A 56,027-nucleotide genomic window follows, 5' to 3' on the forward strand; every position below is an offset into this window, starting at 1 on the left:
GGCGCGCCTGCGCGAAGCCCTCGACATCCCGGTCTTCCACGACGACCAGCACGGCACCGCGATCGTCGTACTCGCCGCTCTGACCAACGCACTTCGCGTGGCCGGCAAGGCGATCGGCGACATTCGTGTCGTCATGTCCGGCGCGGGCGCGGCCGGTACGGCCATCCTCAAGCTGCTCATCGCGGCGGGCGTGAAGAACGCCGTCGTCGCCGACATCCACGGCGTCGTGCACGCCGACCGTGACGACCTGGTGGACGCCGCCCAGGGCTCGGCGCTGCGCTGGATCGCCGACAACACCAACCCCGAGGGCCTCACGGGCACGTTGAAGGAGGCCGTGCGCGGCGCTGACGTCTTCATCGGCGTCTCCGCTCCGAACGTGCTCGACGGCGACGATGTGGCGGCCATGGCCGACGACGCCATCGTGTTCGCGCTCGCGAACCCCGACCCCGAGGTCGACCCGGCAATCGCCCGCCAGACGGCGGCAGTTGTCGCCACCGGCCGCTCCGACTTCCCCAACCAGATCAACAACGTCCTGGTCTTCCCGGGCGTCTTCCGTGGCCTCTTGGACGCCCAGTCGCGTACCGTCAACACGGAGATGATGCTGGCCGCCGCGACCGCCCTCGCGGACGTGGTGACCGAGGACGAGCTCAACCCGAACTACATCATCCCGAGCGTCTTCAACGACAAGGTCGCGGGCGCGGTCGCCGGAGCGGTGCGCAACGCCGCGCGGGCGGCAGGGGTGACGGAAGCAGACAACACGACCGCGTGAGCGTGGCCGTGCCGCGGCTGTGACGGGTGCCACGACCGCCCGGGGCCCCGGCGCGTCGCGGAACGCGCGGCCTGGGCCGCCTTTAGGGTGGCGGCCAGGCTCAGCCCTGCCCCAAGCCTCTCCAGGGCCTTTTCGTGTGACTCCCAAGGGTGTTCGTGTGACTCCCAGGGGTGCCGGATTGGCTTTCCCGCCGCAGGTGGGGGCAGGATGCGTCTTCGGGCGCGAGGGTCTGGCTACGGACCCGGGTCCGGGGACCGACCGAGGACCCTGGCAGCATCGACTCCGCTGTGCCCAATATGCGGCTCCGCCGCGTGGCACGCCTCAACGGCAAGAAGAACACGGGAGTAACAACATGAACCGCAGTGAGCTGGTGGCCGCGCTGGCCGACCGCGCCGAGGTGACCCGCAAGGACGCCGACGCCGTTCTGGCCGCGTTCGCCGAGACCGTCGGCGAGATCGTCGCCAAGGGCGACGAGAAGGTCACCATCCCCGGCTTCCTGACCTTCGAGCGCACCCACCGTGCCGCTCGCACCGCGCGCAACCCGCAGACCGGCGACCCGATCCAGATCCCGGCCGGCTACAGCGTGAAGGTCTCCGCGGGCTCCAAGCTCAAGGAAGCCGCCAAGGGCAAGTAAGCCCGCCTGTACGTTCCTGTACGCCACGGGACGCGTACGAGGCGCCGATAACGCCAATGGGGCGGCCCCCTTCACCGGGGGCCGCCCCATCGTCGTACATACGACTGCCGCTGTTACCCGAGCGCCTTGCCCGGCAGCTCCACCTTGGCGCCCAGCTCCACGAGCTTCTCCATGAAGTTCTCGTAGCCGCGGTTGATGAGGTCGATGCCGTGGACCCGGGAGGTGCCCTGGGCCGCGAGGGCGGCGATGAGGTAGGAGAAGCCGCCGCGCAGGTCGGGGATGACCAGGTCGGCGCCCTGCAGCTTCGTCGGGCCCGAAACGACGGCCGAGTGCAGGAAGTTGCGCTGGCCGAAGCGGCAGTTGGAGCCGCCGAGGCACTCGCGGTAGAGCTGGATGTGCGCGCCCATCTGGTTGAGCGCGGAGGTGAAGCCGAGGCGGGACTCGTACACCGTCTCGTGGATGATCGAGAGGCCGGTCGCCTGGGTGAGGGCGACGACGAGCGGCTGCTGCCAGTCGGTCTGGAAGCCGGGGTGGACGTCCGTCTCCAGGGCGATCGACTTGAGCTGGCCGCCCGGGTGCCAGAAGCGGATGCCCTCGTCGTCGATCTCGAAGGCGCCGCCGACCTTGCGATAGGTGTTCAGGAACGTCATCATCGAGCGCTGCTGGGCGCCGCGGACGTAGATGTTGCCTTCGGTCGCCAGCGCCGCGGAAGCCCAGGAGGCGGCCTCCAGACGGTCCGGGAGGGCCGCGTGGGTGTAACCGCCGAGGCTGTCCACACCCGTGATGCGGATCGTCCGGTCGGTGTCGATGGCGATGATCGCGCCCATCTTCTGCAGGACGCAGATGAGGTCCTCGATCTCGGGCTCGACGGCGGCGTTGGCGAGCTCGGTGACGCCCTCGGCCAGAACGGCCGTCAGCAGCACCTGCTCGGTGGCGCCGACCGACGGGTACGGCAGCTGGATCTTGGTGCCGCGCAGCCGCTGCGGGGCCTCCAGGTACTGGCCGTCCGCCCGCTTCTCGATCTTCGCGCCGAACTGCCGCAGCACCTCGAAGTGGAAGTCGATCGGCCGCCCGCCGATGTCGCAGCCACCGAGTCCTGGAATGAACGCGTGCCCCAAACGGTGCAACAGCGGACCGCAGAACAGAATCGGGATGCGCGACGAGCCCGCGTGGGCATCGATGTCGGCGACGTTCGCGCTCTCGACGTGCGATGGGTCGAGCACCAACTCGCCCGGCTCCTCACCCGGGCGTACCGTCACACCGTGCAGCTGCAGCAGACCGCGTACGACACGCACGTCGCGGATGTCGGGGACATTGCGCAGTCGGCTCGGCGCGCTGCCCAGCAGGGCGGCGACCATGGCCTTGGGTACGAGATTCTTCGCACCGCGGACACGGATCTCGCCCTCAAGCGGGGTTCCGCCGTGGACAAGCAGGACATCGTCATTGACGGTCATGTATCTCGCGTTCCGGTGAGTTGGGCAGGTGTGTGTCGTCGGCAAGCCGGTTTGCGGGAGCCGATGAGCAAGGGTAATAGCCGCCCACCCCCCTTCAGTAAGCCCCAGTACCACCCAGCTACGTCATAGCTTTGCCACAACACGAACCGTTCCGAATCGGGCACACGGGGTCACCGGTACGGGCGTGCGCGGGGGGCGCTTCTCTGCGCCCTGAGCTGCATTCACTCCCGAACCGGCATTGCCTCCCCACACGAAGGGAAGATGCGGGATCATGTCTGGCATGACCGAGGTGTCCTCGCTCACAGGGCGGCTGCTCGTGGCCACGCCCGCCCTGGCGGACCCGAACTTCGACCGCGCGGTGGTGCTGCTCCTCGACCACGACGAGGAGGGCTCCCTGGGCGTCGTCCTCAACCGGCCCACACCGGTGGACGTCGGCGACATCCTGGAGGCCTGGGCGGACCTGGCCGGCGAGCCCGGCGTCGTCTTCCAGGGCGGCCCGGTGTCGCTGGACTCGGCGCTGGGCGTCGCGGTCATCCCGGGCGGCACGTCCAGCGAACGCGCGCCCCTCGGCTGGCGGCGCGTGCACGGTGCGATCGGCCTCGTCGACCTGGAGGCCCCGCCCGAGCTCCTCGCCTCGGCCCTCGGCTCACTGAGAATCTTCGCCGGGTACGCGGGCTGGGGCCCGGGCCAGCTGGAGAACGAACTGGTCGAGGGCGCCTGGTACGTCGTCGAGTCCGAACCCGGAGACGTCTCCTCCCCGTCACCCGAACGGCTCTGGCGCGAGGTGCTGCGCCGCCAGCGCAGCGAGCTGGCGATGGTGGCGACGTATCCGGACGACCCGTCGCTCAACTGATGCGCGCGGGCTTCAGTACCCTTGCACTCATGAGCACTCTTGAGCCTGAGACCGAGCCCCAGCGAGGCACGGGGACGGGGACCCTCGTAGAGCCGACGCCGCAGGTGTCGCACGGCGACGGGGACCACGAGCGCTTCGCCCACTATGTCCAGAAGGACAAGATCATGGCGAGCGCCCTCGACGGCACGCCCGTCGTGGCCCTCTGCGGCAAGGTGTGGGTCCCGGGCCGCGACCCGAAGAAGTACCCCGTCTGCCCCATGTGCAAGGAGATCTACGAGTCCATGGGCGCCGGCGGCGACAAGGACAAGAGCGGCAAGGGCGGCGACAAGAAGTAACGCCCCTGGGCGGTCCGGCGCAGTACGCCGCGTAGACCGAGCATGGCCGCGGCGCCCCTGGTCAGGGGCGCCGCGGCCTTGTCGTACCCGGAGGTGGGGCGTGGAGTTGTTGCTGCGGGCGCGGGAACTGGCGGGGGCGCGCAAGTTCCGCGAGAGCCGGGCGCTGGTGGAGCGGGCGGAGCCGGAGAGCGCGGAGGAGTTGAGCCTCGCGGCGTCGGTGCTCCTTCAACTCCGCGATCCGGAGGCGGCATTGCCGTTGGCGGAGCGGGCGGTGCGGTTGGCGCCGGACGACTGGCGGGGATGGGTCGCGGTCGCCGACGCGGACCTGCTGCTCGGGCGCACGGACGCGGCCGTGGCCGCGGCACGGACCGCCGTCGGGCTGGCGTCGGACGAGGCGGCGCCGCACCGGGTTCTGGGGGCTGCCCTGAACAAGGTGATCGGCTGCGGCGCCGAGGCCCGGCAGGAGCTGAAGCGGGCGAAGGAGCTCGGGGGCGGCCGCAAGGCGCTGCTGATGCCGGGGCGGCCGAGCCCGTGGGGGTTCGCCGTGCTGGCGGCCTTCCTTCTGTTCGGCACGCTGACCTTCGTGGGGGACTGGCCGGACGGGCTGAAGGGTGTCTTCCAGATCCTGCGCACCGCGTCGCTCCTGGGCCTCCTCTTCTTCTTGAGGGCCCCTCGGCGGGCCGGTCTCGCCTGGCGGGCGCGGACGGCGGAGATGCGCGCCGCGAACGAGCGGTTGTACGGCGGCGGAGGCCGTGAGGCGAGCGTGAAGGCCGCGACGGCGCTCGCTCCGTGGGGGGCCGCGGTCGGCGGATGCACCATGCTGCTCGCGGGACTGGGCACCTCCGGGAATCCCGTTCCCCTGTGGGTCGTCCTGCCCGTCGTGCCGATCGGCGGCTGCCTGCTCCTCGTGGCCGCCCGGCGCTGGGTGCGCTGGTGGTACGGAGAGCGGTTCCTGCGCGAGGTGTTCGCGCCGGACGTCCTGGTGCGCGTGCACCTCGTCGCGGCGGGCGCGCTCCTCGGCGGCATTCTCCTGCTCGCGCTCGGGGACGCGGAGGAGCAGCAGTGGAAGGTGCTGCTCCTCGGTGGGCTCGGGTGGCTCGTGCTCGCGTCGATCGGCACGCCCTTCGCGGCGGGGATCAGGGACGGCGTCCGGAAGGACCGCGAAAAGGCCGCCGACGCCTGACCGTTGCACGGAGTGCGTCCCGTGGTCACAGAGTGGTTGAGACCTCTTGTGGGCATGTTCATGTACTCCCTAGCCTCCGTTGTGCAGAGCAAAACCGCCATTGCGCATGTTGCAACGCACCCCCATCGGAGGATGCTCGATGAAGCTCCCTGCGAAGCTCTCTGTCCGAACGGCCGCCGCCCTCGCGGCCCTTGTCGTCGCCACCGCCTGTGCCCCCCAGACCTCCGACAACTCCTCCTCCGGCAAGGACGAGAAGACCGGCACCCTGCGCGTCTGGCTCTTCCAGGAGGTCAACAACGCCCCGAAGCAGAAGGTCGTCGAGGCGGCGCTCGACACCTTCAAGAAGGCCCACAAGGGCACCAAGGTCACCGTCGAGTACATCCCCGTGGAGACCCGCGCCCAGCGCATCAAGGCGGCCTTCAACGACCCGAAGAGCGCCCCGGACGTCATCGAGTACGGCAACACGGACACGGCCGGCTACGTGAAGGACGGCGGACTCGCCGACGTCACCAAGGAGTTCACCGACTGGAGCGAGGCCAAGGACACCGACCCGACGGCCAGGCAGTCGGTGACGGTGGACGGCAGGATCTACGGCGCCCCGTACTTCGTCGGCGTACGCGCCCTCTACTACCGCACCGACGTCCTCAAGGAACTGGGCCTCGAAGTCCCGAAGACCCAGGCCGAGCTGGCCGAGACCGCCCGGAAGATCCATGCGGCCAAGCCTGACCTGTACGGTCTCGCGGTCGGCGGTGCCTACACCTACGGCGCGATGCCGTTCATCTGGTCCCACGGCGGTGAACTGGCCGAGGGCAAGGGCGGTTCCTACGCCGCCACCATCGACAGCGCGGACGCGCAGAAGGGCATCAAGGCCTACACCTCGCTCTTCGGCAACGACAACTGTCCGGCCGCCAAGTGCGCGGGCATGGGCGGCAACGACACGGTGACCGCCTTCGCCTCGGGCAAGGCGGGCATGGCCATCGGCGGTGACTTCAGCCATGCGGCGATCGAGGCCGGGAAGATCAAGGGCAAGTACGCGGTCGTGCCGCTGCCGGGCCTGAAGGCGGGCGAGATCGCCCCGGCGTTCGCGGGCGGCAACAACATCGGCGTACTGAAGAGCACCTCGCACCGCACGCTCGCGGTCGACCTGATGAAGCAGCTGGCGTCGAAGAAGACCCAGGGCGAGCTCTTCGACGCGATGGGCTTCCTGCCGACGTACACCGACGTGCGCGACGACGTCGCCAAGAAGGAACCCTTCCTCGCCCCCTTCGTGAAGACGCTCGCCGCGGGCGCCAAGTTCGTGCCCGCCTCGCCCGCGTGGGCGCAGATCGACGCCTCGCTCGTGCTGCCGACGATGTTCCAGGAGATCGTCAGCGGCAAGAAGGACGTGGCGGCGGCTTCGAAGGACGCGGCGAAGAAGATGAACGACGCGTTCAGCTCCGCTGGGTGAAGCCGATGAAGAAGCGCGCAGCTTCGACGGGTGTCCCGCCCGAGGACGACTCGGGCACCGCCTCCGACGCCGGCCGCGGGTCTGGTACTGGTACTGGCACTGGATCCGACTCCGGGGCCGGCGCGCCCGTGTGTGACCTGCTGCCCGTGGCCGCTCAGGCGGTGGCCGGGTACCCCCGCAGGTCCGGGCCCGGGAACGGCACCCTCCGTCGCGGGACCGCCCATCCCCGCCGTGGTCCCGGCGCATTTCGCCGCACCCGAGCCGGCTGGACCCCCTGGCTCTACCTTGCCCCCGCCCTCCTCGTCCTCGGCGGCCTGCTCGTCTACCCCATCTACCAGCTCGGCCTGATCTCGTTCCTGCACTACACGCAGGCCCAGGTCAGCGGCGGTGAGCCGACCACCTTCGAGGGCTTCGGCAACTACACGACGCTCTTCGCCGACGACCAGTTCTGGCAGGTACTGTTCGCGACCCTGGTGTTCGCGGCGGCCTGTGTGGTCTCCACCCTGGCCGTCGGCTGCGCGCTCGCGGTGCTCCTCACGCGTGTGCGGGCCGTGCCGCGTCTCGCGCTGATGCTGGCCGCGCTCGGCGCCTGGGCCACCCCGGCCGTCACCGGCTCCACGGTCTGGCTGTTCCTCTTCGACCCCGACTTCGGCCCTGCCAACCGGGTCCTCGGGATCGGTGACCACTCATGGACGTACGGGCGTTACAGCGCCTTCGCGCTCGTGCTGCTCGAAGTGGTGTGGTGCTCCTTCCCGTTCGTGATGGTGACGGTGTACGCAGGGATCCGCGCCGTACCGGGTGAGGTGCTGGAGGCGGCGGCCCTGGACGGCGCCTCGCAGTGGCGGATCTGGCGCTCGGTGCTCGCGCCGATGCTGCGGCCGATCCTGGTGGTCGTCACCATTCAGTCGGTCATCTGGGACTTCAAGGTCTTCACGCAGATCTACGTGATGACGAACGGGGGCGGCATCGCCGGACAGAACCTCGTGCTCAACGTGTACGCGTACCAGAAGGCGTTCGCCGCCTCCCAGTACAGCCTCGGCTCGGCGATCGGTGTGGTGATGCTGGTGATTCTGCTGGCGGTCACCTTGGTCTATCTGCGGCTGCTGCGCAGGCAGGGGGAGGAACTGTGAGCATCCCGACAGTGAACTTCCTACGAGGTGTCGTACGGCGTCCATGGCGGCTGGCCGCCGAGGTGTCCGCGTTGCTGATCGCGGCCGTCGTCGCCTTCCCCCTGTACTGGATGGTGCTCAGCGCCTTCAAACCGGCCGGAGAGGTCGAGTCGACCGAGCCCCGTCCCTGGACGCTTTCGCCCTCCCTGGATTCCTTCCGGCGTGTCTTCGGGCAGCAGGAATTCGGCCGGTACTTCCTCAACAGCCTTGTCGTGGCGGGCTCCGTGGTCGTCGTCTCGGCGCTCGTCGCGTTTCTCGCGGCGACGGCGGTGACGCGATTCCGCTTCCGTTTCCGGACCACCCTGCTGATCATGTTCCTGGTCGCGCAGATGGTGCCCGTCGAGGCCCTGACGATCCCCCTCTTCTTCCTCATGCGGGACTTCGGTCAGCTGAACACGCTGGGGTCGCTGATCCTGCCGCACATCGCCTTCTCGCTGCCCTTCGCGATCTGGATGCTGCGGGGTTTCGTAAAGGCCGTACCGGACGCGCTGGAGGAGGCTGCGTACATCGACGGGGCGAGCCGGGCGCGATTCCTCTGGCAGATTCTGTTCCCCCTGGTCTTCCCGGGTCTTGTGGCCACGAGCGTGTTTTCCTTCATCTCGGCCTGGAACGACTTCCTGTTCGCCAAGTCCTTCATCATCAGCGACACCTCGCAGTCCACCCTGCCGATGGCCCTTCTCGTCTTCTACAAGCCGGACGAGCCGGACTGGGGCGGAGTGATGGCGGCCTCCACCGTGATGACGATTCCGGTGCTGATCTTCTTCGTACTCGTACAGCGACGACTGGTCTCCGGCCTGGGCGGAGCGGTAAAGGACTAGCGGTAAGGACTGATGGCATGACGGACGTGCAGCTGATTCCGACGCCCCGGGAGCTCAACTGGTCACCACCCGCCCCGGGGTACGAGAGCCTGGACGCGGAGACGACGATCGAGGCACGGCCGGGCACCGCGGGCGTGGCGCGCTGGCTGCGCTTCACGCTGGGCGCGGCCACCGGGTTTCCGCTGGCCGACGGCCGGGACACCGACAATCGCATCGTCCTCGCCATCGATCCGGAGCTCGCCCCCGAGGGCTATCGCCTCGTCGTCGACGGGTCAGCGCGGCGCATCGAGGGAGGCAGCGCCGCCGGGGTCTTCTGGGGTGCCCAGACCTTCCGGCAGCTGCTCGGACCCGACGCGTACCGACGGGCTCCGGTGCGGCCGGGACGGGACTGGGAACTTCCGATGGTGACCATCGAGGACGCGCCCCGATTCCGCTGGCGGGGCCTGATGCTCGACGTCTCCCGGCACTTCATGCCCAAGGACGGAGTCCTCCGCCATCTCGACCTCCTCGCCGCGCACAAACTCAACGTCTTCCACTTCCACCTCACCGACGACCAGGGCTGGCGTGTCCATATCAAGCGGTACCCGAAGCTGACGGAGGTCGGATCCTGGCGGGCGCGCACGAAATTCGGCCATCGCGCCTCGCCGCTGTGGGAGGAGAAGCCGCACGGGGGCTTCTACACGCAGGACGACATCCGCGAGATCGTCGCGTACGCCGCCGAGCGGCATATCAGCGTCGTCCCCGAAATCGACATCCCGGGCCACTCGCAGGCCGCCATCGCCGCGTATCCGGAACTGGGCAACACCGACGTCATCGACACGACCTCCTTGACCGTCTGGGACAACTGGGGCGTCTCCAAAAACGTACTCGCCCCCACTGACAACACCCTGCGCTTCTACGAGGGGGTGTTCGAGGAACTCCTGGAGCTCTTCCCGGCGGACGCCGCGCCGTTCTCGGGGTTCGTCCACATTGGCGGCGACGAGTGCGCCAAGGACCAGTGGAAGCAGTCGCCGACGGCTCAGGCGCGCATCAAGGAACTGGGGCTCGCGGACGAGGACGAGTTGCAGTCCTGGTTCATCCGCCACTTCGACAACTGGCTCTCCGCACGCGGGCGTCGGCTGATCGGCTGGGACGAGATCCTGGAGGGCGGGCTGGCGGACGGTGCGGCCGTGTCCTCGTGGCGCGGCTACCAGGGCGGCATCACAGCCGCCCGCGCGGGCCACGACGTCGTCATGTGCCCGGAGCAGCAGGTGTACTTGGACCATCGTCAGCACACCGGCGAGGACGAGCCGGTGCCGATCGGCTATGTCCGCACCCTGGAGGACGTCTACCGCTTCGAGCCGGTCCCGCCGCAGCTCACCGCGGCGGAGGCACGGCACGTGCTGGGCACTCAGGCCAACGTGTGGACCGAGGTGATGGAGGACCACGCGCGCGTGGACTACCAGACGTACCCCCGGCTCGCGGCCTTCGCCGAGGTCGCCTGGAGTGTCCTGCCCGCCCCCGCCGAACGGGACTTCGCGGACTTCGAGCACCGGATGGCCGCCCACTACGCGCGACTTGACGCCCTGGGAGTCGCCTATCGCCCGCCCGCGGGACCGCTGCCGTGGCAGAAGCGACCCGGTGTGCTCGGACGCCCGATCGAGGGGGCGCCCCCAAACGTGTGAGGCGACTCCCAACCGGTGTGTCCCTTCGGGTTCACCCTGCCACGGTGGCCCCACAAGGGAAAAGGCACCCAAGGGTCACCGAAGAGCGGCAATTCACGCTCGCCGGTGATGTCGTGCGAAAACGGACCATCCCCCTGGTGAGGGGGGCGAATGCCTCCTAGCGGACCCCCGCGTCGAGGGTCGGGGAAGATGTGCCAGAGTTGCCACGTCCGCCCTGTCAGCACGTACCGTACGGCAGCACAGGTGGGACCAGGTGGGGCAGCGGGAAGGGGCAGCCGGTTTGACCACGCACGCACCGCAGGCGGCGCAGGCCGTGACGCTGCCCGCCTCGCTGGACGAGGCAGTGGCGGCGCTGGCCGCCATGCCCGCCGCCGTTCCGGTGGCCGGCGGCACCGACCTCATGGCCGCGGTCAACTCCGGACAGCTGCGGCCCGCCGCGCTCGTCGGGCTCGGCCGGATCAGCGAGATCCGCGGCTGGCAGTACCAGGACGGCCACGCGCTGCTCGGCGCGGGCCTCACCCACGCCCGTATGGGGCGCCCCGACTTCGCGGCCCTCATCCCGGCGCTGGCCGCCGCCGCGCGCGCGGCCGGACCGCCGCAGATCCGCAACGCGGGCACCCTGGGCGGCAACATCGCCTCGGCCGCCCCCACGGGGGACGCGCTGCCCGTACTGGCCGCCCTCGAAGCCACGCTGATCATCGCGGGCCCGGACGGAGCCCGCCGCGAGATCCCTGTCTCGCACCTGCTCGCGGGCGTGGACATGCTCCGTGGCGGCGAACTCATCGGCTACGTGCGCGTGCCGCTGCTGCACGCGCCGCAGGTCTTCCTGAAGGCGACCGGACGCACCGGGCCCGGGCGCGCCATCGCGTCCGTGGCGCTCGTCCTCGACCCCGCTCGGCGCGGAGTGCGGTGCGCGGTCGGAGCCATAGCGCCGATGCCGCTGCGGCCCCTGGACGCCGAGGCGTGGGTCGCCCAGCTGATCGACTGGGACGGGGAGCGGACGCTCGTGCCCGAAGCGCTGAACGCCTTCGGGGAGTACGTCGCCGCGGCCTGCATCCCCGACCCGGTCCCGGGCGAGGACGGCTCCGTGCAACCGCTTCCGCCCGCCGTACTGCACCTGCGGCGCACCGTCGCCGCGCTGGCCCGACGAGCACTGGGGAGGGCACTGTCGTGACCGACGACCAGCACGGAGAGGGCACTCCGCAGAGCGGCGGCCGATGGGACCCGCTGCCCCAGGGCGACTACGACGACAGCGCGACCGCCTTCGTCCAGCTTCCCGAAGGCGGTATCGACGCCCTCCTCGCGGACCGGGACAGCCCGCTCGCGGCGCCCGGACACGGGTATGTGCCCCCGCAGATCACGATCGCGCCCACGGCACCCGGGGCGACGGACCCGGCGGCCACCGGAACCTGGTCGTTTCCCGCCGAGGCCGTCCAGTGGCCGGATCCGAACGCCGCGCCCCAGGGGGGCGAGTCCCAGCAGGGCGTGAACGACCGGTTCTCGTACCAGCCGGGAGCCACCGGACAGTGGGACTTCGGCCAGGCGGTCGGACAAGAGGCCGACACCGATGGGCATTCCGGACACTCGGCGCACTCCGGGCATGACGTGACCGGGCAGTGGTCGATTCCGGTCGCCGGTGGTGATCTTCCGGATGAATCGGGCGAGTTCACCACGTCCGCGCTCGTCGAACAGTGGGGCGGGACACCACCGGCCACGCTCCCCGGCGGCGCGGCCGCTCCCTGGGCGACGGAGACCATCGGACAGGCGTGGACCGCCGAGCCGGAGAAAACGGCCGCTGAGGCTCCCGAGGAGCCTCCGGCGCAGGCGCGTACGGAATCGCCCGCGCAGGCCGCCCAGCGGGCCGCCGAGCCCGCTCACGGGGCTCCCGAGCCGGTCGCCGGGCCCGAGCCCGTGGCCGGTGAGCCTGCACAGGCACCCGAACCGGACCCGGCACCCGAGGATCGGGAAGCCTCGGAGACCACCGAGAGCGCCGTCGCCGAGGAGGCGCGGGACGCGGACGCCCCCGCCCCGCCCTTGCACGACGAGCACCCCCTCGCCTCGTACGTCCTGCGCGTCAACGGCGCCGATCGTCCCGTGACCGACGCCTGGATCGGCGAATCGCTGCTCTACGTGCTGCGCGAGCGGCTCGGCCTCGCGGGCGCCAAGGACGGCTGCTCGCAGGGCGAGTGCGGCGCCTGCAATGTGCAGGTCGACGGACGGCTGGTGGCGTCCTGCCTGGTGCCCGCCGTCACCGCCGCCGGCAGCGAGGTGCGCACCGTCGAGGGCCTGGCCGCCGACGGGCAGCCCTCCGACGTGCAGCGGGCGCTCGCCAAGTGCGGCGCCGTGCAGTGCGGTTTCTGCGTGCCGGGCATGGCGATGACCGTGCACGACCTCCTTGAGGGCAACCCCGCGCCGACCGAACTGGAGACCCGCCAGGCGCTGTGCGGCAACCTGTGCCGCTGCTCCGGCTACCGCGGGGTCCTGGACGCCGTGCGCGAGGTCGTCGCCGAACGCGAGGCGCACTCCGCCGCCGACGCCGCGCCGGACGCGGACGAGGCACGCATCCCGCACCAGGCGGGCCCCGGCGCGGGCGGCATCCACCCGTCGGCGTACGAGGACACCGCTCCGTACGATCCCCGAGCGCCGCATGAGCAGCCGTACGGCCAGGACGGAGGCCAGGCGTGAGCAACGAAGCCGCGACCGCGACACCGGCGGCATCCGAGACCGGCCCCGAGCCCGTGCCGCACGGGCTCGGCGTCTCGCTGCCCGCCGCCGACGCCCGTGCCAAGACGGAGGGCACCTTCCCGTACGCGGCCGACCTGTGGGCCGAGGGCCTGCTGTGGGCCGCCGTGCTCAGGTCGCCCCACCCGCACGCGCGCATCGTGTCCATCGACACCAGCCACGCGCGCGAGATGCCCGGCGTGCGGGCGGTCATCACCCACGAGGACGTGCCCGGCACCGCGCTGCACGGCCGCGGCAGGGCGGACCGTCCGGTGTTCGCCTCCGAGGTCGTACGCCACCACGGGGAGCCCCTCGCGGCCGTCGCAGCCGACCACCCGGACACCGCGCGCATGGCCGCGGCCGCCGTCATCGTGGAGTACGAAGTACTCGATGCCGTGACCGATCCGGAGCAGGCGTTCGAAGCCGAACCCCTGCACCCCGACGGCAACCTGATCCGGCACATCCCGCTGCGCCACGGCGACCCGGCCGCGGCCGGCGAGATCGTCGTAGAGGGCCAGTACCGCATCGGCCGGCAGGACCCGGCCCCCATCGGCGCCGAGGCCGGCCTCGCCGTGCCCCGCCCCGACGGTGGGGTCGAGCTCTACATCGCCTCCACCGATCCGCACGCCGACCGTGACACGGCCGCCGCCTGCTACGGCCTGGAACCCGAGCGCGTGAAGGTCGTCGTCACCGGCGTCCCCGGCGCCACCGCCGACCGCGAGGACCAGGGCTTCCAGCTCCCGCTGGGCCTGCTGGCCCTGAAGACCGGCTGCCCGGTGAAGCTCACCGCTACGCGCGAGGAGTCCTTCCTGGGCCACGCCCACCGGCACCCCACTTTGCTGCGCTACCGCCACCACGCGGACGCCGAGGGCAAGTTGGTGAAGGTCGAGGCACAGATCCTGCTCGATGCGGGCGCCTACGCGGACACCTCCGCCGAGTCGCTGGCCGCCGCCGTCTCCTTCGCCTGCGGCCCCTACGTCGTCCCGAACGCCTTCATCGAGGGCTGGGCCGTACGCACCAACAACCCGCCCTCCGGCCACGTGCGCGGCGAGGGTGCCATGCAGGTGTGCGCCGCCTACGAGGCGCAGATGGACAAGCTGGCGAAGAAGCTCGGCATCGACCCGGCGGAACTGCGCCTGCGCAATGCGATGGCCACGGGGGATGTGCTCCCGACGGGCCAGACGGTGACGTGCCCCGCGCCGGTCGCCGAACTCCTGCAAGCCGTCAGGGACTTCCCGCTTCCCGCCCTTCCCAAGGACACGCCCGAGGACGAGTGGCTGCTCCCCGGGGGCCCCGAAGGCGCGGGCGAACCCGGTGCCGTACGCCGTGGTGTCGGCTACGGCGTCGGCATGGTCCACATGCTCGGTGCCGAGGGCGCGGACGAGGTCTCGACGGCCACGGTGAAGGTCCACGACGGCGTCGCCACGGTGCTCTGCGCGGCTGTCGAGACCGGCCAGGGCTTCACCACGCTGGCCCGGCAGATCGTCCAGGAGACGCTCGGCATCGACGAGGTGCATGTGGCACCTGTCGACACCGACCAGCCACCGGCGGGCGCCGGCTGCCGCGGCCGCCACACGTGGGTGTCGGGCGGAGCGGTGGAACGGGCCGCGAAAATGGTCCGCACACAACTGCTCCAGCCCCTGGCGCACAAGTTCGGCATGTCCACGGAGCTGCTGCAGATCACCGACGGCAAGATCACGTCGTACGACGGTGTGCTGTCGACGACGGTCACCGAAGCGATGGACGGCAAGGAGTTGTGGGCCACCGCGCAGTGCCGCCCGCATCCGACCGAGCCCCTGGACGCCGCCGGGCAGGGCGATGCCTTCGTGGGCCTGGCCTTCTGCGCGATCCGCGCGGTGGTGGACGTCGACATCGAGCTCGGCTCGGTCCGTGTCGTGGAACTCGCCCTCGCCCAGGACGTGGGCCGGATCCTCAACCCGGCGCAGCTCACCGCCCGGATCGAGGCGGGCGTCACCCAGGGCGTCGGCGCCGCGCTGACGGAGAACCTCCGCACGGCCCGCGGCCTGGTCCGCCACCCCGACCTGACCGGGTACGCCCTCCCCACCGCGCTGGACGCCCCGGACATCCGCATCGTCAAACTGGTCGAGGAACGCGACGTGGTCGCCCCCTTCGGCGCGAAGGCGGTCAGTGCGGTGCCGGTCGTGACGTCCCCGGCGGCGGTCGCGTCCGCCGTCCGAGCGGCGACGGGACGCCCGGTCAACCGCCTCCCCATTCGCCCCCAGGCCGCGGTGGTGACGCCGTCATGAGCGTTCCCGAGCCCGAGCCGCCGCGCTATGAACCTCCGCCCAGCGTCGGGAAGCTGATGCTCTGGGTGCTGCTGTTCGTGTTGGCGGCCGTGGTGGTCGTCGTGGGTGGCGTGTACTTCAGCTGAGGGTTCGGTGGGTTGGGCGTTGTTTCGCCCCCTCCGCCCCTTCCCGTCCCGTACCAGCCCGCTTGTCGCGCAGTTCCCCGCGCCCCTTTTTCAGGGGCGCGGGGAACTGCGCGATCTTTTAGCGGGGGTCTGGGGGCGCAGCCCCCAGGTACGGGAATGGGCAGGGGGGGAGGGGGCGAAAAACCAGGGCCTCGCGACGGTGGTCCGGGCCGGGTCCCGGGGGCTCCGGGGCGTATGTTTCCGGGGCGTGGGCGGCCCGTTCCTGCGTGTTTCTGGCGTTGTCAGTGGTGCGGCGTATGGTTCTCGGTCAGTGGGGAACTGCCGCTGGGCGGCGGGGTGTTCCCACCTGGGGGAAGCACGATGCGTTCACATGCGCGGGGGAGCCATGAGTACGACTGACACCGATGTCGGCGGGGCGATCACACTGACCGACGACGAGCTGGATCCGTACGTCACGCACGCGGCGACGCGGCGGTGGCTGACGGGTCCAGGACTGCCCTCCGACGGCGCGCTGCTGGGGTTCGGCACGCTGCGGGAGCACGGGCTGCGAAGGCTCGTGGAGCTGGCGGGCGACGCGGAGAAGCTCGCCGAGGAGCTGAGGGACCAGCTCGTCATAGGGGCGTTGCGGAACCTCGACAGGGACCTGGAGTCGATCGTGCTGGACGGGACGACGGGGGAGGTCTCCACGACGTACGTCTTCCGGAACCCGCCCCTGATGGACCTGTCTCCCCTCGCCCCCTCCCTGGAGGCGCTGCTGCGCTTCGCCGCCGCGACGGAGGACCTGACGGCCTCCCGAGGCCAGTTCGGCCCGAAGGCGGTCGCGGAGGCATCGGACCGTCTGACCGCCGTCTTCGAGTCGGGCGCGAGCGACGAGGTGCCGGCGTACTGGCGGATGGCCGCCCTGATCCGCCCGCTGGCCAGGATCGCGGGCCCGGGTGACGGGCTCGTCCTGGACCTGCCGAAGCGGCTGCTGGACGAGGAGTTCGGCGCGGGGGAGATCATGCGCTTCGAGGACGTCGACTTCCCGTCCGCGCTCACGCACGAACCCACACGCCGGTTCCTGCGGGAGACGGGCCTGCCCGAGGACGGGCTCCTCTTCCAGCTGGACACGGAGGTGCCGCTGCCGGCGCTCAGCGAGTACTACGCGGACGAACGCCCCGGCGACTTCTCCGCCGACGAACTCCCCGCCGCCGCGGACCGTCTGATCCGCCTCGGCCACCTGCTGGAGGACACGAGCCTCGTCGTGCACGGCACCACGGGCGCGGTCCTCGCCTGGAGCGAGCCGGACCTCACCCTCCGCCCCCTCAACGCCGACATCTCCACCCTCGCCTTCACCCTCTGGCTGCTCCACCGCGAGAAGGCGATCGACGCGGCCCACGACCTGACCGACTCCTACGAGCAACTCGCCGCCACGATGGCCCAGACCCTCGCCACGGTCGACCCCGTCGCCTGCGACCCGACCCCGTCCCTGCCGGGCGACGACGGCTGGCGCTACTGGCCGGAGATATTCGAGGACCAGGCGGGCGGAACGCTGTACGCGTAGACGGACGCCGACCGCACGTCCCGCAGAAGCGGATCGGCCGCCCCCTGGACGGGGACGGCCGACACCGTCGGGGAGGCCGTGGCGGGAATCGAACCCACGTCACTCGCTTTGCAGGCTTGTCCGCGCAGGTCAGAGCACGATCCAGGCTGGTTCGCCCGCGTTCATTCCCGTACGGGCGTTGTGCCTGTCGGGGCGCAGCGAACGGTCCCGGCCGGCCGCGTACGGCGATGAATGAGACGGAAGCCGAGACGGGCGCGCTCCGTGAGCGAGGGCATCGTCGTCCGTCACCGGTCCAGCAGCGCATGCAGTAGTGCCATCACTCCGACACCGGCCAAGAGGGCTGCACGGGCTGTCGGTCGCGCGTTGTCCCTCTCGGAACCACACTGGTTATGGGGGCGTCCCGCTGGAGGAGCGTGCCCACGACGGAAGGACGGACCCATGTCCACGGACACGCCTCCCGCGCTCCGATTCCTGGTCTTCGGGGCGGCACTGCGGGCCGATTCGGCCAACGCCCGCCTCGCCTCCCTCGTGGCCCGGCTCATCTCCGACACCGGTGCCGCTGTCGACCTTGCCGCAATGCGCGACTTCGACATGCCCTTGTACGACGGTGACATGGAGGCAACCGAAGGGCTGCCGCACGGTGCCCTCGCCCTGCGCGAGCGACTCGAGCAGAGCGACGCCTTCGTCATCTCCTCGCCGGAGTACAACGCCTCCATGCCGGGAGTACTGAAGAACGCGATCGACTGGGTCTCCCGTGTCCGGCCGCAGCCGTTCAAGACCAAGCATGCGATGCTCGTTTCCGCGTCGCCATCCCTGGTCGGCGGCAACCGCGGGCTGTGGGCCCTGAGGATTCCCCTGGAGCACCTGGGCACCCGTGTCTACCCGGACATGTTCAGCGTGGCCGATAGCTACCAGGCCTTCGCCGAGGACGGAACGCTGGCCGACCCGGGGCTGCAGCAGCGCCTCACAGAGACCGTGTCGGGTTTCCTCAGCCTCGTCGAGGCGGACGTGCGCTACGTCTGCTTGGAACGCCGGTGGTACGAATTCCTGGGAGACCGCACCGAGGCAGCCATCACCCAACGGGCCGAGGCATGATGCCGGGACGCCATGAGGCACTGCGCCCGGAGCGTCGGTACGGGAGGCTGATCCTCCGTGTCCCCGAGCGGGCCACGGACGACTAACAAGGGGCGGCACCCATGTGGAGTGCCGCCCCTTACATTTTGTCCGGTGGCCGAGGTCAGCTGTCGAGCAGCTCGCGCGCAACTTTGGAGAAGTCGCCAACTGCCTTCTTGGCGGCCTTCCTAGGGGTCGTCCCGGAATGGACACGCGATGAGGGGGTTCACTTTCTCCGGCGTCTGGCCATTTAGACTTTGGCCGTCACACAGCGTGAGAGATGACGTGAGAAGGATAAACGAAATGCTGCGTATGCGTAGGCTCCCGCGCCCCCTTGTGCTCCGTGCGATTCTTATCACCACGTTCGTCGCGCAGTCGGTTGCGCTCATCGTCCAGGACACGCAGATCGACAATCTGCGGGTACAGCACGTCGACCTTCAGGCACAAGGCGTCGCACCCGGCCCCTCCGGCCCGCCAGGCCCGTCGGGTCCGCCCGGCGTTACCGGCCCGGCAGGAAGGAACGGGCAGGATGGGAGAAACGGGGCGAATGGGAGGCCCGGGCAGAATGGGAGGCCCGGCAAGAACGGCAAGAACGGCAAGAACGGCAAGGACGGCAAGGACGTTTTTGCCACTCCAAGGCCTACCGTCACCGTCACCCAGAGCCACAGCTGAGCCCCACGTTCACCATGGGTACGTCAAGGATGGGGCTCTCTCGGACATTTCCTCCGTCACGCCTGGATGTTCAACCAGCGTGTAACCGGACGGGGGGACTTGCGGTTGCGGCCGGCAGTACACGGCGAACTACGGAACCAGCACCGGTACCTCACAGACGAGCGCGTATGCCGCGCGTCGGGAACGCGTCCGCGGGCCCCTTGGTCCCTGCCGTTCCACCGTCCCCCCGTCCCCCGCGGGATCCGGTGCGCTAGTGGCGCGTTGGGGCCGCACTCACCCTCGCTCGGGCTTCGCCTTGATGACGTCGCTTTGAAGGCGTGTGGCCGAGGTCAGCTATCGAGCAGCTCGCGCGCAACTTTGGAGAAGTCGCCAACTGCCTTCTTGGCGGCCTTCCTAGGGGTCGTCCCGGAATGGACACGCGATGAGGGGGTTCACTTTCTCCGGCGTCTGGCCATTTAGACTTTCGCCGTCACACAGCGTAAGAGATGACGTGAGAAGGATAAACGAAATGCTGCGTACGCGTATGCGTAGGCTCCCGCGCCCCCTTGTGCTCCGTGCGTTGGTTATCACCACGCTCGTCGCGCAGTCGGTTGCGCTCCTCGCCCAGGCCGCGGAGATCGACAATCTGCGGGTACAGCACGTCGACCTTCAGGCACATGGCGGCGCAGTCGGCCCCTCCGGCCCGCCAGGCCCGTCGGGTCCCGCCGGCCCTGCCGGCCCTCAGGGAAGGAACGGTCAGGACGGCAGGAACGGGCAGGAGGGGAGGAACGGGCGGGAGGGTCAGCAGGGCAGGGACGGCAAGGACGGCGAGGACGGCCGGGACGGCAAGGACGCTGTTGCCACTCCAAGGCCTGCCGTCACCGTCACTGTCACCAAGAGCCAAAGCTGAGCCCCGTGCCCCGCGTCGCGAACGCGTCCGCGAGTCTCTTGGTCCCCACCGTTCCACCGTTCCCCGCGGGATCTGGTGCGCCAGTGGTGCGAGTCGCCCTTCCTCCATCAACTTCTGCAGGATGGCCCTCGGTCGAGCAGTCTCCAGTGCCGCCTCGGGGCCCTGGGTGGCACTCACCCTCGCTCGCGCTTCGCCGCGATGACGGGCTTCAGTGCCTCCGTGCGGTGATCGACGAGCTGGCGGCGTTCGCGGCCGCTCTGGGGCGGGCGCGCGACGAGGAGGACAGGCTTGTCCACTCCCTGTCATTTACATCCTTCCATCACGTAGCGTGAGGGACAATGTGAGAAACGTAAAAGAGAAACTGCTTAAGCGGCGCCCACTCGTGCTTGGTGCCGCCGTGATCGTCGCGCTTGTCGCGCAGTCGGGCGTGCTCGTCGCCCATCAAATGCAGATCGACGATATGTGGGCAGGGAACGTCGAACTCCAGACGCACGGCCTCGAGGTGGGCCCTTCCGGTCCGCCAGGCCGCACCGGTCCCCCCGGTCCGCCCGGCCTCACCGGCCCGCAGGGCAGAAGGGGGACGGACGGGCGGCCCGGGAGAGGCGGGGACGATGGGGAAGACGGGGACGATGGGAGGAGAGGGCATCGCGGAAGAAACGGGAGAAATGGCGCAGTAGTACTGCTGCCCAAATAGCAACGCCGTTCAGTTGTCAGGGGATGCGCACCGTTCGGCCTGTCCGAGTGGCCCGAGGAGTACTCCGCATAGAAGCTCATCAAAGGTGGAGGAGAGGTGTATTCAGAGTGAATGGAAGGTAAATGGAATGCGTCTCATCAAAAGACTGGGCGTTGCCTTGGGCGCTCAGAGCACGGCAGGTTCCTCACGGCGCGGTCGTGGCGGGGCGCATTGTGAATCTCGCGGCCGATTGGCGTCAGGACACTTGCGTTCATCACGTTCAGTTTCCTCTTCACCCCGCGGCGCGGGCGGCGATGAGCGTCAGCGCGTGGTCGCTGACGGCGCGACGTGACCAGCTAATGACAAGGCTTACCCGCCGCTCTAGCAGCACCAACCTGGTGGTTGACTCACCCTTGATGACCCGTTGCCTGTCACCTTCAGCACGTCGTCAATGAACTCAGTGCTGAGAGTCTTGGGCTTTGTGGCACTGCGGAGAGGGGTCTTCCTTGCCGGCACGGGGTCTCCCTGGTGTGTGGGCCTAGGCAAGTACGAGGCAGCCAAGCGACTTGCCTGGACCGGTTCCGATGGGAGCCCCACCAGGGAGAGAGCCTGCCTGACCTGAAGACTTCCCAGGTCAGACCCTGCTTCAGAGGCCGTGGCGGGAATCGAACCCACGTAACTCGCTTTGCAGGCGAGTCCCTAAACCACTCGGGCACACGGCCGAACACATTGGCCGCCACTCAGGTAGACGCCCAATGTCAGGTGCGGCACGGCTCACTCGTTCCGAACCTGATGAGAAGACCGTAGGCGGGGGCGCGGGCGGGGCTCAAGGGATGGGCGGGCGCTGCAACGGGACTGCCATACGCCGTTCATGAACCGCCGGGTGGCCCGGGTCTCATGAACTGCCGGGGGCCCCGGGTTCGTGGCTGGTCGTACGACCAAAGGCCCAGTCGATCACCGTCTCCGGACAGGGGCCAATGTTAGTTGTGCCCCTTACGCTGACGGACATGGCAGCCCTGGAAACGAGTGAGGCCGCGACGGCACCGTCGGAGGTGGCAGGCGGTGTGCTGAGCCGCCCGTACCGTGCGCTCAGCGTTGGGATCGTCTCCGTCGTGCTGGTGATCGCCTTCGAGGCGACCGCCGTGGGGACGGCGATGCCCGTGGCGGCGCGCGACCTCGACGGGGTGTCGCTGTACGCCTTCGCGTTCTCGGGGTACTTCACGACGAGCCTGTTCGGGATGGTGCTCGCCGGGCAGTGGTCGGACCGGGACGGGCCGCTGGCGTCGCTGACCGCGGGGATCGCGGCGTTCGCGGCGGGGTTGTTGCTGTCCGGGACGGCGGCGTCCATGTGGGTGTTCATCCTGGGGCGGGCCGTGCAGGGGCTCGGTGGCGGGCTGGTGATCGTCGCCCTGTACGTGGTGGTCGGACGGGTCTATCCGGAGCGGTTGCGGCCGTCGATCATGGCGGCGTTCGCGGCCGGCTGGGTGGTTCCGTCCGTGGTCGGCCCGCTCGCGGCGGGTGCGGTGACCGAACACCTGGGCTGGCGCTGGGTGTTCGTCGGGATACCTGTCCTGGTCGTCTTTCCGCTGGCACTCGCGCTGCCCCAGATACGGCGGCGGACGTCGGGAGGGGCGGGGGAGGCCGTCCCCGCGCCCCTCGACCGGCGGCGCATCCGGCTGGCGCTCGGGATCTCGCTGGGCGCCGGGCTCCTCCAGTACGCCGCCCAGGACTTGGAGTGGCTGTCGCTCGTCCCGGCCGCCGCCGGTGCCGCGCTGCTCGTCCCGGCCGTCCTCGGGCTGCTGCCGCGCGGCACGTACCGGGCGGCGCGCGGGCTGCCCTCCGTGGTGCTGTTGCGCGGGGTCGCGGCCGGGTCGTTCATCGCCGCCGAGTCCTTCGTGCCGCTCATGCTGGTCACCCAGCGGGGGCTCTCGCCGACACTCGCCGGGTTCTCGCTCGCGGCGGGCGGCGGGACCTGGGCGCTGGGGTCGTACGTGCAGGCGCGGCCGCGCGTGGAGCCGTACCGGGACCGGTTGATGTTCCTCGGCATGGTGCTGGTCGCGGCCGCCATCGCCACCGCGCCCAGCGTGCTGATCCACGCCGTGCCCGTCTGGATCGTCGCCGTCGCCTGGGCGTTCGGCTGCTTCGGCATGGGTCTGGTGATCGCCTCGACCAGCGTGCTGCTGCTCCACCTGTCGGCATCCGAGGAGGCCGGCGCCAACTCCGCCGCGCTGCAGATCTCCGACGGTCTGTCCAATGTGCTGCTGCTCGCCGTGGGCGGCGCGGCCTTCGCGGCGCTGGGCGGCGGCACCGTCACGGACGCGGCCACGTCCGCCTCCGGTTCGCATCCCGCCGCCTTCGCCGCCGTGTTCCTGCCCATGGCCGGGGTGGCGCTGGTGGGTGCCTGGGTGACGACACGGCTGCGGGAGCGGTGATCGTAAACGCGTCGGCTCGGGCCGGTGCCGTGCTTTAGCGTCTCCGCATGGAACTTCGCCTCGACCTCGCCCTGGCGCAGGCCCTCGACGACCTCGCCGACGCGCAGGACCGCCTGCCCGAGGAGATCGCCGAAGAGGCCGTACGCAGGTATCTGCGGGAGGAGGGCGCGCACGTCCGCGCCCTCGCCACCCGGCTCGCGAAGGAGCACGCCGAGCTGTTGAGGAGGCTCGGCGAATGACCGGGACCCGCACACGTCACCTGACCGTCGCCGAGGTGACGGACCTCGCGGAGGTCGCCTTCGGCGGCCGCGCGCCCGAGGCCCGGGAGCCGGGGCTGCTGGCCTCGGCCGTCCACCGCCCCCGCGCCCGGATGCTCGGCGTCGCCGCGTACCAGGACCTGTACGAGCAGGCCGCCGCGCTGCTGCACGCCATCAGCACCAACCACCCCCTCGTCGACGGCAACAAGCGGACCGCCTGGCTCGCCGCCGCGACCTTCCTCGCCGTCAACGGCGTCGACCTCGCGTCCTGCGACCAGAACACGGCGTACGACCTGGTCATCGACGTGGCCTCCGGTGAGGAGAGCGACATCGGCGTGATCGCGGACCGGCTGCGCGGTCTGTGAGGTGGATCCCATCCACGGGTGACCCGGCGTCGTCGGCGCGTTGACACATCCGGGTCGCCGGTAGGGTGGCCCGGTTGTCATACGTAGCAGAGCCGCCCGCCCGTCTCCCACCACCGCCCTACCTGACGCGCTGCGCGCGGCCCCTTTAATTCGACTCCCACGGAGACCGTGACTACCACCGCCGCCACCTCCTCGCACCATCTCTCACCCGCCTTCCCCGGCCGCGCCCCCTGGGGCACCGCCAACAAGCTGCGCGCCTGGCAGCAGGGGGCAATGGAGAAGTACATCCAGGAGCAGCCGCGCGACTTCCTGGCCGTCGCCACGCCCGGCGCCGGTAAGACGACGTTCGCGCTGACGCTCGCGTCCTGGCTGTTGCACCACCATGTCGTGCAGCAGGTGACCGTGGTCGCGCCGACCGAGCATCTGAAGAAGCAGTGGGCGGAGGCGGCCGCGCGGATAGGGATCAAGCTGGATCCCGAGTACAGCGCGGGGCCGCTCAGCAAGGAGTACCAGGGCGTCGCCGTGACGTACGCGGGTGTGGGCGTGCGGCCGATGCTGCACCGCAACCGCTCCGAGCAGCGGAAGACGCTCGTCATTCTTGACGAGATCCACCACGCCGGTGACAGCAAGTCCTGGGGTGAGGCCTGCCTTGAGGCCTTCGAGCCGGCCACCCGCCGGCTCGCGCTCACCGGTACGCCCTTCCGGTCCGACACCAACCCCATCCCCTTCGTGACGTACGAGGAGGGCAACGACGGGATTCGGCGGTCCGCCGCCGATTACACGTACGGATACGGGTCCGCCCTCGGCGACGGCGTCGTGCGGCCCGTCATCTTCCTTTCCTACAGCGGCAACATGCGGTGGCGTACGAAGGCGGGGGACGAGATCGCGGCGCGGCTCGGTGAGCCGATGACCAAGGACGCCATCAGCCAGGCCTGGCGTACCGCCCTCGATCCGCGTGGCGAGTGGATGCCGAGTGTGCTGCGCGCCGCCGACCAGCGGCTGACCGAGGTGCGCAAGGGCATTCCGGACGCCGGGGCCCTCGTCATCGCCTCCGACCAGGACTCGGCGCGCGCGTATGCCAAGCTCATCCGCGAGATCACCGGTACGAAGGCGACCCTCGTCCTCTCCGACGACACGGGTGCCTCGAACCGCATCGACGAGTTCAGTCACAACGACGACCGGTGGATGGTCGCGGTGCGGATGGTGTCCGAGGGCGTGGACGTGCCGCGGCTCGCCGTCGGCGTGTACGCGACCACGATCTCGACCCCTCTTTTCTTCGCGCAGGCCGTCGGACGCTTCGTGCGTTCCCGGCGGCGCGGTGAGACCGCGTCCGTCTTCCTCCCGACCGTCCCCGACCTCCTCGGCTTCGCCAACGAGATGGAGGTCGAGCGCGATCACGTCCTCGACAAGCCCAAGAAGGAGGGCGAGGAGGACCCGTACGCCGAGTCCGAGAAGGAGATGGAGGAGGCGAACCGGGAGCAGGACGAGGACACCGGGGAGCAGGAGCAGTTCTCCTTCGAGGCGCTGGAATCGGAAGCCGTCTTCGACCGGGTCCTTTACGACGGCGCCGAGTTCGGGATGCAGGCCCACCCGGGCAGCGAAGAGGAGCAGGACTACCTCGGGATTCCGGGGCTCCTCGAACCCGACCAGGTTCAGCTGCTGTTGCAGAAGCGGCAGGCCCGGCAGATCGCGCACAGCCGCAAGAAGCCGGACGAGGAGGCCGATCTCCTCGAACTCCCCGCCGAGCGGCGGCCCGTGGTCTCCCACAAGGAGATGCTGGAGCTCCGCAAGCAGCTCAACACCATGGTCGGCGCATACGTCCATCAGAGCGGCAAGCCGCACGGTGTGATCCACACCGAGCTGCGGCGTGTGTGCGGGGGGCCGCCGAGCGCGGAGGCGACGGCGGGGCAGCTGCGACAGCGGATCGCCAAGGTGCAGGAGTGGGCTACCCGGATGCGGTGACGCCGGGCGCCGTGTCTGAGCGGGGCCCTCGGGGCGCGAGGCGGGTGACCTCACCGCGTTCGGTGCGAGTGAGGAGGTGACATCCGGGCGTGTGTTCCCGCCCTACAGGCGCGATGTCCCGCCGTAGGGGCGTGTGTTGTGCCGTGTGCGCTGTGTACAAGGGTGGTGCACGCCGAGTGGTGGGCGCTGTTTCGTATCGGGACAAAGAGAAAGAGTCCGTACCAGCCACTGCCCGGATTCTGGACGGAGACTTCCGCTGAGCGGACCGGCTCGCTACTGTCCCGCTACGCACACGCCCCGTGGCAGCGCCGCCGCGGAGCGCAGCCGTGAAGCGACTCACGCCCGGGAAGAACCCGGGTCGTCAGCCGACCGGCGGCCTCTGAAGCGCGTCGCCGACGGGACTCGGTGTCGCAACCGCCGCGAGGGGGCCGTCGACCTCACCACTAAGGAGTGGGCGTCGTGACCGCGGAGACCTCTCAGACGCTCGACCGGGGACTGCGCGTCCTCAAGCTGCTCGCCGACACGGATCACGGACTGACCGTCACCGAGCTCTCGAACAAATTGGGTGTCAATCGGACCGTTGTGTACCGCTTGCTCGCCACGTTGGAGCAGCACGCTCTCGTACGCCGTGATCTGGGTGGCCGGGCCCGGGTCGGGCTCGGGGTGCTGCGGCTGGGCCGCCAGGTGCATCCGTTGGTACGGGAGGCCGCGCTGCCCGCGTTGCGGTCGCTGGCCGAGGACATCGGGGCCACCGCTCATCTCACGCTGGTCGATGGGACCGAGGCGCTGGCCGTCGCGGTCGTGGAGCCGACGTGGACGGACTATCACGTGGCCTATCGCGCCGGGTTCCGGCATCCGCTCGATCGTGGTGCCGCGGGGCGGGCGATTCTTGCCGCTCGGCAGGCGCCGGTGGGGGAGCCCGGGTACACGCTCACGCATGGGGAGTTGGAGGCGGGGGCGAGTGGGGCTGCGGCTCCGTTGATCGGGGTGACCGGGGTCGAGGGAAGCGTCGGCGTGGTGATGCTCGCCGACTCCGTCCCCGAGCGGGTCGGGCCCCGCGTTGTGGACGCGGCCCGAGAGGTGGCTGACGCGTTGCGTTGAGCCTGGCCGAGGCCGCCCCCGCCCCGGCGGCCGATGGCTCACCGCTGTGGCGGCCATGGCGGCTACGCCCCGCCCGCAGTCGCATATGTTTCCCTTCGAGGCCCGGCTTTGGCCGACCCGCCAAACCGTTCCCGCCATCTCTGGCCGATAGGCCCACCGCCCGCCGTCCCGTCCTCCGCATCATCAGGGCACTGATGGCGGAACGGTGGAGGGAGTGCCCCGGTGGAGACAGTGCGTACGCGGACGGATGTCGGGCAAGAGAGCGGGTGGGCGGCTCGGCTGACGCGGCGGCAAGGGGTCGGGGCGCTGGTCGCCGAGGCTGCCGGGAGTCCGCTCAAGCGGACCATGGGGGTCGGGCAGCTCACGTTGCTCAGTGTGGGGGCCACGCTCGGGACCGGGATCTTCGTCGTGCTCGGGGAGGCCGTTCCCGAGGCCGGGCCCGCGATCGTGGTGTCGTTCGTGCTCGCCGGGGTGACCGCGCTGTTCTCCGCGCTGTCGTATGCCGAGCTGGCCGGCATGATCCCGGGCTCAGGTTCCTCGTACAGCTACGCCTACGCGACCCTCGGCGAGCTCGTCGCCTGGGTCTGCGGCTGGTGTCTGATCCTGGAGTACGGGGTGTCCGTGGCCGCCGTCGCGGTCGGCTGGGGGCAGTACGTCAATGAGTTGCTGGACCTGACCGTCGGGGTGACCCTGCCCGATTCCCTCAGCGCGCCGCCCGGTGACGGCGGTGTGCTGAACATCCCCGCCGCCGCCATCGTCGTCCTCGCCATGGTCGTGCTGCTGCGGGGTGCCCGGGAGAGCGCCGTCGCCAACACCCTCATGGTCGGCGTGAAGATCGCCGCCCTGGTCATGTTCTGCGCGGTCGCCTTCACCGCCTTCCGCGCCGGGAACTTCACGCCCCTCTTTCCGCTCGGCACGGCCGGCATGAGCGCGGGCGCCGCCTCGCTCTTCTTCTCCTACATCGGCTTCGACGCCGCGTCGACGGCGGGCGAGGAGGCCAAGAACCCGCAGCGCGATCTCCCTCGCGCGATCATCCTCTCCCTCGTCCTCGTCACCGCGCTGTACGTCCTCGTCGCGGTCGCCGCGCTCGGCGCCATGCCGTGGCAGAAGTTCGAGGGGACCGAGGCCACGCTGAGCCAGGTGCTCGTGCAGTCGGTGGGCGGCGGCAGTCTGTGGCCGATCCTGCTCTCCATCGGCGCGGTCGTCGCCACCACCAGCGTCGTCCTCACCGTCCAGTACGGGCAGATCCGCATCCTCTTCGCGATGTCCCGGGACGGACTCGTCCCGCCGCTGTTCTCCAAGGTGCACCCCACCACCGGGGTGCCGCGCGCCAACACGGTCATCGTCTCCGGCTTCATCGCCGTGCTCGCCGCGCTCGTCCCGCTGGGCGCCCTCGCCGACGCCACCAGCATCGGCACGCTCTTCGCCTTCATGCTGGTCAACCTGGCCGTCATCCTGCTGCGCCGCCGCAGCCCCGGGGCGCCCCGCTCCTTCCGGGTGCCCTTCTCGCCGGTCACGCCGATCCTGGGCGTCGGCTTCTGCGCGTACATGCTGTTCAGCCTGGGGACGGACACATGGGTCGCGTTCGGCGCGTGGATGGCCGTCGGCCTGGTGATCTACTGGCTGTACGGGATCAAGAACTCCAGGCTCAACCAGCGCCCCGAGCTCCAGGAACCCGACCTCACGCAGGAATCCGCATGACCGTCCGGAACACCTCCCTCGACCTCACCACCGACGTCGTCGCCCTCACCCGCGCCCTCGTCGACATCCCCTCCGAGAGCGGCGAGGAGGTCCGGCTCGTGGACGCCGTGGAGGCGGCCCTCGCCGCACTCCCGCACCTCACCGTCGAACGCGTCGGCAACTCGGTGGTCGCCCGCACGGACCTCGGCCACCCCGAACGGGTCGTGATCGCGGGCCACTTGGACACCGTCCCTGCCGCCGGGAACCTGCCCTCCCGCCTGGACGGCGACCTGCTGTACGGCCTCGGCGCCTGCGACATGAAGGGCGGCGTCTCGGTTGCCCTGCGGCTGGCGGCCACGCTCCCCGCGCCGGCCGCGCGCGACATCACGTACGTCTTCTACGAGTGCGAGGAGGTCGAGGGCGACCGCAACGGGCTCGGCAGGATCGCCGCCGAGCGGCCGGAGCTCCTCGATGCCGACCTCGCGATCCTCATGGAGCCCTCCGACGCCGGGGTCGAGGCCGGCTGTCAGGGCGTACTCATGGCCGACATCACGGTGCGTGGCGAGCGCGCGCACACCGCGCGCGCCTGGATGGGCGTGAACGCCGCGCACCGCGCCGGGGCCGTCCTCCAGCGGCTGGCCGACCACACCCCCGCGCGGGTCGTGATCGACGGCCTGGAGTACCGGGAAGGGCTGAACGCCGTCGCCGTACGGTCCGGGGTCGCGGGCAACGTCGTACCCGACGAGTGCGTGATCACGATCAACTCCCGTTTCGCGCCCAGCCGTTCGCCCGAGGAGGCAGAGGCATACGTGCGCGACCTCTTCCCGGAGTACGACATCGACGTCACCGACGTGGTGCAGGGCGCCCTGCCCGGGCTCGGCCAGGACGCCGTGGCCTCGCTTGTCGACGTACTGGGTGTGGTGCCCCGTCCGAAGCTCGGCTGGACCGATGTCGCCCGGTTCGCCGCGCTCGGTGTCCCGGCGCTCAACTACGGCCCCGGGGACCCGGTGCTGGCGCACACGGCGGGCGAGTACGTGCCGGTGGCGCAGCTGCGCGTGTGCGAGGAGCGGCTCAGGGGCTGGCTGGCGGTGTCGCCCTGAGCCCCGCCAGCGTCCGCAACTGCAGCCACAGCACCAGCCGTTCGTCGGGATCGTCGAGGTCGATGCCGAGCTGCTGCTGGGCCTGCCGGAGGCGGTAGCGGCAGGTGTTGGGGTGCACGGCGAGCAGCCGGGCCGCGCCCGCCATGTCGCAGCCGGCGTCCAGCCAGGAGACGAGGGTGCGGGCGTAGTCGGTGCCGTGCTCGCTGTCGTACGCGAGTACCGTCCGCCACGCCCCGGCGTTCAACTCCCGCTGCTCGCCCAGGACTTCGGTGAGGCGCAGGAGGGTGACGCGGGGCCGTACCTCCGCCACGGACGCCACCGGCAGCTCCGGTCCGAGGACGCGCAGGACGAGGTCCGCGTCGGCGCGGGAGGCCGTCACCTCCGCGAGCCCGGGCACGACATCGCCAAGCCCCGCCCGCACCGGCACCCGCAGCGCCTGACCCGCCCGCCGCACGATGTCCTCGGCGAGGCGCTGGTGCCGGGCTCCGCCGCGCTCTCCGAGCGCGGGCAGCAGCGCGTACACGACTCCGTCGACGAGGACGCAGGCGTGCCGCCCGTAGCGTGCCTCGCACTGGAGCCGTACGAGGTCCAGAAGCCGGAGCGCGGTCTGCTCGACGTCCGCCGCCGAGACGGCCGAGTCGAGGACGAAGGCGGCCACGCGGACGGGCGCCGGGTTTCCGTCCGGGCCGAGTCCGAGGCCCAGGCGGTGGGCCGCACCGGCCGGGTCGGCGGTGCCGTCGAGGAGGCGGCGCAGCAGGTCCCCGTTCTGGTGCCGGGCCAGCTCCTGCGCGGCCCGTGCGCGCAGCAGGAGCAGCGCCGCCGTGGACGCGCCCTGTGCGAGGGCCTCCTCGGCGTCGGGCGCGAGGTTGCCGTCGTCCACGACCCAGAGCGAGCCGAGGGTCTCGCCGCCGGCGCGGACGGCGACGGCGAGGCGGGGGAGAAGGCCACCCGGGTCACCAGGGTCACCAGGGTCACGCGGGCCACCCGAGTCACCGCCGATCGCGGGCAGCCGGACCGGGCCGTCGGCCGCGAACAACAACCGGTACTGCTCCGAGTTCTCCGGGCTGGTCGGCACCTGAAGGCCGAGGATGCCCTGCCTGCGGTCCTCGTCGACCGGCTGCCCCGGCACGGTGGAGTACGCGAGGATCCGCTGGCGCGGGTCCTCGACGGCCGTGGCGCCGCCGACGGCCGTGGCCACCGCGTCGGCCAGCGCGAACAGGTCCCCGAGTCCGCTCCCCGCGGTCGATGGGCGGGCGCCGATCGCCGAGGCGAGCAACAGGTGCACATGGTGCCAGGCGGCGTCCTCGTCCACCGACAACAGCGCCACCCCCGCGGACTCCGCTTCCGCGAGCGGGCCGCCCGGGCCGCGGACCACGAGCCCGCTCATGCCCGCCTCCGCCGCGGCCCGCGCCAGCGGACCCGCCGCGGACGCGCGCACCCCGACCGCGAGCAGCAGCGCCCCGGGCGCTCGGGGCAGCGGGGCGTGGGCGTCGTACAGCAGCGCCTCCGTGACCGGCACGGTGAGCCCGGCGGGCGCGGTGTGCAGGCGCACGGAGGGGCCGCCGATGACGTCCAGCAGATCGCCGAGCGTGCAGGCGTCCATGGGGTTCCCTCATCCGTGCTTGGCCGATCTCATCAGGAACGTACGCGTCTGTTGTCCTGATGCACAACGCGAGAGTCGTCGACAGCTCCGAGACTCGACCTCATGACAGGAGACGGCATGGCAGGCGGCCTCATGGCAGGCGACCCCGTGGCCGAGGGTTCCGTGGCAGCGGCGACGGACTCGGCGCCGGGCGGGACAGCGGCGACCGGTGTACGAGATCTCGCGTCTGTACGAGATCTCGCGTCGGCAGCCGCCGGCGCGGCAGGTGTCACCGTCGGCACCGTCCACGACGTCACCGGCATCGCCGCCGTGGCTGACTTCTTCAGCGATGTCTGGCAGACCCCGCGCAGCACCCCGCCGTACCCGGCCGAGGTGCTGCACAGCCTCGTCCACGCGGGTGGTGCGGTGCATGCCGCGTACGCGCAGACCGGGGAGCGGCTCGCCGGAGCCTCCGTGGCCGTCTTCGGGCCGCCCGGCGACGCGGACGTGTACTCCTTCGTGGCCGCGGCCGTGGCTTCCGACCGCGGGGTCGGGTACGCCGTGAAGCAGGCCCAGCGCGTCTGGGCCCTGGAGCGCGGCGCCCGCACCATGCGCTGGACCTTCGACCCGCTGGTCGGCCGCAACGCCCGCTTCAACCTGGTCAAGCTGGGCGCCGTGGGCACGGAGTACCTCGTCGACTTCTACGGGCCGATGGCCGACGGCGTGAACGACGGCGACGAGAGCGACCGGCTGACGGTGACCTGGGACCTCTTCGCGCCCCCTTCCCGTACAGCGGTGGAAGGCGACCGCTCCCGTACGGCGGTGGAAGGCGACCGCGACACCGCGCCCGCCACCCACTTCGCCCCCGACGGCGACCCGCTGGCCCGACGCGACCTCTCCGACAGCCACGTCTGGTGCCGGGTACCGGACGACATCGTCAAGCTGCGCGCCGACGACCCGGTGCTGGCACTGCGCTGGCGGCACGCCGTCCGGGAGGTCTTCACGGAGGCCTTCGCCGAGGGGTACGCCGCCACGGCGATGTCCCGGGACGGCTGGTACACCCTCACCCGTCCGTCCAAGGAAGGCCGCGCATGAAACTCGAACGCGTCGAAGTCGTCCACATCGCCCTGCCTCTCGTCACGCCCTTCCGTACGTCCTTCGGGACCATGACGACGAAGGACACCTTCCTCCTGCACGTCGTCACGGACGTGGCGGAAGGCTGGTCGGAGTTCGCCGCCGACCCCGAGCCGCTGTACTGCTCGGAGTTCGTGGCCGGCGCGGAGATCGTGCTCCGCGACTTCCTGGTGCCGCGCGTCGCCGCCCTCCCGGAGCTCACGGCGGCCGCGCTCGCGCCCGCGATGGCGAAGGTCAAGGGCCACGAGCTGGCCAAGGCGGCCCTGGAGACGGCCGTCCTCGACGCCGAGCTGCGGGCGCACGGCATGCCGCTCGCGACCTACCTCGGGGCCGTGCACGACCGCGTACCCGCCGGGGTGTCCGTCGGCATCAAGGAATCCGTCCCGGCACTCCTCGACGATGTCGAGCGCTATCTCGCCGAGGGGTACGTCCGCATCAAGCTGAAGATCGAACCCGGCTGGGACCTGGAGCCCGTACGGGCGGTGCGCGAGCGCTTCGGGGACGGGCTGCCCCTCCAGGTGGACGCGAACACGGCGTACTCGCTCGCGGACGCCGAGCACCTGCGCAGGCTCGACGCGTTCGGGCTGCTGCTCATCGAGGAACCGCTGGAGGAGAACAACCTCCACGCGCACGCGCAGCTCCAGAAGCGCATCGCCACCCCCGTCTGTCTCGACGAGTCGCTGCACAGCGCCCGCGACACCGCGTCCGCGATCGCCATGGACGCGTGCCGGGTCGTGAACGTGAAGCCCGCCCGGGTCGGCGGTTATCTGGAGGCCCGCCGCATCCACGACGTCGCGCACGCGCACGGGCTGCCGGTGTGGTGCGGCGGCATGCTGGAGACGGGCATCGGCCGCGCCCCCAACCTGGCGCTCGCGGCGCTGCCCGGCTTCACCCTCCCCGGCGACACCTCCGCCTCCAGCCGCTACTTCGCCGAGGACATCACCGAGCCCTTCGTCCTCGAGGACGGCCATCTGCCGGTCCCGCGTACGCCCGGCATCGGCATCGAACCGCTCCCGGAGGCGCTGCGCCGCTTCACGACCGCACGGCGGGACCTGTACGGGGGCCGCGTCGAGCGGTGACGTTAGATTGATCCTGTGCTTTCTCGTCTCACGCGCCCCAAGGCCGTCGCCATCTGTGCCCTCCCCGTCGTGGCTCTGCTCGCCACGGCGGTGTTCGCGCCGCTGCCGTTCTCCGTGGCGCAGCCAGGCCTGACGGCGAACGTGCTCGGCGAGAACAAGGGCGACCCGGTGATCACGATCAGCGGGGCGCCCACCCGGGACACCAGCGGGCAACTGCGGATGACGACGATCGAGGCGACGGGCCCGGACGCGAGCGTCTCGCTCAGTGATGTGCTCGACGCCTGGTTCGCCACCGACCGGGCCGTGTTGCCGCGCGACTCGGTCTACCCGACCGGCAACAGCGTCAAGGAGATCGAGCAGCACAACGAGCAGCAGATGAAGGAGTCCCAGGACACGGCGACCGAGGCGGCGCTCGCGTACCTCCACGAGAAGAACGACGTCAAGGTCACTCTCAAGCTCGCCGACGTCGGCGGGCCCAGCGCCGGACTGCTCTTCTCGCTCGGCATCGTCGACAAACTGGACGGCGACGGCAGCGGCGGCGACCTCACGGGGGGCCGCACCATCGCGGGTACGGGGACGATCGACGCCGACGGCACGGTCGGCGCGGTCGGGGGCGTCGCCCTCAAGACCCAGGCCGCCCGTCGCGACGGCGCGACGGTCTTCCTGGTCCCGAAGGCGGAGTGCTCGGATGCGAAGTCCGAGCTCCCCAAGGGGCTGCGGCTGATTCCGGTGACCACCCTGAAGGGCGCGGTGGACTCCCTGGTGGCGCTGGAGAAGGGGAAGGGCTCGGTACCGAGCTGCTAGGACCTGTCGTCACAGGCCCTAGGCGACGGCCGGCCTCGGGGCGGCGAGGCGGAGGCCGACTTCCACGAGGGTCCAGCCGAGGCGGGTGCGCAGTTCGCCCGGCTGCTTGGCTTCGGCCGCGAGCCGGTGGGCGTCGGCCTCGGCGCGGAGCTCGGCGGCGCGGGTGTGGTGCAGGGCGAGGTGCGTGTCGGGGTGCAGCATCGGTGCCTCTCAGTCCTGGCTGATGGGGAAGACGTGGGTGTGGATGCGGACCTGCTCGGCGTCAGGGGTGCCCTCGGCGGGCGCCGACGCGCGGTAGGTCTCCATGAGTTCGTGCATCCTGGCGACGAGCTCGGTGGCGAGTTCGGGCGTCAGCCGTAGCGTCATGTCGCTCATGTCCGTGGCCCCGGACCACTCCGTGGGCCACTCGTTCCGGGTGGCGATCCAGGTGGACAGCTCGCGGGTGTGGGTGTTCGCGATCTCGTGCAGGAAGGTGTCCGCCGCTCCGCGCAACTCGGGGTCGGAGCCCGTGAACCGGGTGCTGTCGTAGATCAGCCCCTGGTGGACGGCCTTCCACCAGCGCTCCCGCCCCTTGCCGTGGCCTGGGGCGTCCTCGACGAAGCCGTGTGCGGCGAGCTGGCGCAGGTGGTAGCTGGTCGCTCCGCTGGACTCGCCCAGTTTCGCGGCCAGTTGGGACGCGGTGGCCGGGCCGCCGCGCCGCAGCGCACCCAGCAGCTGCATGCGCAGCGGGTGCGCGAGGCCGCGCAGTGAGCGGGCGTCGAGGGTGCGGGGGGCCAGTTCGTCCGAGGCCGGTGTCGTCGGTTCTTCGCGCTCCTGCATGCATGCAAAGGTAGCGTTGCAAAGAAGTGGTTGCAAGGGGTTCTTTGCAACCACTTCTTTGTAAGCCGCGGGGCCGAGTCTCCGTACGCCTCGTACGCGCCTGGGCCGAGTCTCCGTACGCCTCGTACGCCTCGTACGCCTCGTACGCCGCGGGGTCGAGTCTTCGTGAGCCTCGTACGTCCCGGGGTAACCTCACCCGCCCCTGACGAACCCCTCCGCCTTCATCCAGGCCAACGCCACCTGGTGCGGATCCTCCCCGTCCACGTCCACCTTGGCGCTCAACTCCTGTGCCACCGTGTTGTTCAGCTTCTTCGTCACCGGCTCGATGACCTCGGCGATCGCCGGATGCTCCTTCAGGGCCTTGGAGTTGATCACGGGCGCCGCGTTGAAGTGGGGGAAGAACTTTTTGTCGTCCGCCATCACCTCCAGGTGCATCGACTTGATGCGCCCGTCGGTGGTGAACACCTCCCCATAGGTGCAACTGCCCTTCGCCACCCGGGTGTAGATGATCCCGGTGTCCATCTGCGTGATGTTCTTCGCGGGCACGCTCATCCCGTACGCCTTCTCCACGCCCGGCAGCCCGTCGGCCCGGTTGGCGAACTCGCTCTCCACGCACAGCGTCACCGCGCCGGGGTTCTTCTTGGCCAGCGCGGCCACGTCGGAGAGCGTCTTCGTGCCGTGCTTCTTGAAGTCGGCCTGGTTCATGGCGAGTGCGTACGTGTTGTTGAGGGCGGACGGTGGCAGCCAGGTCAGGCCGTTCTTGAGGTCGGCGTCGCGCACCGCCTCCCACTGCTGCATCGGGTCGGGGATGGGCGCGCTGTTGCCGAGGTAGGTGATCCAGGCCGTGCCCGTGTACTCGTACATGGCGTCCGCGTTGCCGCTCTTGACCGCTTCGCGGGCGCCGATCGACCCCTGGATGCCGGTGCGGTCGAGCACATCCGCTCCGGCCGCCTGGAAGGCGATGCCCATGATCGCGCCGAGGATCAGCTGCTCGGTGATCTCCTTGGAGGCGACGGTCAGGTGGGCGCCCTTGAGCGGCTCGCCCTGCGCGATCGAGCCGGGCTCGACGTCGTCGACCATGGGGGAGCCGCTGGTCAGCCCGCACCCGGAGGCCAGCAGCAGCCCGCCGGCGAGCGCGCAGGCCATGCGGCACCTCATGACCCCGCCTCCAACCCGTGCGGCCTGAGCAGCAGTTCGGCCAGTGAGGCGAGCCAGTCGACGAGCAGCGCGAGCGCGATCGTGAGGATCGAGCCGAGGACCAGGACCGGCATGCGCTGGGTGGTGATGCCGGTGGTGATGAGGACGCCCAGGCCGCCGCCTCCGCCGAAGGTGGCGAGGGTCGCCGTGCCCACGTTCAGCACGAGGGCCGTCCGCACACCCGCGAGGATCAGCGGCACGGCCAGCGGAAGTTCGATCCGGGACAGGACGCCCAGCGAGGACATGCCGATGCCGCGTGCGGCTTCGAGCAGCGTCGGGTCGTTGGACTTCAGGCCCACGATCGTGTTCGACAGCACCGGCAGGACGGCGTAGACGATGATGCCGATCAGCGCGGCCTTCTGGCCGGAGCCGAGCCAGATGACCAGGAGTGCCAGCAGACCGATCGCCGGTGTGGCCTGCCCCATGGTGGCGACGGTCATCGTGATCGGGGTGGCCTTCCGGAGCATCCTGCGGGTGAGCAGGATGCCCAGCGGGATGGCGATGATCAGCACGAAGAAGGTGGAGATCACGACCAGTTGGATCTGCTGCCACAAGGCCTTCGACACCTGACCGTTGGACAGGGCGCTCTCGGAGATCGGGTCGAGGCTCGCCTGCTCGAACCAGAGCCAGGTGGCGAGCAGAAGGGCCACGAGGACAGCGGGCAGAAGAGTCAGCTTCCGCCAGGTGATCCGGCGCCCCAGCGTGACGGGCGGCGGCGGGGCCTCCTGCTCGGCCTCGCCCTCGTCCCGGAAGGCGAGCCCCTTGACGTCGTGCTCGCCGTCGGGCCGCTGATCGGTGGGCGGTGTGTTCACGCCTTCGCCTCCCCGGCGTCCACGTCCTCCTGCTCGAAGTGGGTCTGCTGGGCGCGCGCCTCCTCCCGCTCGTGCCGGTGCTCCATCGCCCCCAGCCGGTCGGCCTCCAGCAGCTCGTGCACGGAGTTCATCAGCGTCTCCATGTCGACCACGCCGATGTACTCGCCGCGCCGCCCGGTGACCGCGACCCGGCCCGTGTTGTCCGTGAGCACCGCCTCCAGGGCGTCCCGCAGCGTGGCGTCCCTGGTCACCGTGTCGTGTACCAGCGTGCCGGCCCGCGCCGGCGAGCCCTCGGCCCGCATCAGGTCGCCGCGCCGCAGCCACTTGTACGGGCGCCGGCGCTTGTCGAGCAGCAGGATCTCGTTCGTACCGCTCGCCCGGAGCAGGTTGAAGATCGATGGGAGGGGATCGTCGACGGTCACCGTCGGACAGTCGGTGACCTCCACATCGCGTACGCGCGTCAGATTGAGTCTCTTCAGGGCCGCCCCCGCGCCCACGAACCCCGACACGAAGTCGTCGGCCGGATGGGTGAGGATCGCCTCCGGGGTGTCGAACTGCGCGATGTGCGAGCGCTCGCGCAGCACCGCGATCCGGTCGCCCAGCTTGATCGCCTCGTTGAAGTCATGGGTGACGAAGACGATCGTCTTGTGCAGCTCCTGCTGGAGCCGGATCAGTTCGTCCTGCAGATGGTTGCGGGTGATCGGGTCCACCGCACCGAACGGCTCGTCCATCAGCAGGACGGGCGGATCGGCCGCCAACGCCCGTGCCACGCCCACACGTTGCTGCTGGCCGCCGGAGAGCTGGCGCGGATAGCGGCCGTGGAACTCGCCCGGGTCGAGCCCGACCAGGTCCAGCATCTCCTCGACCCGTGACCTGATCCTCGGCTTGGACCAGCCGACCATCTTCGGTACCAGCGAGATGTTCTGGGCGACCGTCATGTGCGGGAAGAGCCCGGAGGCCTGGATGGCGTACCCGATCTTGCGGCGCAGCCTCACCGGGTCCATATGGGTGACGTCCTCGCCGCCGATGCGGATGCGTCCGCCGGTCGGCTCGATCAACCGGTTGATCATCTTCAGGGTCGTGGACTTGCCGCATCCGGACGGGCCCACGAAGACGACGAGTTCGCCCGCCTTGATCCCCACGTTGACGCTGTCCACGGCGGGTTCCCGGCTGCCGGGATAGCGCTTGGTGAGGTGCTCCAGCTCGATGGTGGCGCCCTTCGTGGACGCGTGCCCTGCAGTGGCCTTCTCGGCGGTCGCGGTGGCCTCAGGCACGGATCCCCCTCGGAATGGTCAGCCGCCCGACGAGGACGTACGCGGCGTCGAACAGCAGCGCCAGGATGATGATCCCGAGCGTGCCCGCGAGCACCTGGTTGAGCGCGTTCTTGCTGCCCAGGGAGCCGATGCCGCGAAAGATCTCGTTGCCGAGGCCGGGCCCGGAGGCGTACGCCGCGATCGCCGCGATGCCCATCAGCATCTGTGTCGAGATCCGGATGCCGGTGAGGATCGGCGGCCAGGCCAGCGGCAGCTCCACCCTCACCAGCCGGGCCGGCCGCGACATCCCGATGCCCTTGGCGGCGTCCACGAGCGAGGGATCGACCCCGCGCAGGCCGACGATCGAGTTCCGCACGATCGGCAGCAGCCCGTACAGCGTCAGGGCGATCACCGTCGGCGGCACGCCCAGGCCGACGATCGGGATCAGCAGACCGATCATGGCGAGCGACGGGATGGTCAGGATGGTGGCGGTGGTGGCCGTGGCGAGGCTGCCGCCCCACTCGCTGCGGTAGGTGACGATGCCGATCCCCACGCCGATGACCGTCGCCACGATCATGCACTGGAAGACCGCGCCGGCGTGCTGGTACGCGTCCGTGAGCAGCTGCTGATGGCGGCTGCTGAGGTACTCCCAGAAGTTCACGCCACCTCACCCCGGTCGTCGGTCAGTGCTCGGTCGCCGCCTGCTCCACCAGCGGGATGATCCGCAGCGGAACGGGGTTTTCCATGACGATCGCCGTGGAGGCCCGGACGATGCCATCAAAACCGACAACACGGTCGATCACACGTTGGAGATCGGCGTTCGAGCGGGCCACGAGCCGGCACAGCATGTCCCCGCTGCCGGTCGTCGTGTGCAGTTCGAGCACCTCGGGCACGGTCGCCAAGTGGGCCCGCACGTCGGCGCCTTGCCCCTGCCGGATCTGCAGGGTCGCGAAGGCCGTGACCGGGTAGCCGAGCGCGGCCGGGTCCACCTGCGGCCCGAAACCCCGGATGACGCCATTCGATTGAAGCCGGTCGAGCCGGGCCTGCACCGTGCCGCGCGCGACCCCGAGCCGCCGGGACATCTCCAGGACGCCGATGCGCGGTTCCTCGGCGAGCAGCACGAGGAGCCGGCCGTCCAGATGATCGATCGCCATGAGAGCCTCCGAGATGGTCATCCTGTACAGAACGCCCGCCGAGACGCGCGAGCCTCTGAGCAGATTGTCCAGCTGATACGCAAACTATTGCGCACCTTGCGGAACGGAGGGAGCCTGCGGCCATGACTCAGACCACCCACCACACTCCCGACACCGCCCGGCAGGCCGACCCCTTCCCGGTCAAGGGAATGGACGCGGTCGTCTTCGCCGTCGGCAATGCCAAGCAGGCCGCGCACTACTACTCCAGCGCTTTCGGCATGCAGCTCGTGGCCTACTCCGGACCGGAGAACGGCAGCCGCGAGACGGCGTCGTACGTCCTCGAGAACGGCTCGGCGCGCTTCGTCTTCACCTCCGTCATCAAGGCCGCCACCACCTGGGGCCACTTTCTCGCCGAGCATGTGGCCGCGCACGGCGACGGCGTCGTCGACCTCGCCATCGAGGTCCCGGACGCCCGCGCCGCGTACGCCTACGCCGTCGAGCACGGCGCCCGCTCGGTCGCCGAGCCGTACGAGATCAAGGACGAGCACGGCACGGTCGTCCTCGCCGCGATCGCGACGTACGGCGAGACCCGCCACACGCTGGTCGACCGCTCGGGCTACGAGGGCCCCTACCTGCCCGGCTTCGAGGCCGCGAAGCCGATCGTCGAGCCGCCGGCCCGCCGCACCTTCCAGGCCATCGACCACTGCGTCGGCAATGTCGAGCTCGGCCGCATGAACGAGTGGGTCGGCTTCTACAACAAGGTCATGGGCTTCACGAACATGAAGGAGTTCGTGGGCGACGACATCGCGACCGAGTACAGCGCGCTGATGTCGAAGGTCGTCGCGGACGGGACGCTGAAGGTCAAGTTCCCGATCAACGAGCCCGCGATCGCCAAGAAGAAGTCCCAGATCGACGAGTACCTGGAGTTCTACGGCGGCGCGGGCGTCCAGCACATCGCGCTGAACACGAACGACATCGTCGAGACCGTACGCGCCATGCGCGCCGGGGGCGTTCAGTTCCTGGACACGCCGGACTCGTACTACGACACCCTCGGCGAGTGGGTGGGCGACACCCGCGTCCCCATCGACACGCTCCGCGAACTGAAGATCCTCGCCGACCGCGACGAGGACGGCTATCTGCTGCAGATCTTCACCAAGCCGGTCCAGGACCGTCCGACCGTCTTCTTCGAGATCATCGAGCGGCACGGCTCGATGGGCTTCGGCAAGGGCAACTTCAAGGCCCTGTTCGAGGCGATCGAGCGGGAGCAGGAGAAGCGCGGCAACCTGTGAATCCGTAGAACCCGCAACCGGTGAAGGCCAGTTGACACTCTCATGTCCTGTGGACGCCAGGGGGCGCCCACAGGACATGGGGGGACCTGTGGACGAGCGCATCGACCTCGCCGTACCGGCCGTCCGCTGGCTGTGGAAGAAGGCCACGCTCCAGGAGAAGACGGTTCCGCAGTCCTTCGCCTTCGACGAGGTGAACAAGCGGCTGTACGTCCTGCAGGTCGCGCCGGGCGGGAGGGCGCAGGGCAACCTGTGCCTCACCCGGCTCGACTACGCCGGCAACCGGCTGGGCCACATGTATCTGCCGCGCTTCGGGCACGGGGTGAGCATGGGCGTGCAGAACGCGTCCGACGGCACCGTGTACATCTGGACCGAGGCGCAAGCGGTCCAGGGCTACGGCAACGGCGTCACCCGCTTCCGCTTCGTCGACGGCGTCACCCGCACCCTCGACAAGGTCAAGGTCCGCCACCCGATTCCGGGCTCCGTCAACAATCAGCCCTCCGTCTGCACGGCGACCGGCCGCATCGCCGTCCGCCACCGCGTCTCCGGTACACCGCGCTACCGCGTCTACGACCTCGACGCGTTCGTCGCCGGCGACTACTCGACCCACCTCGCCGACTTCCCGCAGACCGGCGCGCACCCGGACCCCGACGTCCCGTTCCAGGGCTACGCGCTGCACGGCGATCACCTCTACCAGCTGGCAGGCACGGCGTACGACGACGCGACCAACCCGCGGTCGGGCCACGGCAACGCGTACCTCTCCTGCCTGGACATCCGCACCGGCAAGCTGCTGCAGCGGGAGCGGACCGAGGCCGGGTACTCGCTCGACCATCGCGAGCCCGAGGGCCTCGCGATCCGGCACAAGGGCGGCCTGAGGCTGTACCTGGGGCTCGCCTCCGGCGCCGAGGGGGCCCGCACGTTCTCGATCTACTACAAGCCGTACACGCCCCCGCAGTCGTAATCTGACCGCATGGCCAGGATCAACGACGTGGGCGGCATGCAGGGTTTCGGTGCCGTCGACACCACCGACGACACCGAGCCCTTCCACGCGGACTGGGAGGCGCGGGTCGTCGGACTCTTCAACGCCCTGCGCGCGCAAGGGATGTTCAACACCAACGAGTTCCGGGACGCGATCGAGTCGATGCCGGCCAAGGAGTACCTGGCGGCCTCGTACTACGAGCGGTGGTTCACCGCCATCTGCGCCCTGCTGGAGCGCAAGGGCGTGATCGAGCCGGGCGAACTGGACGAGCAGGGTGAGCCGACCGAGCAGGGTGAGCCGGCCGGGCTGGAGGCGCGCGAGCGGGCCGAGCAGGGTGAGTCGGCCGAGCTGGAGGCGCGCGATGGCTGACCGCTTCGCGCCCGGCGCCCGGGTCCGGACCTTCCGCCACGACCCGCCGCACCACACCCGCCTGCCGCGGTACGCGCGCGGCAAGCGGGGCGTCGTGGTCGAGCCGGAGGGCCGGGCGGAGCTCGCCGACGTCAGCGCGCAGGGGCACGGGGACGCCCCCGTCGAGCAGGTGTACGCGGTCCGCTTCGCGGCCCGCGATCTGTGGGGCGAGGGCGACCACCATGTCGTACTGGACTTGTGGGAAAGCTACTTGGAAGAGGTTCGGGACGATGAGCGGTGACCACCACGACGATGCGCTGATCTCCCGGCGGGTGCGCCGCCTGGAGACCCTTCTGGAGGAGAGGGGGGTGCTGTCGGGCGGGGCGCTGGACGAGGCGATCGACGCGTTCCTGGCGCAGTCGTCCCCGGCGAACGGCGCGCGGGTGGTGGCGCGCGCCTGGGTCGACCCGTCGTTCAAGTCCCGGCTGCTCGCCGACGGCACGGCGGCGGTCCAGGAACTCGGCTACATGGAGGGCTCGTACCAGCGCCTGAGGGTCGTCGAGAACACGGAGAGCGTGCACAACGTCATCGTCTGCACCCTCTGCTCCTGCTATCCACTCCGCCTCCTCGGCCCCTCCCCGAGCTGGTACAAGTCCGAGTCCTACCGCTCCCGTGTGGTCCGCGAGCCCCGCGCCGTCCTCGCCGAGTTCGGCCTCGCACTCCCGGCCGGCACGGAGATCGCCGTGTGGGACTCCAGCGCAGAGACCCGCTACATGGTCCTCCCACGCCGCCCCGCCGACACGGAGTCCTTCCCGGAGGAGGAACTGGCGGCCCGGGTCACCCGCAACGCGTTGATCGGCACGGCGGCGGTCTGACTGCCCGCCGCCGCTCAGTGCGACGCCGAGCGCCTCGGTGCGGGGGGCTGCGGGGGCTTCGGTGCGGACGTCCGTGCGGGCTTCGCCGCGGGCGTCCGCGCGGGCTGCGGTGCGGGCTCCGCCCCGGGCGGCTCCGGGTACTCCTCGGGCTCCTCCTCCGGCGGCTCGGGCGGCCCGCCGGCGGGCGGCTCGCCCAGACCGTCCAGGGCCTCCCGGGCCAGCGGCGCGAGGAGCGGCGAGAAGTAGGGGTTGATGCGCAGGGCATCGGTGAGATGGCGGCGGGCCGGGCCGGAGAGGTCCAGGGAGCGTTCGATCTCGCCCAGGTGATACATGTACAGCGCGCTGCGCACGCCACCCCCGTGCTCCTTGTCCAAGACCTTCGAGGCGAACTTGACCGCCTCCTCGTCCGCCCCGGTCCGGTGCAGCGCCCAGCCCAGCGCGTCCGCGACGGGAATCGCGGGGCGCCGATCCCACTCGTCGCGCAACCGCTCCACCGCCTCCGCCGGGTCGCCGTGGTCCGCCTCGAAGAGCCCGAGGACCAGCTCGTCGTCCACACCCCCGGCGGTGTCCTGCCGCACCCGCTCCCGCAGCAGGTCGTACTGCTCGCGTGCGGCCCGGCCGATCCCCAGCTTCTCGTACAGCTCGCCCAGCTCCAGCGCGTACCGCGGCGCGGGCCGCTTGGCCAGCGCCGTCCGGTACGCGTTCAGCGCGTCCGAGGTGCGCCCGAGCGCCGCCAGCGCGCGCCCCTGACCGGCGAGGGCTCCGTGGGCGTCGGCGTCGGCCCTCAGCGCGGCCTCGTAGTAGCGCAGCGACTGCTCCGGGTCGCCGCGCTCCCACGCCAGGTCACCGGCCTGCTGAAGAAAGACCGCCTCCTCGGCGGGTGTCCCCGCGCCCGCGGCCGCGTCGGCGATCGTGGCCATCGCGTCCTCCCGCCAGCCGCGGTCCCAGTAGACCCGTGAGGCCTGCGCCAGCACCGCCGGCCCGGAGTGCAGTTTCTGCAGCTTTTCGAGGGTCTTGCGGGTGGCCTTGTAGTCCCCGATGCCGGCGTACGCGTCGATCAGCAGCGGATACGTCGTCCATCGCTTCGGCGACTGCTCCACGGCCTCCTCGCCCCACTCCTTGGCCTCCTGGAACTCGCCCCGCGCGTTGGCGAGCGCGGCAAGGCCTTCCAGCGCTTCCGTGTTCCGCTCCGGTCTGAGCTGCAGCGACGTATGCAGCGCCTTCTCGGCCTTGGAGTAGTACGCGGGCGTCGCGGTGCGCCGTGCTTCCTCCACATAGGCGCTGCCGAGCACCGCCCACGACTGCTCGTCGCGCGGATGGGCCCGCAGATGGGCCTCGCGATCTCCGATGAGCGCCGTCAGATCGGGCAGCGAGGCGGGCACCCCGGCCGCGACCGCCCGCTGCGCCCGGCTCACCGCGCCCGGTCCCGGCGAGGGCGGCACCATGGCATGCCGCGCCGGGGGCAGCAGCACCAGCACACCGCCCACCACGGCACCGCCCACGACCACGCGGAGCAGTACACGCTGGGCGACCGGGGAGAAGCGCGGCCCGCGGGGCTCCTGGAGCTGCAGCCCGGAGAGAACCGGCTGCTGCTTTTCGATCTCCATGCCGCTCACTGTGCGCCAGTACGAAGACCACATCCCGGCAGTAAAAGCCTCGGGCGGACGGGGTTCACACCGATGGCCCCGAGTGCGACGCTGTGATCATGAGCCGTATCGAAGCCCCGCACGATGAAGACACGGCAGCGACCGGCACCCTCGTCGACCGCCTGCTGAGCGGCCTGCCGGCCGAGGCCGTCCTCACCGACCCGGACGTCACGGCCTCGTACGCCAACGACATGGCGAGCTTCTGCGAGGCGGGCACGCCCGCCGTGGTCGTCATGCCGCGCACGGTCGAACAGGTCCAGCACGTCATGCGCACCGCGACCGAGCTGCGCGTCCCGGTCGTCCCACAGGGCGCCCGCACCGGCCTGTCGGGCGCCGCCAACGCCTCGGACGGCTGCATCGTGCTGTCCCTGGTGAAGATGGACCGGATCCTCGAGATCAACCCCGTCGACCGCATCGCCGTGGTCGAACCCGGCGTCATCAACGCCACGCTCTCCCGCGCGGTCAACGAACACGGCCTGTACTACCCGCCGGACCCCTCCAGCTGGGAGATGTGCACGATCGGCGGCAACATCGGCACGGCCTCCGGCGGCCTGTGCTGCGTGAAGTACGGGGTGACGGCCGAGTACGTCCTCGGACTGGAGGTCGTCCTCGCCGACGGACGGCTCATGAACACCGGCCGCCGTACGGCGAAGGGCGTCGCCGGGTACGACCTCACCCGCCTCTTCGTGGGATCGGAGGGCTCGCTCGGCATCGTCGTACGGGCGATTCTGGCCCTGAAGCCGCAGCCGCCCCAACAGCTCGTGCTGGCCGCCGAGTTCGGGTCGGCGCGCGCCGCCTGCGACGCCGTCTGCCGGATCATGGAGGGCGGCCACGTGCCGTCCCTCCTGGAACTCATGGACCGTACGACGGTGAAGGCCGTCAACGACATGGCCCACATGGGCCTGCCGGAGACCACCGAGGCCCTGCTCCTGGCCGCGTTCGACACCCACGACCCTGCCGCCGACCTCGCCGCGGTCGGCGCGCTGTGCGAGGCCGCGGGCGCCACCCAGGTCGTACCGGCGGAGGACGCGGCCGAGTCCGAACTCCTGCTTCAGGCACGGCGGTTGTCGCTCACCGCGCTCGAAGCGGTCAAGGGCACGACGATGATCGACGACGTGTGCGTGCCGCGCTCCCGGCTCGGTGACATGCTCGAAGGGATCGAGCGCGTCGCCGACAAGTACGCCCTGACGATCGGGGTCTGCGCGCACGCCGGTGACGGCAACACGCACCCCACCGTCTGCTTCGACGCGTCCGACCCCGACGAATCCCGGCGCGCCCGCGAGTCCTTCGACGAGATCATGGCGCTCGGGCTGGAACTCGGCGGCACGATCACCGGCGAGCACGGCGTGGGCGTCCTGAAGAAGGAGTGGCTGGCGCGGGAGATCGGCCCGGTGGGAGTGGAGATGCAGCGGGCGATCAAGACGACGTTCGACCCGCTGGGCATCCTGAACCCGGGCAAGCTGTTCTGACACCCAGCGCTATTCACCGCCCTTGGACTTGTCCGACGGCCACGGGTCGCGCAGCCACAGGTCGTCGACCGTCGGGAGTCCCCCCTGCTCGAGCGAGGCCGAGAGCTTGGGGGAGGGAGCGAGCAGCTCGGCCAGGCCGTCGTCGATGCCGAGCTGCTCGGCCTCGGAGCCCGGCGGGACCGCCGTCAGGGTGCGTTCCAGCCAGGACGTCACCTGCGCGGCGGGCGCTTCGAGCAAGGCGTCCCCGTCGGGCGAGCTCAGTGCCATCAGCAGGACACTGCGGCCCGCGACCTTCGTCGGCCACACCCGTACATCGCCGTGCCCGCACGGCCGGAACACCCCCTCGACGAGCAGCTCGCGGGCGAAGGTCCAGTTGACGGGATGGTCGGTGCCGATGTGGAAGGTGATGTGGACGGCGTACGGGTCGTCGGTGCGGTAGCTGAGCCGCGCAGGGACGGGAATGCCGCGCTCGGGCGACAGGACGAGTTTGAGTTCGAGTTCGCGTTCCACCACGGTGTGCATGTCGTGCGTTTCCTCTCGTGTCCGGGGCCCTGTGGGCGGGCCCGTACGAGTGGAGAGCGCGTTGGTCCGGAACCATTACGCGAGTTCCGGGAAATTTCTTCGGACCGGCTTCAGCCGGCGCCGAACCAACTTCGGGCGCCCTCTGCGACGAAGGGCGGTTTCTTCCCGGACAACACCGGAACCCGGCTTGCAAGACGTGGCGGAACGTTGCCCGAAAGGGGTGGGTACGGCGGGAGCGGCCGTGACGCGTGCGCCGGTCTGATAGATGTGGAGCCCTCAAAAGACCCCCGAGCAGATACGGGACGACGGACATGAGCGCCCCAACCCCGGCCCCCGGTGACGACAGGCCCCGCGAAGGGTATTACCCGGATCCCTCCATTCCTGGATATGTCCGGTACTGGAACGGTGCCTCCTGGGTACCGGGTACGAGCCGTCCGGCCCCGTCCGACGGCGAACCGCTCGCACCGCCGCCGGGCGTGCGCCCGGTCCATGTGCCCGCACCGGCGCCGGCTCCGGCCGAGGAGACGGGTCCGCACTTCTTCGACGAGGACCCCCAGCCCCCGGTGTCCCCCTCCGAGGCGCAGCACGGCAGTCGGCCCGAGCCCGCCGCGGCGTGGGGTGCCGACCGCTCCCAGCAGTCCGGCTTCGGCGGTGAACAGGACCGCCGGGTGTCCTGGGGCGCGCCGCAGGGCGCCGACCCCCGGGTGCCCCGCGCGGCGCAGCCGGGCGACGACATCGTCCAGCCCGACGGCAAGTCCTCCCGCACGGACGGTACGGCGACGATCCCGCCCGCGGACTCCGGCAGCGACCGGCAGCCCCCGGCGTCCGGTGGCACCGTGGTGTTCCGCCGTCCCACGGGGCCGGTGCGGCCCTCGGGGCCACAGGACACGCCGGGCGCGGGCAGCACGGGGAACCCGGGTTCCGCCACGCCCGGCGCCAAGGACTCCGTGCCTTCCGAGGGCACCATGGCCTTCCGTGCGCTCTCCCCGCGCACGGAGCGGCAGCACGGGGCGCAGACCGGGGGCACGGGCCCGGCGGCGGGCGCACCCGGCACGGCCGCCGCGGCCGGCACTTCCGGTGCTTCCGCCGTTCCTGGCGCTGCCCCCGCTTCCGGCGCTTCCCCTGCTTCCGGCGCGAGCGGCCACGCCGGTGGCGGCTTCGGCGCGGGGCAGGCCGCCCAGGCGGCGGCCGCCGCTCGCAACGCCCCCGCCACGCCCGCCACTCCCTCCGTACCCCAGCAGTCCGGTGGCCCGGCCCCCATGACCTCCGGCCCCGGCGGCGGACAGCCCTCCTGGGCCCAGCAGGTGCACCGGCTCGCGGGTGCCGCGCCCGACGAGGGGCAGCCGGTCGCGCCGTGGAAGCCGCCGGTCGACGACGTGTTCCAGGCGGCCGCGCGGCGGCAGTCGGCGGCGCGGCCCGCGGGCCTGGGCAAGCGGCTGGCCGCACGGCTGGTGGACACCGTCGTGCTCGCCGGTGTCACCGCCGCGGCCGCCGTGCCGCTGGGCACCAGGGCGATCGACCACATCAACGAGAAGATCGACGCGGCCAAGCTGTCCGGCGAGAAGGTCACGGTCTGGCTGCTCGACGGCACGACGACCGGTTGCCTCGGCATCGCCCTCGCCGTCCTGCTCCTCTTCGGAGTCCTGTACGACGCGCTGCCCACCGCCAAGTGGGGCCGCACCCTCGGCAAGAAGCTGTGCGGCATCGAGGTGCGCGACATCGAGGGCCACGAACCGCCGACCTTCGGTGCGGCCCTGCGCCGCTGGCTCGTCTACAGCGTCCCGGGCCTGCTCGGGGTCGGTGTCGTCGGCGTGCTGTGGTGCCTGTTCGACAAGCCGTGGCGGCAGTGCTGGCACGACAAGGCGGCCCACACTTTCGTGGCCTCGTCCTAGTGAAGTTCGTGGCCTCGTCCTCGTGAAGCCGTGTCCTTCCTGAGGGCCGGCCAGGCATAGCCGTCCCGGTCCCCCGGACGGCCCTCGCCGGATGCGGAGCCGGAGGGTTCGCGGTCGACTCGGGCCATGAGCAGTGAACCGCCGCCCCCCGGCTCCGGTCAGCCACCGGACGAAGACCCGTTCAAGAAGCAGCCCCCGCCCGCCGAGGGCGGCGGTTCCCCGTACGACAGCCCCCCGCCGCCCTCGGGCGGCGGCTCTCCCTACGGCGATCAGCCCCCGCCGTACGGAGGCGGCCAGCCACCCCCGGGCGGCGGAGGCGAGCCACCCCCCTACGGCGGCGGTCCCTACGGCAGCGGCGGTCCCTACGGCGGCGATCCGCTGGCCGGCATGCCCCCGCTCGCCGACAGCGGCAAACGGGTGCTGGCGAGGATCCTCGACATGATCCTGGTGGGCATCGTGGTGTGGCTGCTGTCCTGGGCCTTCGGGTTCACCCAGTACACAATGGACACGGACAAGATCAAGTTCGGCGAATCCTTCGGCAAGGAAGTGATCGCCGCCGTGTGCTACGTCGCGTACGACACCGTCATGATGAGCCGGTCGGGACAGACCCTCGGCAAGAAGCTGCTCAATCTGCGGGTCGCCAACCTCGACAACGGTTCCACGCCCTCCGTGCAGACCATGCTGACCCGCTCGCTGGTCCTGTGGCTCCCGTTCGCGTTCTGCTGCGCGTGCATCTGGACCGCGATCGCGGGTGGCTGGAGCTTCTTCGACAAGCCCTACAAGCAGGGCCTGCACGACAAGGCGGCCAAGACGGTGGTGGTCAGCACCAGTTGACGTACACGGTCGGCCTCGTACGGGCTGATCCCAGGGCGGCGGCAGCGTTCCGAAGGCCGGCGGGTCCCTGCTTCACGGGCCCGCCGGTTCATGTGCGTGGCGTGCCAGGCGTCATGGGCCGGCCGGTTCGCGTACGGGCTCGGGCGCCGCGGCGGCGGACACGGATGCGGTCTCGCGCTGTACGGGCACGCGCTCGACCGGAGCGGGAGCGGGAGCCGGAGTCGGAGCCGCCGCGGACGGCGTGGGCGTCGGCAGCGGGACCGTCACGGCGACGAGCAGCCCGAGCGCGAGCGCCGAGAGGGTGATCAGCGCGATCCCCAGGCCCGAACTCGTCTGAGACAGCAGCAGCATGGCGAGGGTGGAGAAGATCACGGTGCAGGAACCGTAGGCGAGCTGTGCGGCGGTCGGACGAGGCATGGCAATCGTGTCCTCGGATGGGGGTTCTCCCCCCGGGTGCCTCTCGCGATGGGGGAGGGTGCGGATAAGAATCGGGGGTGAGACAACGGTGTCGGCTTGGCTTTCCGCCGACTTCCGACGCTCCGCCAAGCGACTCTATTCGCCTGCATGCCCGAGTGGAACGGCTGGTAAGCGTGACCTTACCCACGGTGCCGGTGCACAGGGGGCGCACGGAGTCATCACGTCCACCAAGTGGACATACGGGCGCGCCCGTTGGGGGTTGCGCGGAGCGTTCGGATAACGAACCCCCGCTCCGCATAGTGCACTTGCCAGGTTCAAGTCAAGACCTGTCTTTTCTTTGGTAACTCCGGTCAAATGTCGTCACTTGAATCGCGTATACGCGCGCGGACTTCCATGACCGGGACCCCCCATCCGCGCGAGCGGGCGCGGGGGAGGACATCAAGTGACCAGCAGACCATGGACGTTCAGAGCAGCAGCGGTGGGCGTCGCCCTCGCGGCGGCCACCGCCACGTTCTCTACGTTCGCCGTGGCGGAGGCCGACTCGGCCGCCAAGTCACCGGCCGTGGACCGCCACGACCCGCAGCCGGCCAAGAACACGGTCGACCACGACCTCGACGGGCCGCTCAGCAAGACCCGGAACGCGCAGCGCCAAGAGGCCCTGAACCAGGTCATATCCGGCGACGCCAAGGTGCAGAACCGCAACGGTTCGCAGGTCGTCCAGCTGAAGAGCAAGAAGGGCGACAGCAAGTACGTCGAGCTCGGCCGCGAGAAGACCGACAAGATCTTCACGATCCTGGTCGAGTTCGGCGACAAGGTCGACAGCACGGCCGGCGGCACCGCCGGCCCGCTGCACAACCAGATATCCCAGCCGGACCGCACCAAGGACAACAGCACGGCCTGGCAGGCGGACTACAACCAGAAGCACTTCCAGGACCTCTACTTCGGCACCGGCAAGCACGTCGAGTCGATGAAGAAGTTCTACGAGAAGCAGTCCTCGGGCCGCTACTCGGTCGCCGGCGAGGTCGCGGACTGGGTCAAGGTCCCCTACAACGAGGCCCGTTACGGCAACAACGCCTGCGGCTCCACCAACTGCCCGAGCGTGTGGAACGTCGTCAGCGACGGCGTGACCGCCTGGGTCGCCCAGCAGAAGGCGGCCGGCAAGACCGACGCGGCCATCAAGGCGGACCTGGCGAACTTCGACCAGTGGGACCGCTACGACTTCGACGGCGACGGCAACTTCAACGAGCCCGACGGCTACATCGACCACTTCCAGATCGTGCACGCCGGTGAGGACGAGTCCGCGGGCGGCGGCGTCCAGGGCACCGACGCGATCTGGGCCCACCGCTGGTACGCGTTCGGTACCGACGCGGGCGCCACGGGCCCGGCCGACAACAAGCTCGGCGGCGCGCAGATCGGCGACACCGGCATCTGGGTCGGCGACTACACCATCCAGCCGGAGAACGGCGGACTCGGCGTCTTCGCCCACGAGTACGGCCACGACCTCGGTCTGCCGGACCACTACGACACCGCGGGCGGCGACAACTCCACCGGCTTCTGGACGCTGATGTCGTCCGGTTCCTGGCTCGGCACCGGCAAGGAGTCCATCGGCGACCTGCCGGGCGACTTCAACGCCTGGGACAAGCTGCAGCTGGGCTGGCTCAACTACGACACGGCCAAGGCCGGCAAGCAGTCCACGCACAAGCTGGGCGTCGCCGAGTACAACACCTGGAACAAGCAGGCCCTCGTGGTCAACCTGCCGGACAAGGCGGTCACCACGACCGTCGTGACCCCGGCGCAGGGCTCGACCCAGTGGTGGAGCGGCAGCGGTGACAACCTCAAGAACACGCTGACCCGTTCGGTCGACCTCACCGGCAAGTCCAAGGCCGCGCTGACCCTGGACGGCTACTACGACATCGAGGCCAACTACGACTTCCTCTACACGGAGGTCTCGACCGACGGTGGCGCCAACTGGACCGCTCTCGACGGCACGGTGGACGGTCAGCCCATCCCGCACGACGCCAGCGACAAGCCGGCCCTGACCGGCACGGTCGACGGCTACAAGAAGCTGTCGTACTCCCTGGACGCCTACGCGGGCAAGAAGATCGACGTCCGCTTCCGCTACCAGACCGACGGTGGCGTGGCCCAGAAGGGCTTCGCGGCCGACGAGATCATCGTGACCGCCGACGGTTCGGCGCTCTTCTCGGACAACGCCGAGACGGCCGACGCCGCTTGGACGGCGACCGGCTTCTCGCGGATCGGCGCGTCCTTCACCAAGGACTACGCGCAGTACTACCTCGCTGAGAACCGTCAGTACGTCTCGTACGACAAGACCCTCAAGGTCGGCCCGTACAACTTCGGCTTCTCGACGACCCGTCCGGACTGGGTGGAGCACTACCCGTACCAGAACGGCCTGTTGATCTGGAAGTGGGACACCTCGCAGGCGGACAACAACACCAGCCAGCACCCGGGTGTCGGCCTCGCGCTTCCGGTCGACGCGCACCCGAAGGCCCTGTGGTGGGACAACGGGACGCTGATGCGCAACCGCATTCAGGCCTACGACTCGACGTTCAGCCTGTACCGCACGGACGGCATCACGCTGCACAGCGCGGACGTCGCGACGAAGATCCCGTCGTCGAAGGGGGTGTCGGTCTTCAACGACCACACCAGCGACTACTACGACAACAGGAACCCGACCGGCGGCGTCAAGATCACTGACACCAACACCAAGATCCAGATCGTCAAGGAGGCCAAGGACGGCTCCACGATCTCGCTCCGGGTCGGCCCCGCGGTGAAGTAATCGGTATTTCTGCAGGTCAGAGCATAATCGGCGGCGACCCCCTGGCGGGTTGCCGCCGATCGTGTTTAGGTGCGTCCTGTGCCTCGCTTATTGACACTGACTCGCACGGGGGTGTGACCGCATGGCCGCAGGAGGTTTCTGCAAGCTGCCGAACGGCAGCGTGGTGGTGGCGTTGAATCTGCCCAGCCCGTCGGGTTCGGGCGGCGGCTGCGTGCGCTTCCTGGTCCTCGCCCAGAACCGCGCCCGAGCCCTGACGCGGCTGCGCAACCTGGGCCTGCGTGCGGTCTACCTCCGCGGCAACGCGGCGCCTCCCACCCCGGACGAGATCACCGCGGTCCTGCACCACCCCGACGGCCTCATATGGCGTACGGCCCCAGACACGGGTTTCGCGGGCCCGGAAGCGGTCCAGGAGCTCTGGCACCCGATCAGAGCCCTGCTGAGACGGCCTGCGGCGCAGGCGTGAGACGGGTGTCGTGAGGGGGCGGGACCTCTGAATCCGCCGGGCGGACGGATTCCCGCCGCGACGGTGAGTAGCCATGATGACCGCCGACGGCGACGGTGAGTAGCCATGATCCGCCGACGGCGACGGTGAGTAGCCGTGACGGCAGGCAGCCATAACGGGCCGGCCGTCATGGCGGCGGGCAGCGGCGGCGGCGCGTTCCGGTGCTGTGCCGTACCGCGGACCCTCCGTGGGGTGCTCCCCGCCGGACAGGTCCTAGACGACAGGCTTGCCCGTCAGTTCCACACCCGCTGCCCGCAGCTCCTCCAGGGCCCGCTCCGTCGTCTCCTCGGCCACCCCGGCCGTGAGGTCGAGCAGCACCTGGGTGCGGAAGCCCTTGCGGGCCGAGTCGAGGGCGGTGGCGCGCACGCAGTGGTCCGTGGCGATGCCGACCACGTCCACCTCGTTGATCTCCCGGGCCCGCAGCCAGTCGCCCAGCGAGACCCCGTTCTCGTCGACGCCCTCGAAGCCGCTGTACGCCGCCGCGTAGGCACCCTTGTCGAAGACGGCGTCGATCGCGCCGGAGGCGACGACCGGGGCGAAGTTCGGGTGGAAGCCCACCCCCTCCGTGCCGGCCACGCAGTGCGCGGGCCAGGAGTGCACGTAGTCGGGGTTGTCGGCGAAGTGGCCGCCGGGGGCGATGTGGAGGTCGCGGGTGGCCACGACATGGCGGTAGCCGGCGGGCGCCTGCCCGATCAGCTCCGTGATGGCGGCGGCCACATCGGCACCCCCGGCCACCGCGAGGCTGCCACCCTCGCAGAAGTCGTTCTGCACGTCTACGACGATCAAGGCGCGGCGCATGGTCGGTGTCCTTCGGTTTGGCAGGAGGTCGGTGGATGGGGTGCGGGCCCGGCCGTTGCTCCTCGTGTCCCGGGGGACACCCCCGGACCCCCGGCCGGAGGACGGCCTGGGCTCCTGAAGGCGTTTCCACGGGCACACTTGGTGTACCGAGCCTAAAGACTTCAAGTGCGCTGCGGGAGGGGGCTTTTGGCTTCCGCGAGCCGCGTAGGCACGCTGCCGTTGCATTCCCGCTGACCGGTTGTTCATGCGTGCCCGCACGAGTGGGCACCAGTGGGGCCACTGGGGCGCCGTCCCGGTGAGGCCGACGCCCACGTCGCGGGCGTACTCCGTGGATCTCGGACGTACTGCGTGGGTCAGACGTATTCCGTGGGAATCACCGGCTCTCCGCGCGAGAGCTGCGTCGCCGACAGCGGCAGGTTGGCGCGGGCCGCCGCGTGCCGGTCGCGTACGACGTCGAGGGGCTCGCGGGCGACCGCCTGGCCGCCCTTGATCAGCTCGACCAGGAGCTGGTGGTCGGCCAGCTCACCGGGGACCGGCCCGGTGCCGATCACCTCGGCCTCGGGGACCCCGAAATCGTCGGGCCGCCGCGCCGCCCACTTGCGCCCGCCGATGGACGTCTTGCCGCCGGTGGACTTCTTGGCCACGGCCTCCAGCGGAGCCTTCGGGTCCGCCGACTCGGCGCGGGCGACCAGTTTGTAGACCATGGAGCAGGTGGGATGGCCGGATCCCGTCACCAGCTGGGTGCCGACGCCGTACGCGTCCACGGGCGCCGCCGCCAGCGAGGCGATCGCGTACTCGTCCAGGTCGGAGGTCACGATGATCTTCGTGTGGGTCGCGCCCAGCTCGTCCAGCTGCTGACGTACCCGGTGGGCGACCAGCAGCAGGTCACCGGAGTCGATGCGCACCGCGCCCAGCTCGGTGCCGGCGACCTCGACGGCCATCCGGACCGCCTCGGTGACGTCGAACGTGTCCACGAGCAGCGTGGTGCCGCGGCCGAGCGAGTTCACCTGCGCCTGGAAGGCGTCCCGCTCGCGGTCGTGCAGCAGGGTGAAGGCGTGTGCGGAGGTGCCGACGGTCGGAATCCCGTAGCGGAACCCGGCCGCCAGGTCGGAGGTGGTGGCGAAGCCGCCGATGTACGCGGCCCGCGAGGCGGCGACCGCGGCCAGCTCGTGCGTGCGCCGGGCGCCCATCTCGATCAGCGGCCGCTCCCCGGCGGCGGAGGTCATCCGGGAGGCGGCGGCCGCGATCGCCGAGTCGTGGTTGAGGATGGAGAGGATCACCGTCTCCAGCAGCACGCACTCCGCGAAGGACCCCTCCACCCGCAGGATCGGCGAGCCCGGGAAGTACACCTCGCCCTCGGGATAGCCCCACACGTCGCCACTGAAGCGGTACGAGGCGAGCCACTCCAGGGTCGGTTCGTCCACGATCCGCCGTTCGCGCAGAAAGCCGAGGAGGTCCGCGTCGAAGCGGAAGTTCTCGACGGCGTCGAGAACGCGGCCGGTCCCGGCCACGACCCCGTAGCGCCGCCCGTCGGGCAGCCGCCGCGTGAAGACCTCGAAGACCGAGCGCCGCTCGGCGGTCCCCGCGGCCAGCGCGGCCTGCAACATCGTCAGCTCGTACTGGTCCGTGAAGAGCGCCGTCGAGGGAACATCCACCGGCAGGCCAAGGTCCGCTGTGTTCATGACGGGATCGTACCCCCATCTCGTCACTCTGACGATTTATGGGTCTCTTGAGTGGGCCCCGTTTGTGCGGGTACCCGTGTCTGGTGGCAGCATGGGCCGTGTGACGGCTCCTGCACCCCTAGAGATCGAAAAGACCGAGTCGGCGGAGGAGGTGTTCGCCGTACCCGAGCCGGACGTCCCCTGGGTCACGATCGTCCACAACGACCCGGTCAACCTCATGAGCTATGTGACGTATGTCTTCCAGACGTACTTCGGCTACACCAAGGACAAGGCCACCAAGCTCATGCTCGACGTCCACCACAAGGGCCGGGCGGTCGTCTCCAGCGGCACGCGCGAGGAGATGGAGCGCGACGTACAGGCCATGCACGGCTACGGTCTGTGGGCCACCCTTCAGCAGGACCGAAAGTAACCCGAACGCAGCCCGAGCCCCGGAAGCCGGAGACGGCCAGCAGGACCGGAAGGCAGCCCGCACAGCCAGCACACGTGGCGCAGGACCGGAAGTAGCGAACTCACTCCATGCCAGGACACTTCGAACCGCTCCCCGGCGGCGGCGCGGCCGTCGCGCTCGACGAGGTCGAGATCTCCATCATCCGCTCCCTCGCCGTTCAGCTCCTGGAGCTCATCGGTCCCGGCCCCGCGGAGAACGCCCCCGACGACCCGCTGGCCGAGCTGTTCGCCGAGGGCCCCAGCGAACCGCCCACCGACCCCGTGCTGCAGCGTCTCTTCCCCGACGCCTACAGCGGCCCCGGCGTCGAGGCCGACTCGCCCGAGCAGGCCGAGGAGCAGCGCGTGTACTCGGCGGAGTTCCGCCGCTTCACCGAGAACGACCTGCGCGCGGCCAAGCGCGAGAACGCACTCGCGGTGATCCGCTCCCTCGACGCGCTCACCATGGCGGGCGACGGCGGCGCCGTCCTCAAGCTGTCCCCCGAGGAGTCCGAGCA

General features: G+C 70.4%; 55 protein-coding genes and 1 tRNA gene (2 of these 56 running past the window's edge). 39 read left to right on the plus strand and 17 right to left on the minus strand.

Going from position 1 to position 56,027, the window contains the following annotated elements; all coding sequences use genetic code 11:
• Together IEY95_RS05445 and IEY95_RS05450 are read left to right on the plus strand one after the other, a co-directional pair.
• Nucleotides 1-769, plus strand: partial view of an NAD-dependent malic enzyme gene (locus IEY95_RS05445; protein WP_189184729.1) — the 3' portion only. It extends 665 nt beyond the left edge of the window; only the last 769 of its 1,434 coding nucleotides appear in the window; its start codon lies off the left edge, out of view; it ends in the stop codon at nt 767-769.
• A 352-nt stretch (nt 770-1,121) separates the two neighbouring features.
• Nucleotides 1,122-1,403, plus strand: a complete 282-nt coding sequence (locus IEY95_RS05450) for an HU family DNA-binding protein (RefSeq protein WP_007382399.1) — start codon at nt 1,122-1,124, stop codon at nt 1,401-1,403.
• Nucleotides 1,404-1,516: 113 nt separating this feature from the next.
• On the opposite strand, the gene murA is transcribed toward IEY95_RS05450, so the two are convergent.
• Nucleotides 1,517-2,857, minus strand: a complete 1,341-nt coding sequence (murA, locus tag IEY95_RS05455) for a UDP-N-acetylglucosamine 1-carboxyvinyltransferase (RefSeq protein ID WP_189184730.1) — start codon at nt 2,855-2,857, stop codon at nt 1,517-1,519.
• A gap of 280 nt (nt 2,858-3,137) precedes the next feature.
• Here murA and IEY95_RS05460 point away from each other — a divergent pair, with 280 nt between their 5' ends.
• From IEY95_RS05460 to IEY95_RS05525, 15 genes are all read left to right on the plus strand, one after another.
• On the plus strand, nt 3,138-3,710 hold the full coding sequence (locus tag IEY95_RS05460) for a YqgE/AlgH family protein (protein WP_189184731.1): 573 nt from the start codon (nt 3,138-3,140) through the stop codon (nt 3,708-3,710).
• Between the two features lie 29 nt (nt 3,711-3,739).
• A complete protein-coding gene (locus tag IEY95_RS05465; RefSeq protein WP_189184732.1) occupies nt 3,740-4,045 on the plus strand; it encodes a DUF3039 domain-containing protein in 306 nt (101 codons plus the stop codon).
• A gap of 100 nt (nt 4,046-4,145) precedes the next feature.
• Nucleotides 4,146-5,228, plus strand: coding sequence for a tetratricopeptide repeat protein (locus IEY95_RS05470; RefSeq protein ID WP_189184733.1), 1,083 nt, complete (start codon nt 4,146-4,148; stop codon nt 5,226-5,228).
• Between the two features lie 139 nt (nt 5,229-5,367).
• On the plus strand, nt 5,368-6,675 hold the full coding sequence (locus IEY95_RS05475; protein ID WP_189184734.1) for an extracellular solute-binding protein: 1,308 nt from the start codon (nt 5,368-5,370) through the stop codon (nt 6,673-6,675).
• Nucleotides 6,676-6,821: 146 nt separating this feature from the next.
• A complete protein-coding gene (locus IEY95_RS05480) occupies nt 6,822-7,805 on the plus strand; it encodes a carbohydrate ABC transporter permease (RefSeq protein WP_229702584.1) in 984 nt (327 codons plus the stop codon).
• An 11-nt stretch (nt 7,806-7,816) separates the two neighbouring features.
• Nucleotides 7,817-8,662 (plus strand): carbohydrate ABC transporter permease, encoded by an 846-nt coding sequence (locus tag IEY95_RS05485; RefSeq protein WP_189185395.1) that lies wholly within the window; start codon nt 7,817-7,819, stop codon nt 8,660-8,662.
• A 17-nt stretch (nt 8,663-8,679) separates the two neighbouring features.
• Nucleotides 8,680-10,326 carry a beta-N-acetylhexosaminidase gene (locus IEY95_RS05490; RefSeq protein WP_189184735.1) on the plus strand — a complete coding sequence of 549 codons (1,647 nt, stop codon included), beginning with the start codon at nt 8,680-8,682 and terminating at the stop codon, nt 10,324-10,326.
• A 280-nt stretch (nt 10,327-10,606) separates the two neighbouring features.
• Nucleotides 10,607-11,500, plus strand: coding sequence for an FAD binding domain-containing protein (locus IEY95_RS05495; protein ID WP_189184736.1), 894 nt, complete (start codon nt 10,607-10,609; stop codon nt 11,498-11,500).
• The gene (locus IEY95_RS05500; RefSeq protein WP_189184737.1) at nt 11,497-13,011 is read left to right on the plus strand and encodes a 2Fe-2S iron-sulfur cluster-binding protein; all 1,515 of its coding nucleotides are present in this window, start codon (nt 11,497-11,499) and stop codon (nt 13,009-13,011) included. The genes IEY95_RS05495 and IEY95_RS05500 overlap by 4 nt, the downstream gene beginning before the upstream one ends.
• On the plus strand, nt 13,008-15,314 hold the full coding sequence (locus IEY95_RS05505; RefSeq protein ID WP_189184738.1) for a xanthine dehydrogenase family protein molybdopterin-binding subunit: 2,307 nt from the start codon (nt 13,008-13,010) through the stop codon (nt 15,312-15,314). Before IEY95_RS05500 ends, IEY95_RS05505 begins: the two co-directional genes overlap by 4 nt.
• On the plus strand, nt 15,311-15,439 hold the full coding sequence (locus tag IEY95_RS50115; protein WP_268240421.1) for a hypothetical protein: 129 nt from the start codon (nt 15,311-15,313) through the stop codon (nt 15,437-15,439). Before IEY95_RS05505 ends, IEY95_RS50115 begins: the two co-directional genes overlap by 4 nt.
• 385 nt (nt 15,440-15,824) lie before the next feature.
• Nucleotides 15,825-16,982, plus strand: a complete 1,158-nt coding sequence (locus IEY95_RS05510; protein WP_189184739.1) for an SUKH-4 family immunity protein — start codon at nt 15,825-15,827, stop codon at nt 16,980-16,982.
• Nucleotides 16,983-17,420: 438 nt separating this feature from the next.
• Nucleotides 17,421-18,077: an NADPH-dependent FMN reductase gene (locus tag IEY95_RS05515; protein ID WP_189184740.1), complete on the plus strand. Its 657-nt coding sequence runs from the start codon at nt 17,421-17,423 to the stop codon at nt 18,075-18,077.
• Nucleotides 18,078-18,398: 321 nt separating this feature from the next.
• The gene (locus IEY95_RS05520) at nt 18,399-18,767 is read left to right on the plus strand and encodes a hypothetical protein (protein ID WP_229702586.1); all 369 of its coding nucleotides are present in this window, start codon (nt 18,399-18,401) and stop codon (nt 18,765-18,767) included.
• Between the two features lie 559 nt (nt 18,768-19,326).
• Complete coding sequence (locus IEY95_RS05525) at nt 19,327-19,656, plus strand: hypothetical protein (RefSeq protein WP_229702588.1); 330 nt, start codon at nt 19,327-19,329, stop codon at nt 19,654-19,656.
• A gap of 173 nt (nt 19,657-19,829) precedes the next feature.
• Here the strand turns inward: IEY95_RS05525 and IEY95_RS50120 are convergent, their stop codons facing one another.
• The 3 genes from IEY95_RS50120 to IEY95_RS05535 all read right to left on the minus strand — a co-directional run bounded on the left by IEY95_RS50120 (nt 19,830) and on the right by IEY95_RS05535 (nt 21,051).
• A complete protein-coding gene (locus tag IEY95_RS50120) occupies nt 19,830-19,952 on the minus strand; it encodes a hypothetical protein (protein ID WP_268240423.1) in 123 nt (40 codons plus the stop codon).
• A 23-nt stretch (nt 19,953-19,975) separates the two neighbouring features.
• Nucleotides 19,976-20,149 (minus strand): hypothetical protein, encoded by a 174-nt coding sequence (locus tag IEY95_RS48750; protein WP_229702591.1) that lies wholly within the window; start codon nt 20,147-20,149, stop codon nt 19,976-19,978.
• Nucleotides 20,150-20,979: 830 nt separating this feature from the next.
• Nucleotides 20,980-21,051: transfer RNA gene (locus IEY95_RS05535), tRNA-Cys, on the minus strand.
• Between the two features lie 285 nt (nt 21,052-21,336).
• Here IEY95_RS05535 and IEY95_RS05540 point away from each other — a divergent pair.
• The 7 genes from IEY95_RS05540 to dapE all read left to right on the plus strand — a co-directional run bounded on the left by IEY95_RS05540 (nt 21,337) and on the right by dapE (nt 29,226).
• Nucleotides 21,337-22,761, plus strand: coding sequence for an MFS transporter (locus tag IEY95_RS05540; protein WP_189184744.1), 1,425 nt, complete (start codon nt 21,337-21,339; stop codon nt 22,759-22,761).
• Between the two features lie 47 nt (nt 22,762-22,808).
• Entirely contained in the window at nt 22,809-23,000 is a 192-nt protein-coding gene (locus IEY95_RS05545; RefSeq protein ID WP_189184745.1) for a ribbon-helix-helix domain-containing protein, read from the plus strand.
• Nucleotides 22,997-23,383, plus strand: a complete 387-nt coding sequence (locus tag IEY95_RS05550; protein ID WP_189184746.1) for a type II toxin-antitoxin system death-on-curing family toxin — start codon at nt 22,997-22,999, stop codon at nt 23,381-23,383. Before IEY95_RS05545 ends, IEY95_RS05550 begins: the two co-directional genes overlap by 4 nt.
• 168 nt (nt 23,384-23,551) lie before the next feature.
• Nucleotides 23,552-25,345 (plus strand): DEAD/DEAH box helicase, encoded by a 1,794-nt coding sequence (locus IEY95_RS05555; protein ID WP_189184747.1) that lies wholly within the window; start codon nt 23,552-23,554, stop codon nt 25,343-25,345.
• Nucleotides 25,346-25,804: 459 nt separating this feature from the next.
• On the plus strand, nt 25,805-26,446 hold the full coding sequence (locus IEY95_RS05560) for an IclR family transcriptional regulator (protein ID WP_189184748.1): 642 nt from the start codon (nt 25,805-25,807) through the stop codon (nt 26,444-26,446).
• A gap of 222 nt (nt 26,447-26,668) precedes the next feature.
• A complete protein-coding gene (locus tag IEY95_RS05565; RefSeq protein ID WP_189184749.1) occupies nt 26,669-28,147 on the plus strand; it encodes an amino acid permease in 1,479 nt (492 codons plus the stop codon).
• Nucleotides 28,144-29,226 (plus strand): succinyl-diaminopimelate desuccinylase, encoded by a 1,083-nt coding sequence (gene dapE, locus IEY95_RS05570; protein WP_189184750.1) that lies wholly within the window; start codon nt 28,144-28,146, stop codon nt 29,224-29,226. Before IEY95_RS05565 ends, dapE begins: the two co-directional genes overlap by 4 nt.
• Here dapE and IEY95_RS05575 read toward each other — a convergent pair.
• Nucleotides 29,198-30,829 carry a PucR family transcriptional regulator gene (locus tag IEY95_RS05575; protein ID WP_189184751.1) on the minus strand — a complete coding sequence of 544 codons (1,632 nt, stop codon included), beginning with the start codon at nt 30,827-30,829 and terminating at the stop codon, nt 29,198-29,200. The genes dapE and IEY95_RS05575 overlap by 29 nt on opposite strands.
• A 117-nt stretch (nt 30,830-30,946) precedes the next feature.
• On the opposite strand from IEY95_RS05575, the gene IEY95_RS05580 reads away from it, so the two are divergent.
• The 3 genes from IEY95_RS05580 to IEY95_RS05590 are packed head-to-tail and all read left to right on the plus strand — an operon-like array spanning nt 30,947 to nt 33,825.
• A complete protein-coding gene (locus IEY95_RS05580) occupies nt 30,947-31,903 on the plus strand; it encodes a chorismate synthase (RefSeq protein WP_229702593.1) in 957 nt (318 codons plus the stop codon).
• On the plus strand, nt 31,900-33,021 hold the full coding sequence (gene menC, locus IEY95_RS05585; RefSeq protein WP_189184752.1) for an o-succinylbenzoate synthase: 1,122 nt from the start codon (nt 31,900-31,902) through the stop codon (nt 33,019-33,021). The genes IEY95_RS05580 and menC overlap by 4 nt, the downstream gene beginning before the upstream one ends.
• A 15-nt stretch (nt 33,022-33,036) precedes the next feature.
• Complete coding sequence (locus IEY95_RS05590; protein WP_189184753.1) at nt 33,037-33,825, plus strand: YlbL family protein; 789 nt, start codon at nt 33,037-33,039, stop codon at nt 33,823-33,825.
• 18 nt (nt 33,826-33,843) lie between these two features.
• Here the strand turns inward: IEY95_RS05590 and IEY95_RS05595 are convergent, their stop codons facing one another.
• The 7 genes from IEY95_RS05595 to IEY95_RS05625 all read right to left on the minus strand — a co-directional run bounded on the left by IEY95_RS05595 (nt 33,844) and on the right by IEY95_RS05625 (nt 39,060).
• The gene (locus IEY95_RS05595; protein ID WP_189185397.1) at nt 33,844-34,023 is read right to left on the minus strand and encodes a hypothetical protein; all 180 of its coding nucleotides are present in this window, start codon (nt 34,021-34,023) and stop codon (nt 33,844-33,846) included.
• Between the two features lie 12 nt (nt 34,024-34,035).
• The gene (locus tag IEY95_RS05600; protein ID WP_189184754.1) at nt 34,036-34,644 is read right to left on the minus strand and encodes an ArsR/SmtB family transcription factor; all 609 of its coding nucleotides are present in this window, start codon (nt 34,642-34,644) and stop codon (nt 34,036-34,038) included.
• 192 nt (nt 34,645-34,836) lie between these two features.
• Nucleotides 34,837-35,802: a glycine betaine ABC transporter substrate-binding protein gene (locus tag IEY95_RS05605; RefSeq protein ID WP_229702594.1), complete on the minus strand. Its 966-nt coding sequence runs from the start codon at nt 35,800-35,802 to the stop codon at nt 34,837-34,839.
• Nucleotides 35,799-36,653: an ABC transporter permease gene (locus IEY95_RS05610; RefSeq protein WP_189184755.1), complete on the minus strand. Its 855-nt coding sequence runs from the start codon at nt 36,651-36,653 to the stop codon at nt 35,799-35,801. Before IEY95_RS05610 ends, IEY95_RS05605 begins: the two co-directional genes overlap by 4 nt.
• A complete protein-coding gene (locus tag IEY95_RS05615) occupies nt 36,650-37,927 on the minus strand; it encodes a betaine/proline/choline family ABC transporter ATP-binding protein (protein WP_189184756.1) in 1,278 nt (425 codons plus the stop codon). The genes IEY95_RS05610 and IEY95_RS05615 overlap by 4 nt, the downstream gene beginning before the upstream one ends.
• Nucleotides 37,920-38,567: an ABC transporter permease gene (locus IEY95_RS05620; protein ID WP_189184757.1), complete on the minus strand. Its 648-nt coding sequence runs from the start codon at nt 38,565-38,567 to the stop codon at nt 37,920-37,922. The genes IEY95_RS05615 and IEY95_RS05620 overlap by 8 nt, the downstream gene beginning before the upstream one ends.
• Before the next feature lie 22 nt (nt 38,568-38,589).
• A complete protein-coding gene (locus tag IEY95_RS05625; protein ID WP_189184758.1) occupies nt 38,590-39,060 on the minus strand; it encodes an Lrp/AsnC family transcriptional regulator in 471 nt (156 codons plus the stop codon).
• A 122-nt stretch (nt 39,061-39,182) separates the two neighbouring features.
• Between IEY95_RS05625 and hppD the strand changes: the two genes are divergently transcribed.
• The 5 genes from hppD (at nt 39,183) to nthA (ending at nt 42,527) form a co-directional block, all read left to right on the plus strand.
• Nucleotides 39,183-40,328 carry a 4-hydroxyphenylpyruvate dioxygenase gene (gene hppD, locus IEY95_RS05630; RefSeq protein ID WP_189184759.1) on the plus strand — a complete coding sequence of 382 codons (1,146 nt, stop codon included), beginning with the start codon at nt 39,183-39,185 and terminating at the stop codon, nt 40,326-40,328.
• A gap of 76 nt (nt 40,329-40,404) precedes the next feature.
• Nucleotides 40,405-41,286 carry a phage baseplate protein gene (locus tag IEY95_RS05635; RefSeq protein ID WP_229702596.1) on the plus strand — a complete coding sequence of 294 codons (882 nt, stop codon included), beginning with the start codon at nt 40,405-40,407 and terminating at the stop codon, nt 41,284-41,286.
• Between the two features lie 9 nt (nt 41,287-41,295).
• Complete coding sequence (locus IEY95_RS50125; RefSeq protein WP_268240424.1) at nt 41,296-41,673, plus strand: SH3-like domain-containing protein; 378 nt, start codon at nt 41,296-41,298, stop codon at nt 41,671-41,673.
• The gene (locus IEY95_RS50130; protein WP_189184760.1) at nt 41,666-41,953 is read left to right on the plus strand and encodes an SH3-like domain-containing protein; all 288 of its coding nucleotides are present in this window, start codon (nt 41,666-41,668) and stop codon (nt 41,951-41,953) included. Before IEY95_RS50125 ends, IEY95_RS50130 begins: the two co-directional genes overlap by 8 nt.
• Nucleotides 41,943-42,527: a nitrile hydratase subunit alpha gene (nthA, locus tag IEY95_RS05650; protein WP_189184761.1), complete on the plus strand. Its 585-nt coding sequence runs from the start codon at nt 41,943-41,945 to the stop codon at nt 42,525-42,527. Before IEY95_RS50130 ends, nthA begins: the two co-directional genes overlap by 11 nt.
• A 14-nt stretch (nt 42,528-42,541) precedes the next feature.
• Here nthA and IEY95_RS05655 read toward each other — a convergent pair whose 3' ends face one another.
• Nucleotides 42,542-44,134 (minus strand): tetratricopeptide repeat protein, encoded by a 1,593-nt coding sequence (locus IEY95_RS05655; protein ID WP_229702597.1) that lies wholly within the window; start codon nt 44,132-44,134, stop codon nt 42,542-42,544.
• Between the two features lie 92 nt (nt 44,135-44,226).
• Between IEY95_RS05655 and IEY95_RS05660 the strand changes: the two genes are divergently transcribed.
• Nucleotides 44,227-45,642, plus strand: a complete 1,416-nt coding sequence (locus IEY95_RS05660) for an FAD-binding oxidoreductase (RefSeq protein WP_189184762.1) — start codon at nt 44,227-44,229, stop codon at nt 45,640-45,642.
• Nucleotides 45,643-45,651: 9 nt separating this feature from the next.
• Here the strand turns inward: IEY95_RS05660 and IEY95_RS05665 are convergent, their stop codons facing one another.
• Entirely contained in the window at nt 45,652-46,164 is a 513-nt protein-coding gene (locus tag IEY95_RS05665; protein WP_189184763.1) for an SsgA family sporulation/cell division regulator, read from the minus strand.
• A gap of 311 nt (nt 46,165-46,475) precedes the next feature.
• Here IEY95_RS05665 and IEY95_RS05670 point away from each other — a divergent pair, with 311 nt between their 5' ends.
• Nucleotides 46,476-48,056 carry an RDD family protein gene (locus IEY95_RS05670; protein WP_189184764.1) on the plus strand — a complete coding sequence of 527 codons (1,581 nt, stop codon included), beginning with the start codon at nt 46,476-46,478 and terminating at the stop codon, nt 48,054-48,056.
• A 126-nt stretch (nt 48,057-48,182) separates the two neighbouring features.
• Entirely contained in the window at nt 48,183-48,890 is a 708-nt protein-coding gene (locus IEY95_RS05675) for an RDD family protein (protein WP_189184765.1), read from the plus strand.
• 111 nt (nt 48,891-49,001) lie between these two features.
• On the opposite strand, the gene IEY95_RS05680 is transcribed toward IEY95_RS05675, so the two are convergent.
• Nucleotides 49,002-49,307 carry a hypothetical protein gene (locus IEY95_RS05680; protein WP_189184766.1) on the minus strand — a complete coding sequence of 102 codons (306 nt, stop codon included), beginning with the start codon at nt 49,305-49,307 and terminating at the stop codon, nt 49,002-49,004.
• A gap of 442 nt (nt 49,308-49,749) precedes the next feature.
• Between IEY95_RS05680 and IEY95_RS05685 the strand changes: the two genes are divergently transcribed.
• Nucleotides 49,750-52,104: an immune inhibitor A domain-containing protein gene (locus tag IEY95_RS05685; protein WP_189184767.1), complete on the plus strand. Its 2,355-nt coding sequence runs from the start codon at nt 49,750-49,752 to the stop codon at nt 52,102-52,104.
• A gap of 121 nt (nt 52,105-52,225) precedes the next feature.
• Nucleotides 52,226-52,567, plus strand: coding sequence for a hypothetical protein (locus IEY95_RS05690; RefSeq protein WP_189184768.1), 342 nt, complete (start codon nt 52,226-52,228; stop codon nt 52,565-52,567).
• 252 nt (nt 52,568-52,819) lie between these two features.
• Here the strand turns inward: IEY95_RS05690 and IEY95_RS05695 are convergent, their stop codons facing one another.
• Complete coding sequence (locus IEY95_RS05695) at nt 52,820-53,404, minus strand: isochorismatase family protein (RefSeq protein ID WP_189184769.1); 585 nt, start codon at nt 53,402-53,404, stop codon at nt 52,820-52,822.
• Nucleotides 53,405-53,757: 353 nt separating this feature from the next.
• On the minus strand, nt 53,758-55,086 hold the full coding sequence (locus tag IEY95_RS05700) for a nicotinate phosphoribosyltransferase (protein WP_189184770.1): 1,329 nt from the start codon (nt 55,084-55,086) through the stop codon (nt 53,758-53,760).
• Nucleotides 55,087-55,177: 91 nt separating this feature from the next.
• Here IEY95_RS05700 and clpS point away from each other — a divergent pair, with 91 nt between their 5' ends.
• Together clpS and IEY95_RS05710 are read left to right on the plus strand one after the other, a co-directional pair.
• Nucleotides 55,178-55,495 (plus strand): ATP-dependent Clp protease adapter ClpS, encoded by a 318-nt coding sequence (gene clpS / locus IEY95_RS05705; protein WP_054229692.1) that lies wholly within the window; start codon nt 55,178-55,180, stop codon nt 55,493-55,495.
• A 107-nt stretch (nt 55,496-55,602) separates the two neighbouring features.
• On the plus strand, nt 55,603-56,027 hold the 5' portion of the coding sequence (locus tag IEY95_RS05710) for a DUF2017 domain-containing protein (RefSeq protein WP_189184771.1). The gene runs 181 nt beyond the window's last position; the window shows 425 of its 606 coding nt (coding positions 1-425); the start codon lies at nt 55,603-55,605; its stop codon lies off the right edge, out of view.

This window comes from Streptomyces albiflavescens (assembly GCF_014645835.1).
Lineage (GTDB): Bacteria > Actinomycetota > Actinomycetes > Streptomycetales > Streptomycetaceae > Streptomyces > Streptomyces albiflavescens.

Coding starts and splice junctions, on each gene's coding strand:
- menC (WP_189184752.1), top strand. CDS start 31,900: ATGAAACTCGAACGCGTCGAAGTCGTCCACATCGCCCTGCCTCTCGTC.
- IEY95_RS05580 (WP_229702593.1), top strand. CDS start 30,947: ATGGCAGGCGGCCTCATGGCAGGCGACCCCGTGGCCGAGGGTTCCGTG.
- IEY95_RS05460 (WP_189184731.1), top strand. CDS start 3,138: ATGACCGAGGTGTCCTCGCTCACAGGGCGGCTGCTCGTGGCCACGCCC.
- murA (WP_189184730.1), bottom strand. CDS start 2,857: ATGACCGTCAATGACGATGTCCTGCTTGTCCACGGCGGAACCCCGCTT.
- IEY95_RS05700 (WP_189184770.1), bottom strand. CDS start 55,086: ATGAACACAGCGGACCTTGGCCTGCCGGTGGATGTTCCCTCGACGGCG.
- clpS (WP_054229692.1), top strand. CDS start 55,178: ATGGGCCGTGTGACGGCTCCTGCACCCCTAGAGATCGAAAAGACCGAG.
- IEY95_RS50130 (WP_189184760.1), top strand. CDS start 41,666: ATGGCTGACCGCTTCGCGCCCGGCGCCCGGGTCCGGACCTTCCGCCAC.
- hppD (WP_189184759.1), top strand. CDS start 39,183: ATGACTCAGACCACCCACCACACTCCCGACACCGCCCGGCAGGCCGAC.
- IEY95_RS05695 (WP_189184769.1), bottom strand. CDS start 53,404: ATGCGCCGCGCCTTGATCGTCGTAGACGTGCAGAACGACTTCTGCGAG.
- IEY95_RS05670 (WP_189184764.1), top strand. CDS start 46,476: ATGAGCGCCCCAACCCCGGCCCCCGGTGACGACAGGCCCCGCGAAGGG.
- IEY95_RS05545 (WP_189184745.1), top strand. CDS start 22,809: ATGGAACTTCGCCTCGACCTCGCCCTGGCGCAGGCCCTCGACGACCTC.
- IEY95_RS50115 (WP_268240421.1), top strand. CDS start 15,311: ATGAGCGTTCCCGAGCCCGAGCCGCCGCGCTATGAACCTCCGCCCAGC.
- IEY95_RS05665 (WP_189184763.1), bottom strand. CDS start 46,164: ATGCACACCGTGGTGGAACGCGAACTCGAACTCAAACTCGTCCTGTCG.
- IEY95_RS50125 (WP_268240424.1), top strand. CDS start 41,296: ATGGCCAGGATCAACGACGTGGGCGGCATGCAGGGTTTCGGTGCCGTC.
- IEY95_RS05675 (WP_189184765.1), top strand. CDS start 48,183: ATGAGCAGTGAACCGCCGCCCCCCGGCTCCGGTCAGCCACCGGACGAA.
- nthA (WP_189184761.1), top strand. CDS start 41,943: ATGAGCGGTGACCACCACGACGATGCGCTGATCTCCCGGCGGGTGCGC.
- IEY95_RS05450 (WP_007382399.1), top strand. CDS start 1,122: ATGAACCGCAGTGAGCTGGTGGCCGCGCTGGCCGACCGCGCCGAGGTG.
- IEY95_RS05625 (WP_189184758.1), bottom strand. CDS start 39,060: ATGGCGATCGATCATCTGGACGGCCGGCTCCTCGTGCTGCTCGCCGAG.
- IEY95_RS05475 (WP_189184734.1), top strand. CDS start 5,368: ATGAAGCTCCCTGCGAAGCTCTCTGTCCGAACGGCCGCCGCCCTCGCG.
- IEY95_RS05465 (WP_189184732.1), top strand. CDS start 3,740: ATGAGCACTCTTGAGCCTGAGACCGAGCCCCAGCGAGGCACGGGGACG.
- IEY95_RS05680 (WP_189184766.1), bottom strand. CDS start 49,307: ATGCCTCGTCCGACCGCCGCACAGCTCGCCTACGGTTCCTGCACCGTG.
- dapE (WP_189184750.1), top strand. CDS start 28,144: ATGACCGTCCGGAACACCTCCCTCGACCTCACCACCGACGTCGTCGCC.
- IEY95_RS05550 (WP_189184746.1), top strand. CDS start 22,997: ATGACCGGGACCCGCACACGTCACCTGACCGTCGCCGAGGTGACGGAC.
- IEY95_RS05490 (WP_189184735.1), top strand. CDS start 8,680: ATGACGGACGTGCAGCTGATTCCGACGCCCCGGGAGCTCAACTGGTCA.
- IEY95_RS05575 (WP_189184751.1), bottom strand. CDS start 30,829: ATGGACGCCTGCACGCTCGGCGATCTGCTGGACGTCATCGGCGGCCCC.
- IEY95_RS05655 (WP_229702597.1), bottom strand. CDS start 44,134: ATGGAGATCGAAAAGCAGCAGCCGGTTCTCTCCGGGCTGCAGCTCCAG.
- IEY95_RS05635 (WP_229702596.1), top strand. CDS start 40,405: ATGGGGGGACCTGTGGACGAGCGCATCGACCTCGCCGTACCGGCCGTC.
- IEY95_RS05510 (WP_189184739.1), top strand. CDS start 15,825: ATGAGTACGACTGACACCGATGTCGGCGGGGCGATCACACTGACCGAC.
- IEY95_RS05515 (WP_189184740.1), top strand. CDS start 17,421: ATGTCCACGGACACGCCTCCCGCGCTCCGATTCCTGGTCTTCGGGGCG.
- IEY95_RS05690 (WP_189184768.1), top strand. CDS start 52,226: ATGGCCGCAGGAGGTTTCTGCAAGCTGCCGAACGGCAGCGTGGTGGTG.
- IEY95_RS05540 (WP_189184744.1), top strand. CDS start 21,337: ATGGCAGCCCTGGAAACGAGTGAGGCCGCGACGGCACCGTCGGAGGTG.
- IEY95_RS05600 (WP_189184754.1), bottom strand. CDS start 34,644: ATGCAGGAGCGCGAAGAACCGACGACACCGGCCTCGGACGAACTGGCC.
- IEY95_RS05605 (WP_229702594.1), bottom strand. CDS start 35,802: ATGAGGTGCCGCATGGCCTGCGCGCTCGCCGGCGGGCTGCTGCTGGCC.
- IEY95_RS05520 (WP_229702586.1), top strand. CDS start 18,399: ATGCTGCGTATGCGTAGGCTCCCGCGCCCCCTTGTGCTCCGTGCGATT.